Here is a 57,258-nt window from a genome sequence, read left to right on the forward strand (position 1 = left end):
TGATCGACGCGGCCCTGGCCCTGCTGTCCAAGATGGGGCGTGACCGGCTGGACCTGCGAGAGGTGCGAAGCATCGCCATCCAGACCTATGGCGATGCCTTGCGCTTCTGTGACCGGCCGGACCCGCGCAGCGTGATCGAGGCCAAATTCTCCTTGCAGCACGCGGTGGCCGTCACCCTGCTGGACGGCCCCCCGCCCTTGTCCGCCTTCGACCCGCCGATGATCGCCGATCCGGTGGTGGCCGCATTGCGGGCGCGGGTGAAGGTCACGGTGGGTGAGCCCTATGCCGGCGCTTATCCCAACCATTTCGGGGCGCGGCTGGTCCTGAACCTGACCAGCGGTGACCTGCTGGTGCATGAGCAGACAGACGCCCTGGGCGACCCGGAAAACCCGCTGCCCCTGGACCGCGCCATCGACAAGGCCCGCAGCCTGATGCAGGCGGCGGGCATGCAGGCGGGGGCCATCGGCACCCTGGTGACGCAATGTCTGGAACTGGCGGAAGGCCGCCCCCTGCCCACCCCGTGGCCGGGCCGGTTGACGGGAGAAGCGGCATGATGGCGGCGGATATCCTGGCGCGCCACGCGCTGTCGGTGGAATGGGTGGGTCTGCCGGAACCGGCGCGCGACGCGGTGCGCATCTTCCTGCTGGACACATTGGGGGTCGGCATCGCCGGGTCGAAGGCGCCGTTCGCCCCGGAGATCGCGGCGGCGGGCCAGAACTGGGCCAGCGGCGGCGGACCGGCCCCGGTCCTGGGCCGTGGCTATGCCCTGACCGCGCCGCAGGCCGCCTTCATCAACGCCTTCCAGATCCACGCCCAGGAATTCGACTGCGTGCATGAGGCGGCGGTGGTGCATCCGCTGGCCACCATCCTGGCCGCCTTGATGGCCGATACGTCACGTCAGACCCTGCCGGTGACGGGCGTGGAATTCGGGGCCGCCCTGGCGGCCGGCGTCGATATCGCCGCCACGCTGGGACTGGCCGCCAAGACACCCCTGAAATTCTTCCGGCCGGCCACGGCGGGGATTTTCGGCTGTGTGGCGGCCATGGCCCGGCTGCGCCGCCTGGACGTGGACACGACACGCAGCGCCTTCGGCCATGCGCTGGCCTTTGCATCGGGCACCATGCAGGCGCATGTGGAAGGCAAGCCGGGCCTGCCCATCCAGGTGGCGCATGCCGCCCAGGCGAGCCTGATAGCCCTTGATCTGGCCCTGGCCGGCATCCCCGGCACGGCGGGCAGCATCGATGGGCCCTTCGGCTATCTCGCCTTGTTCGAAACGGGGACCGACCTGCCGCCGCTGCTGACCCGGCTGGGCCAGGATTGGCGCATCGCGCAGGTCAGTCATAAACCTTTTCCCACGGGCCGCGCCGCGCATGGGGGCATCGTGGCTTTGCAGACGCTGATGCGCGACCATGGGGTGAATGCGGCCAATCTGGAAAGCCTGACCTACACGGCCCCGCCCCTGATCCAGCGGCTGGTGGGCCGCCCCCTTCCCGCCTATCCGGCGGCGCTGACGGCCAATTACGCGCGGCTGTGTTTTGCCTGGCTGGGCGCGGTCGTGCTAACGCGCGGTACCGTGGGCCTGTCGGATTTTGCCGACAGCCGCCTGTCCGACCCGGCACTGCATGCGCTGGGCAGCCGGATCAAGGTGGTGGCGGACGATAATCCGGACCCCGCCGCCTTCACCCCCGGCGTAGCGGAGGCGATGCTGACCGACGGGCGCATCGTGCGCGCCCGCATTGACAGCCAGTTAGGCAGCCCCATGACCCCGCTGAGCCGGGAACAACATCTGCGGAAATTCCGCGCCTGCCTGGACTTTGCGGGCGCTGCCGATCTGGCCGACCCGCTGATCCGGGCCATCGACGATCTTCAGGACCAGGCCGACATGGCTCGTCTGCTGCGCCGCGCCGCCGGCCTGCCGGACTGATACAGACGGTCGAAATGTTTGACCGTCTGTACGGCGGCGACTGCCGCCGCGCGGCACGTGCCGCGTAGACAAGCCCACGGATGTGGGCGCCGGCGATTGAGGGGCCTGAATGATTGGCCGAAGGTCAATCATTCAGGCCGATAGTATAACATCAGGGGAGTATTTTAGCCATGGACGGGCACAAGACCTATTTCAACGCCGTGGACTGGGATGCCTTGCAGAAGGACCACCCCATCGGTGACGATTTCGTGCGCTTCGCCACCCAGACCAGCCGGGACGCGCTGACGGCGCACCAGAACCGCCTGTTCATGCGGAGTGTGGCCCGCGCCTGGGCCACGCCCTTCTATCAGCGCCTGTGGGGCAAGGCCGGGATCGAGAGGGGCGACATCCGCTCCATCGAGGATCTGCCGCGCCTGCCCATGTTCGACAAATCGGACATCATGGCCAGCCTGGAGATCGCGCCGCCCTTCGGCGATTTTTCCGGTTTCTCCAGCTATCCGGCCGGCGAGCGCCCGCCCGTCGTGTTCCACACCACCAGCGGCACCACGGGCAAGCCCCAGGTCCTGCTGTTCGGAGCCAAGGGGCGGGAGGCGCAGAACCTGCTGCTGGGCCGCCTGTACCGGTTCCAGGGCATGCGGCCCGACGATGTGGTCCATTCAGTCTATGGCCATGGCATGATCAATGGCGGCCATTATGTGCGCGAAAGCGTGCTGCACTGGACGTCCTCCATCTTCATGTCGGCCGGTACGGGCGTGGAGACGCGGTCCGCGCAGCAGGTGCAGTTGATGAAGGAATTCGGGGCCACGGTCATCGTCGGTTTCTCCGACTACATCAAGAAGCTGGCCGAGGTGGCGCGGGAGAACGGCATCGATCCGGTGCGCGACCTGAATATCCGCATGATCTCCGGCCATCTGGGCAAGGAGGACAAGGCGGGCCTGTCGGCGGCCTGGGGCGGGGCGGAATGCTTCGACTGGTACGGCGTGGGCGATACAGGCTGCATCGCCGGCGAAGGCCCGGACCGTGACGGTCTTTATGTCATGGAAGACGCCCAGTATCTGGAAGTCTGCGACATCGATACGGGCGCGCCCGTGCCCGATGGGGCCTTGGGCGACATGGTCGTCACCTGCATCTACAAGGACGATATCCACCCCATCATCCGCTTCAATACCCATGACGTAACGCAGGTTCGTACCGGCGCGTCCAGCATCGGCGTCGGGTTCAAGCGGATCGAGGGTTTCCTGGGCCGGTCGGACAATATGGTGAAGATCCGTGGCATCAACATCTTCCCGCAGGCCATCGGCCCCATGCTGAACGGCGTGGCGGGCATCACGGGCGAGTATATCTGCAAGGCCGTGCGCGACAGTGCCGGCCGGGACGAGTTCATCGTGATCGCCGAGACGAACGCATCCGGCAATGACCGCCAGGACGTGGCGGAACGCAGCCGCGCCGTCCTGAAGCAGAAGATCGGGATCGAGGTGGGGGTCGAACTGGTCGACCACCGCGCCACAGCCGGCCTGACCCAGATCGACGTGCGGCAGAAACCCATCCGCCTGATTGATGAGCGGTTCAAATGATCGACGCCATCCTTGCCGCCGGCATTGCCGGCCTGCCCGACCTGTACCGGCAGGGGCAGGTTGATGCTCTGGCTGTAACGCGCTGCTATCTGGACCGGATCGCGGCCCTGGACGGGCATATAAGCGCCTATAATCAGGTGCTGGCCGACAGCGCCCTGACAGCAGCGGCGGCGTCCGCCCGGCGCTGGCGGGAGGGTAAACCGCTGTCGGAGATCGACGGCGCCCCTGTCGCGGTGAAGGCGAATATCGCGGTTCAGGGCGCCTTCTGGCATGCGGGCATCGGTGCCTATCGCGACCGTGTGGCGGAAAAAGATGCCGATTGCGTGGAGCGGCTGCGGGCGGCCGGGGCGGTCATCCTGGGCACCGTCAACATGCATGAGGGCGCCCTGGGCGCCACCACCGACAATGTCTGGTTCGGACGCACGCAGAACCCGCTGCGCGACGGTCATACGGCCGGCGGGTCCAGCGGCGGGTCGGCGGCGTCGGTGGCCGGGGGGCTGGCGGCGGGCGCGCTTGGGTCCGACACGATGGGATCGGTGCGTATCCCCAGCGCCTATTGCGGCATCGTGGGGTACAAGCCGGCCCGCCACGCCATCAGCCTGGACGGCGTGATCCCGCTATCCACCACGCTGGACCATGTCGGCGTGCATGGTCGCTCGCTGCCCGACTGCGCCCTGCTGGCCGCCCATGCCGGCGACCGGGGGGCTGTCACACCGGTGGATGTCGCCGGCCTGCGGCTGGCCATCCCCGACTGGCGGACCCGCGTGGAAGCACCGGACTTTATCTGGTCGGCGCGGGAGGAGGCGGCAACCCTGCTGCTGCTGAACGGCATGCGGCGGGTGGTGTCGGACCTGCCGGATTATCAGCCAGGACAGGCACGGCGTCTGGGCCTGCTGGTGTCGGAGGTAGAGGGGCTGAACGCCCATGCCGACCGGCTGGCGCAGGGCGACGATGGTTTTTCACCGGAATTCCTGGGTCTGCTGCGCTGGGGCGAACGGCAGCCGGCAACGAAGCTGGCCGCCGCCTATCAGGGGCTGGATGCGATCCGCACCGCCGGCACGGCCTGGCTGGAACAGGTGGATGCCGTGCTGCTGCCCACGGCCCCGCAAACCGCCTTCCCCTTCGACACCCCGGTACCAGCCAATCAGGCCGATTTCACGGCCCTGGCCGATTTTATCGGCTGTCCCGCCGTGGCCGTGCCGTTCAAGACGGCCCCTGACGGGCTGCCCTTGTCGATGCAGGTGATGGGCCGGGACGCGGCGACGGTCCTGGCGGTTGCCGCCTGCCTTGTCTGACACCAATCAGCCTTGATCGGTCAAGAGCAAGGCTGATTGGTATGAACCGTCGTTCTGACCGCGTGGTGGACAGGTCCGGTATCGGGCTTGAGCGGTTTCCAGCCCAAACACATCATCCGCCAAACAACCAACGCTCAAAGCTCCATCCCGTCCCTGAAAGAAACCCGTGGAACCCCGGTTCTGCACGGACGGGCGGAGCTTTGCGTGCAAGGCGGGCCGACAAGTGCCCGGCATGCTTTCTGGGACAATGTTTCGACTGGGAGACAAGAATGAAGGAAGTGAAGTTCAAGCCCCCATCCGGCGCATCGCGCCTGGCCATCACCATGGCCATCGGGGCATCCATGCTGGCCTCCACCGCTTACGCGCAGGATGCGGCCAAGAGCAGCGGTGAAGAAAAGCTGCAACTGGAGGAAATCATTGTCACCGCCCGCAAGCGGTCCGAAAACATCCTGAAGACGCCTGTGTCCGTCACCGCCGTAACGGCGGAAGAGGTGGAGCAGCGGGGCATCACGTCGGTTCAGAACCTGTCGGAGCAGACCCCCGGCTTCAACATCAACAATAACAGCAGCGGGCGCGGCGACCGGTCGTTCCAGCAGTTGATCCTGCGCGGCTTCACGCCGGCCACGACCGACAGCACGCCCGTCGCCACCTTCATCGACGGCGTTCCCGTCTCCTCCCCCACGGCGGTGATGAGCGTGTCCAGCCCGGAACGCATCGAACTGCTGCGCGGACCGCAATCGGCCTATTTCGGCCGCAACACCTTCGCCGGCGCCCTGAACGTGGTGAACAAGGAACCGGGCAACGATTTCGGCGGCAGCGTGACCGCCATGGCCGGCACCCACAAGGCGCGGCGCGTGCAGGCCGAACTGGAAGGCCCGATTGTGGAGGACAAGCTGTCCTTCCGCATCGCCGGCGATTACAACGCCAAGGACGGCACCTACAAGAACGCCGCCAACCGGTCGCAGACCCTGGGTGACCAGTCGTCACGCAATGCCAACCTGCTGCTGGTGGCCACGCCGACCGAAAACCTGACCATCAAGGCGTTCGGCATCATCTCGCATGACAAGGACGGCCCCGCCGCCCTGGGTCTGATCAGCGCGCGCGCCGTCACCGACAGCACGGGCCGCGTCGTTGTGCCGGCCCAGCAGAACTGCACCCTGGGCGGTTTCAACCCGTTCATGTGCGGCACGGTCCCGTCCCTGCCCGCGACCACGCCGTCGGGCAACTACAATGTCGACAGCTTCGTGCGCAATGCGCTGGCCGTGACCACGAACCGTCTGATCGATCCGGATGACAGCGTTAACAATTACGGTCTGGTGCGCGATTACCGCCACGCCCATCTGGTCGTGGATTATGAAATCCCCGATACCAACTTCACCATCAGTTCCCTGACCGGCATCAATCACGAGGAATGGGGCTCGCTGTCCGATATCGGCAATTACGACAGTTCCGGTATCGCCAACCCGGCCTATACGGCCACCAACGGCCTGCGCTCCTATTTCAGCTCGGCCTATCTGGTGGAGAATATTTCCAAGGATATCTCCCAGGAACTGCGCACCAGCTACGATGATGGAGAGGCGCTGCGCTTCGTGGCCGGCCTGTCCTATCTGGGCGCCAATGGCAAGCGCACCGTCGATACCTTGGACAACATGATCCTGAACAAGCAGGTTACCCCGTCCGGCAAGACGGAGTCCAAGACCTATGGCGGCTTCTTCGGCGTCACCTATGACATCACCGACAAGCTGACCGCCAGCGTCGAGGGCCGGTACCAGATCGACAAGCTCTACGCCTATATCTCGCCGCTGGCCGATGCGGTGGTGACCGACAGCACCTTTGTGCCGGCCGGTACCTACAAGGCCGGGTCGAAGCTGGCGGAACAGACCTACAAGAACTTCCTGCCCCGCGTGATCGCCCAGTATCAGTGGACCGACGAGGTCATGACCTATGCGTCGGTGGCCAGGGGCGTGAACCCCGCCTCACTGAATTCCGGCGTTACCACCTATACCGGTCAGGCCGCGACCATCGCCAAGACCCTGGGCATCGACCTGTTCGTCAAGCCGGAGAAGGTCACGACCTATGAAATCGGTCTGAAGGGTACCGCCGTCGACAACCGCCTGCGCTATGCCTTCGCCGCCTATTATTCGCAATGGCGGGACCAGTTGAACCAGGTCATCCAGACCTTCGTGACGCCCACCGGTGGTTTCGGCAGCGTGTTCGGCACCATCAATAGCGGCAATTCCGACATGAAGGGCCTGGAATTCGATGGGTCGTTCCGCCTGACCAACATGATCACGCTAACGGCGTCCGGCGCGCTGAATGACAGCAAGATCAAGGATTACAACGCCCCTCTGGTCACCTTCCTGGTCGGCACCACGGATTTCTCCGGCAATGAACTGCCGTCGACGTCGAAATATTCCGCCGCCGCCGGCGTGATGTTCAATGGCGAGTTCGATCAGTGGGAAGATGCAAGCTGGTTCGCGCGTGTCGATTACAATTACAAGTCCGGCGTCTGGTCGGATGTCGCCAATGTCGTGAAGACGGCAGAAAGCCACATCGTCAACACCCGCGCCGGTGTCACCGTCGGTGCCGTGTCGGTGGATGTCTATGCCAACAACCTGTTCGACAGCCGCCGTTACACCACGGTGAACAACAATATCCTGTTCACGCCGGCCCCGTCCTTCACCTATTCCACGCTGAATGTCGGCCTGCGTGAGGGGCGCACCCTGGGTGTCCAGGCGAAGTACAAGTTCTGAGCTTAAAATCGCGCCCTCGGGGACAACCTTGTCCCTGGGGGCATTTTTTGTTTCAGGCCCACGCCACCGCCCCTTAAGGAGCGCGACCATGCGCAAGCTTATCCTGTCCGCCATCACCGGCCTGCCGCTATTCCTGGCGGCTTTCCCCGCCCAGGCGGCGCAACCCGCCTGCGAGACGCGGACATTCTTTCAGCCACCGCTGGAATACCAGTCGGTCGAACATCTGCCCGACGGCCGCGTCACCTTCCGCCTGTGCGCGAAGGAGGCCAAGGAAGTCGTGGCCCTGCCGCAGGAAATGAACAGCGTGTCCATGGGCATGGATGGCAAGCCGCCGGGCCTGCCCATGACCAAGGATACCGACGGCTACTGGTCGGCGACCACGACAGGCGCCGTCGATCCCGGCGTCTATACCTATATTTTCAGGGTCGACGGCCTGCGCATCGCCGATCCGCGCGGCACCCGCTTTGCCGAGGCGCTGGGCGGCGTGCAGTCCATCGTTCAGTTGCCGGGCGACGGCACGTCCAACCAGTTCTACAAGGCGGAGGTACCGCACGGCGTCGTCTCCGTGGTGGACTATCCGTCCTCCACCCTGGGCATCCTGCGCCGCGCCCATGTCTATACCCCGCCGGGGTACGAGGCGGGTGGCAAGGACCGCTACCCGGTCCTGTATCTGGTCCATGGCTACAGCGACAGCGACGATGCCTGGACCATGAAGGGCAATGCCAACTACATCCTGGACAACCTGATCGGGGCCGGCAAGGCCAAGCCGATGATCATCGTCATGCCCTATGGCCACACGCCCACGCGCGAAGGCGTGCAGGGCATGGAGAATACCGATTTCGGCAATGACCTGCACAAGGACCTGATCCCCTTCATCGACAAGCATTTCCGTACCCAGGCGGCGGCGAAGACCCGTGCCATGGTCGGCCTGTCGATGGGCGGGGCGCATACGATCCAGTTCGGCCTGCCGCGCGCGGACGTGTTCGGGTCCATCGGCGTCTTCTCCATCGGCATGCTGTCGGAGGAACAGACCAAGCGTTATCGCGAGGTCAATGACGCCGCCCTGAAGGCCCGCGCCAAGGCCGGCGGCCTGGTCTTCTATGCCGTCGGCAAGGAGGATTTTGTCATCCAGATGGCGCCGCCCTTCCGCCAGATCCTGGCCGATTACGGCATCAAATACACCTATGTCGAAAGCGGCGGCGGCCACACCTGGATCAACTGGCGCGCCTATCTGGAACAGATCGCACCGCTTCTGTTCAACTGACGGTCAGATAGACCGAACAGGCACGTCACGGCCTTCCCCATCGCGTATCGGGAAGGCCGTTTTCTTTCGCGAAAGGATCACACCCATGGCCACTGATCTGAATGCCGACTATGCCCAGGCCGGGTTCGGCAACCGTCTGGGCTGGGGCAAGCGCCCGGCCCTGCTGATCATTGATTTCGTGAATGCCTATCTGGACCCGGCCTGTCCGCTTTATGCCGGGGTGGAAAAGGCACTGGCGGGGGCCGTCACCCTGCTGTCGGCCGCACGCGCCGCCGGCATCCCGGTCTTTCACACCAATGTCGCCTATACACCGGGCGGCGTGGATGGTGGCGTGTTCTTCCGCAAGGTGAAGGCCCTGTCCTGTTTTGAACGCGGTCTGCACCCGCACTGGGCCGCATTCGCGGAGGGGCTGGAGCCGGTCGCGGGCGAACCGGTGATCACCAAGCAATATGCCAGCGCCTTTTTCGGCACCTCGCTGGCCTCCACCCTGACCTCCAGCAGCATCGACACGCTGCTGATCGCGGGCCTGTCCACGTCTGGCTGCGTCCGCGCCTCGGCGCTGGATGCCTGTCAGCACGGGTTTGTGCCGCTGGTGGTGCGCCAGGCTGTGGGCGACCGCGACACGCGGGTGCATGAGGCGAACCTGTTCGACCTGAACGCCAAATATGCCGACGTGATCGGGATCGAAGAAGCGGTCGCGCATCTGTCAACCCGCTGAAATGGAAAGGGCCGGCGGGTTGCCGCCGGCCCTTTTTGATGTTTACGGCTTCAGGGACCGTTTGCTGACCTTGGCGGTGCCGGTCAGCGCGGCCGTCGAAGCCGATGGCCCCACCGTCACCTCATAGGTGCCGCCCGTGATCCGCCATTGACGCCCGGCCTCGTCAAAGCTGGCCAGAAGGCGCGGGTCGGCCTTCAAGGTCACGGTGCGCGTCTCACCCGGTTTCAGGTCAACCTTGTCGAAACCGATCAGGCGTTGCAGCTTCACCCCACCGGCCCCCGTCAGATAGACCTGCGGTGCATCCTTGCCGGCGACAGCGCCCGTATTGGTGACCCGGAAACTGACGGTCAGCGTCTCCCCGCCCTTCACCGACAGCTTGTCATAGGCAAAGCTGGTGTAGGACAGGCCGTGGCCAAACGGGAACAGCGGCTTCATGCCCAGGGCGGCGAAACGGCGATACCCGACATCGGCCCCTTCATCATAGATCACGTCGAACTGCTGCTTCTTGGGCAGGCCCCAGCCCGGCAGGTCGCGGCGCGGATACTGGTCCAGGCTGGTGGGGAAGGTCACCGGCAGCCGGCCCGACGGATTGACCCGACCGGTCAGCACATCGGCGATGGACTCGCCGCCCTTCTGCCCGCTGTACCAGGCGGCGACAACGGCCCCGACCTTGTCCAGCCAGGGCATCAGGACCGGACCACCGGTCTGCAGCACCACGATGCTGTTGGGATTGGCGGCAGCCACCGCCTGGATCATCTCGTCCTGGCCCTGTGGCAGCGACAGGTCGTAGGCGTCCAGCGCTTCGGCCATCCACTGGTTGGCAAAGACGATGGCGATATCGGCCGCCTTGGCGGCGGCGGCGGCTTCCGCGGGATAGCGACCATCGGCAAAGGTAATGGTGGCGTCCGGCAGAGCCGCGCGCAGCGCCTTCAGCGGGGAGGAGGGATGGAACACCAGCCGGCCCCACATGGCCATCGGCCCGTCACCCCCCACCGGCACCACGCGGGCATTGCCGCCCGTGGCCGTCACCTGCGACGAACCGGCGCCCGACAGCACACCGGCATCCGCCTGCCCGCCGATCACCACGATCTTCTTTCCGGCACCGCCCTTGAGCGGCAGAATGCCCTTGTTGGCCAGCAGCACGATGCCTTCATCCGCCACTTTCTTGGCCACTGCCGCATGGGCGGCGGCATCGATCTGCGGCTTCACCGGCTTGCCATCAAACAGGCCGACGGCAAACATCGAGCGCAGGATGCGGCGCGACATGTCGGACAGCCGCGCCTCCGGCACCGTGCCGGCCAGGGCCGCCTGCTTCAGCGGTTCACCGAACCACATCTGTTGGTCCAACTGCTCGCCCGACTGCTGGTCCAGGCCCTTCACGGCATAGTCGGTGGCGTGGACCGCCCCCCAGTCCGACATGACCCAGCCCTTGTAGCCCCAATCCCCCTTCAGCACGCCATTCAGCAGATGGTCGTTCCCGCAGGAATAATCCCCGTTCACAAGGTTGTAGGCACACATCACGGAGCCGGGCTGCCCCTTCTCGATGGCGATCTGGAAGGCCAGCAGGTCGCTTTCGCGGTGGGCGGCCTCCTTGATGATGGAATTGGCGTAGAAACGGCCTGTCTCCTGTCCGTTCAGGCTGAAATGCTTGATGGTGGAGATGATGTTCTGGTCCTGAATCGCCTTGATGCTTTCCCCGGCCAGGGTGCCGGCCAGCCACGGATCTTCGCCCAGATATTCGAAATTGCGGCCATTACGCGGATCGCGGGCCAGATTGACGCCGCCGGCCAGCAGCACGTTGAAGCCCTTGGCCGCCGCCTCCCGCGCGATCATGGCCCCGCCTTCATAGGCGAGTTCGGGGTTGAAGCTGGCGGCAAGCGCCAGGCTGGCCGGCAGGGCCGTGGCCGTGTCGCCGGGCCGCACGTCGCCCGGATTGGTGATGCCCAGGCTGGCATCGGTTTCCTTCAGCGCCGGGATGCCCAGGCGCGGCACACCGGGGATGAAACCGGCCCCGCCGACCGACCCCGCCGGGATGGGCGGGCCACCGGGAAAACTCAGCGCCATCGGTCCATGCAGCAGACCGATCCGTTCATCCAGCGTCAGTTCGGCATCCAGCAACCGGGCCCGTTCATCGGGCGACAACGAGGGATTGCGCCAGCCCTCCCCCGCCGCCAAGGCGACAGCGGAACAGGACAGGCTCGCCAAACAGAGGCCAGCGACCAGAGACGGCATCATTACCCGGTTTTTCGACATGGACTTCCCTCTTGCAGGAATATCGGCAAAGCCAATCATTCGGCGGTTGAAGTTTCCACGAAGCCTGCCATGGAAAGAATCCGTCGTCAGAATGACCGCACCGGTTATCCACCACGTGGTCAGATGACTAATGGACAATTGATGATCAAATTTGTCGCAGGCTTCGGACAGAACAGATCAAAATTACATTTATCGCCACACAGCGGATAAAGGCGTGATTGCCCCTGCCACACTCTGTTTCCTTGCCCACAATTACCTCCCAGAACAACAACGCCCGCCAAGGCAGCTCTGACGGAACCTGGGAGATACGGGATATGCAGATCGAGAACATTGTGCCGGCACAGGAAGCTGTCCGCGCATGGCTGAAAAGGCCCCGCCATCAACTGCTGATCGGCGGGCAATGGGTGGACCCGGCCGCCGGCCGCACACTGCCCACGATAAACCCCGCAACCGGACAGGTGCTGGCCGAGATCGCCGCCGCCGATGCCGGGGATGTGGACCGCGCCGTCGCGGCGGCGCGCAAGGCGTTCGACGATGGCGCATGGCGGTCGATGACGCCGGCCCTGCGCGCCCGCCTGCTGTGGCGTATCGCCGACCTGATCGATGCCCATATCGATGAATTGTCGGAACTGGAAACGCTGGACCAGGGCAAGGCCCTGTATGTCGGACGCTGGGCCGAAATCCCCATGGCGGCCGAGCAATTCCGCTTCTTCGCCGGCCTGTGTACCAAGGTGACGGGTGACACGATCCCGTCCAGCATCAATTACCAGCCGGCGGGCAAGCGGGTCGCGGCCTATACCACCAAGGAACCGGTGGGCGTGGTCGCCGCCATCACCCCCTGGAACTCCCCGCTGATCATGCATGCCATGAAGCTGGCCCCGGCACTGGCCGCCGGCTGCACAATCGTGCTGAAACCGGCGGAGGAAACCTCGCTGACGGCCCTGCGTCTGGCCGAACTGCTGGTGGAAGCGGGTGTGCCGGCGGGCGTGGTGAATGTCGTGACCGGTCTGGGTTCCGTCGTGGGGGCGGCCCTTGCGGCCCACAAGGACGTGGACAAGGTGGCTTTCACCGGTTCCACCCAGACGGGCCGCGCCATCCTGGACGGGGCCAGGGGCAATCTGAAGAAGGTGACCCTGGAACTGGGGGGCAAGTCGCCCGTGGTCATCATGGCAGATGCCGATCTGGACGCCGCCATCGCCGGGGCCGCCAATGCCATCTTCTTCAATGGCGGACAGGTCTGCGTGGCCGGGTCGCGGCTTTATGCCCACCGATCGATCTTCGACAAGGTGGTGGCCGGCGTGGCGGAGATCGCGCGCAATATCCGCCTGGGCCATGGCCTGTCGCCCGACACCCAGATGGGGCCGCTGGTCAGCAAGCGGCAGGCCGACCGGGTGAAAGCCTATATCGATCAGGCCGTCGCCGATGGCGCCACCCTGGTGACCGGCGGCGGGCAGAAGGGGCCGGCGGGCACCTTCATCGAGCCGACCGTGATCACCAACGCCGATCCCAAATCCGCCATCGTCTGTGAGGAAGTGTTCGGCCCCGTGGTCGTCGCCGCCCCGTTTGACGATGTGGCGGAGGTTGTGGCCGCCGCCAATGACACGGAATTCGGGCTGGCCGCCAGTGTCTGGACCCAGGATCTGTCGGCGGCGCACCGCCTGTCCTCCGATATCCGCGCCGGCACGGTCTGGGTGAACTGCCATTCCTTCTGGGATGTGGCGCTGCCCATCGGCGGGTTCAAACAGTCGGGCTGGGGCCGCGAAAGCGGCGCCGGGGCCATCGAAAATTACTTGGAAATCAAAACCGTGTGCATGGTTCTGTGACCTGCCGGTATTGTGACCTTTCGACCAAGGATAGACATCTGATGTTCCGCACCCACAAGACCGGCCGTTCCCTGCTGCTGGCCACCACCATCGCCGCCACCACTGCCTCCCTTGGCCTGCCCGCGCTGGCGCAGAGCGACAATCTGGTGCTGGACGAGATCATCGTCACGGCGCAGCGCCGCGAAACCTCGCTACAGACCACGCCCGTTGCCGTCACCGCCCTGACCGCCGATGCCCTGTCCGAACAGAATGTCAGCAGTGCGGAGGACCTGTCCGCCGTTGTGCCCAGCCTGATCATGCTGCCCGTCACGGCCAGCCGGTCCACCCTGCAGGTCGGCCTGCGCGGCGGTACTGAACAGTCGGGCGGGCTTGTCACCTCCGAATCCGCCGTCGCCTTCTATGTCGATGATGTCTATCGCGGGCGTCTGGCCGGGTCGAACATGGAACTGGCCGACATCCAGCAGGTCGAAGTGCTGCGCGGGCCGCAGGGCACGCTTTATGGCCGCAATTCCTTCTCCGGCGCCATCAAGATCGTCACCCGCACACCGGGCGAGGATGAATGGGCCGAGGTGCAAGGCGGCATCGGGTCACAGGACATGGTCTATGGCTCCGCCTCCTGGGGCGGTGACCTGATCGACGATGCGCTGGGCGCGTCCCTGTCCGTGCTGTACCGCGATCAGGATGGCTATGTGTACAATCAGGCCCTGGACAAGGATGTGTTCGGGCAGGAAAATCTGGCCCTGCGCGGCAAGCTGCATTTCTATGGGCGGGAGGGGCTGAAGGCCACCCTGTCGGTCACCCATACCAAGGACCGCAATGACGGCCCGGCCAACCTGATCCCCGTCAGCTTTGCCGGCACCTACCCCACGCTGGCCGCCAACGCCGTTTCCACGACCGACGCCATTCCGCGCGGCGGCTCGCGTTTCGTCAGCCTGTCGACCACCGATCCGGACGGCTATACCGACCAGACGGCGGTATCGCTGGATGTCAGCGCCGAATGGGGTGATGTCACGGTACGGTCCATTTCCGCCTTTGTCGGCACCCAGGACGGTTTTGTCTTCGACCTGTCGGGCGGCATCCGCAATCCCGACGGAACCTACCGCCCCAACGGTCTGGTGCGTGACGGGCGCGGCCGCACCGACCAGTACAGCCAGGAACTTCAGTTCCAGGGCGACGGGCTGGATGGCAAGCTGAACTGGATCACGGGCCTGTACTATTTCCGGGAGGAAAGCCATCAGGTGCTGAAGGACCAGCTCGTGCTGGGTCAGTTCTTCACCATGCCTGTGCTGCCGCAGACCATCGACACCACCACCGACAGCTACGCCGCCTTTGTCCAGGGCACCTATCAGGTGGATGACCGCCTGTCCGTGACCGGTGGCCTGCGCTATACCAAGGACAAGAAGAAGCTGGATGGCACCATCCAGAACTATCTACCCTTTGCGCCGGGCCCGGCCATCGCCCTGGTGCCGGTGAAGCGCGACCCCAGTTTCAGCTCCTGGTCGCCCAAGGTGGGCGCCGATTACAAGATCACCGACGATGTCTTCGCCTATGCCACGGTATCGCGCGGATTCAAGGCCGGCGGTTTCAACGGGCTGGCCGTTGCCAACCCGGTGGTGTTCGGCACCGTCTATGACCCGCAGACCGTCTGGGCCTATGAGGGCGGGTTGAAGGTGACGGGCCTGGACGGGCGCCTGCGCGCCAACCTGTCCGTCTACCGCAACGACCTGTACGATCTGCAGCAGACCGAACAGGTGGCCGCCGGCTCCTATGCTATCAAGAATATCGGCAATGCCCGCGTGGACGGTGTGGAACTGGAACTGACCCTGAAAGCCGCGGAAGGGCTGGACCTGTTCGCCAATCTGGGCCTGATGGACGACAAGTACAAGTCGAAGAACCCGCTGTCCGACAGCGCGACCTCGGGCGCCAAGCACCTGCCCCTGGTGTCGCCCTGGAGCATCCAGACCGGTTTCACCTATGAAACCCCCGCCTTCTGGCAGGATCAGGCGCGGGTGCGGCTGTCGGCCAGCTACCAGTATCAGGATGATTACTATTCCACCGTCGCCAACCTGATCCGGACGGAGACGGTGGGTCTGGTCAATGGCGCCGTCGCCCTGGTGTCGGACAATGATAGCTGGAGCCTGACCTTGGCCGGCAAGAACCTGACCAACGAGAGCTACTTCACCACCGCCCCCAGCAACGCCGCCATCGCGGTGGCGGAGCCGCGCACCTGGACCCTGACGGCCGGGTACAAGTTCTAAAGGTTTGTCAAATGAGGTTCCCGTCCCCCGACGCCGGTCGGGAACGGGAACCTCTCCACTCACGCCCGCGTGTCACGCGCCTGCTGCCGGAACTCTCGCGGGGTGGTGCCAAAGGCGGCGCGGAAGGACCGGCTGAATTGCGAGGCGTCGGCGAAGCCGTTCTTCATGGCGATCTGCGTCAGGGACAGCCCGTCACAGCCCACGGCGGCCAGATCGGCGCGACAGCGCTGTAACCGCCGCTGCTTGATCCATTCCGAGACGGTCATTTCCGTCGCCTCGAACAGGCGGTGGAGATAGCGGGGGGAGAAGCGGAAGGCGGCGGCAATGCTTTGCGGTCCCAGGTCGGGATCGCCCACATGCAGGTTGATATAATCCTGCACCCGGGTCAGCAGCGCCCGCTGAAAGGCCGAGCCGTTCAGCCGCTCCAGTTCCGGGCGGAAGGCGATGGCCGCCAGTTCCACGGTGGCGCGCAGCATGGCGGGCCGGTCGGCGGGATCGATACTGTCGATCGACCGGTGCAACTGCCGCAGATGGGCCAGCAGCACGGCCCCCACCCCGCTGTCTCCACGCACCTGCAACCCGCACATATCCTCGATGCTGGGCAGGGCGGACAAGGCGGCCTGACGCGGGATCAGCAGGGAATATTGATGCTGCACCTCGCGCGCCGCAAAATAGGCGGGACGCGTACTGTCCCAGAGCGAGATGCTGCCGGCCACCAGTTCGGTCTGATTGCGCCCTTGTTCCAGCAGGGTATGGCCCTGTTCCAGGAACAGCAGGCAGAAATAATCGGCGTGGGATTTGCGGATATCATCGGCGCGGCGCCATCCGGCCAGCGGATCGGCCACGACATGCGTAAAGACAAAATCATCGACCGGCCGGCGCAGCACCTCGGCACTGTAATTGTCGCCCCGGTCGACATGCAGGTCCCAATGGAAATGGGTGCGGTCCAGCACATCCTGGAACCCGCGGAACCGCCGGGCAACAGGCATGGATTGTGACGACCAGCTTTCGGTCTCGGCCAACGACATATCACCTCCCCCGGATTGATCTTGTTTTTGGCCCGATCCGTTCGGGTACCGCATAGTAAACCGCATTCCGCGCCCTGACGAGCAGCCGCATACGAAGCGATGCGCGCAAGAACAAAAGAATGGTCGCTGCCGCACAAATCGCCCCGGCAGCCGCGCTCTGGCGCATGAGTTCTGACGCTCAGCGCAAAGTCACGCCGCAGCCGGCGCGATAGTTTCCGACCATCACAGAAGAACGCCCGATCAAAGGGACAAGGGAGGAAATATGACGTTCAGGAAGGGCGCGCGGGCAGCACTGGCCCTATCGCTCCTGGCGGCGACGGCGTTGACATCGCCGGCGGGCGCGCAGGAAGCGATCGAGGAGATCGTGGTCATGGCCCAGCGCCGGGCCCAGAACCTGCAGGAGGTGCCAGTCTCCGTCACGGCGCTGGGCGGTGAACAGCTTCAGGAAAGCGGCCTGTCCAACAGCCTGGCCATCGGCGACATAGTGCCGAACCTGGAAATCAAGACCTTCGGCGGCGTGCCGAACATCTTCATCCGCGGCGTCGGCAACAATGATTTCAACTCCTCCTCCGTCGGCCCGGTCAGCATCTATCGCGACGATGTGGCCGTGGCCTCCACGGGCAGCCAGATCTTCTCGCTGTTCGATCTGGACCGGGTGGAGGTGCTGCGCGGGCCACAGGGCACCCTGTTCGGCAAGAACACGACGGGCGGAGCCATCGTCTATATCTCCAAGCTGCCCGACGGCGCGCAGGAGGGCTATTTCCGCCTGGGCTATGGCCGCTTCAACCTGTTCGAAGCGGAAGGTGCCGCCTCCATGCCGCTGGCCGACGGGCTGTCGGCACGGGTGTCGGGCATCCTGCGCCGGCGTGACGGGGAACGGGTGAACCTGGCGACGGACGACCGCGCCATCGATGTCGATGAAGGGGCGGTGCGCGCCATCCTGCGCTATCACCCGGATGGCGACCATGATGTCGATATCAGGCTGGCCGCCGGCACGGGCCGCGACCGCAGCGATTACCTTCAGCCCAAGCCTGACGGGCAGATCAACGGCGCCGACCTGTTCGGCTATCGCGATCCCGCGCCGGGCGACGTCAAGATCCTGAATTTCAACGGCGACAGCCGCAACCATTCCGACAATGACTGGGTATCGCTGACGGCCTCCTTCAGCCTGTCCGACACCATGTCGCTGAAATCCATCACGGGCTATGACAAGGGTGATGTCGATAACCGGGTCGATGTCGATGGCGGGCCCAAACGCATCGACCAGATCAAGTTCGTGACGGGGACGGAACAGAAATCCCAGGAGTTGCAGGTCGCCTATAATGGCGGCGGCATCCAGGCGCTGATCGGCGCCTTCTATTTCGACGAGGATTTCACCTCCCATTCCGAGGCCGATCTGGTGGGCGAACTGACCTTCGCCCAGGGGGCCGTGCCCCTGGTCACCGATGCCACCCGCCGCAACAAGAGCTACGCCATCTTCGGGCAGACGACGGTCAATCTGGCCGATGATCTGCGCCTGACGGGGGGTGCGCGCTATACCTGGGACAAGGTGGACGCCACGCATCAGGGGCACCTGATCCCCGGCTTCTTCGACGCAAACATCCCGGATGGTGCGCCCATCGCCCTGGTGCCCTATGCCGCCATGGGCGACACGTTCAAGGCATCCTCCTGGCGTTTGGCCGCCGATTACGACGTGACCAAGGACGTCATGGCCTATGGCAGCGTCACACGCGGCTTCAAGTCGGGCAATTTCAATATCGGCATCATCACCAGCGTGGCGGAGCGGACCAAGGTCGATCCGGAATTCCTGACCGCCTATGAGGTCGGGTTGAAGACCACCCTGCTGGACCGCCGCCTGCGCGCCAATATCGCGGCCTTCCTCTATGATTACAGCGACCTGCAGGTCCTGTCGGTGAACCAGCAGGGCAGCGGTGTTCCGACGCTGGGCCTGGACAATGCCGCCGATGCCCGCATCAAGGGCATCGAGCTGGAATTGACGGCCATCCCCGTTGACGGCCTGGATCTGGGCCTGAATCTGGGCCTGCTGGATGCGCAGTACCGGAATTACACGTCCGGCGCCATCGACCCGGCCACGGGGCGCCCGCGCGACTTCTCCGGCAACAAGCTGCCGGGGGCGCCGAAATTCACCCTGTCCAGTTTCGCACAATACAGCACGCCGCTGACCGCCACCTATCACGCCGCTTTCCGGGCCGAATACAATTATACGGCCAAGAAATACTACAACAACGCCCAGGACGATCTGGTCAGCAGCCGGGGCGGCCATGGTCTGCTGAACCTGCGCGTGGCCCTGTCGGCACCGGAATCCGACTGGGAACTGGCGCTGTGGGGCCGCAACGTCACCGACAAGGCCTATATCGTCGACGCTACCGACCTGCGCGATTTCGGGCTGATCCCGCTTTATTACGGCGAGCGGGCGACCTGGGGCGTCGAATTCACCCAACGTTTCTGACCGATGAAAGGACGGGACACATGTCCACCGATGAAAGCCTGATCCCGGCGGAGGAAAAGCCCTGGGTGCCGCTGGCCGACGGGATCGATTTCCGCCTGCTGTTCACCAGCCAGGAGACGGGCCGCTGGACCGTGCTGCTGCGCTGTCAGCCCGGCAGTTCCTTCGGCCGGCACAAACATTACGGGGCCGGGGAATATTTTGTGGTCAAGGGCCGCATGGAATACCGCATGGGCTCGGCCCTGGCCGGCACCTGGGGCTATGAACCGCTGGGCACCATCCATGAGTGCACCAGCTTCCCGGAATATACCGAACTGCTGTTCACCAACCACGGCCCCGTGATGTTCATCGAGGAGGATGGAACCATCCTGTCCATCCTGGACGGTGAATTGCTGCGCAGCCTCTGCCCGCAGTGAAAAAGGGTGGCCGGCGGGGGTTTCCGCCGGCCACCCTTTCCTATCCGGCCCGTCCAGCCAGTTCGAGCGCCTGGCGCAGCACGGCGCGGTCGCCGACATGGTTGGCCAGGATCAGGATCAGCCGGGCGTTCAGCGCCTGGCTGCCGGCATCGTCCCGTCCCTGATGCACCGCCAGCAGTTCGGCATAAAATCCATCCGGGTCCTGGATATTGGGGATGAGGATCAGGTCTTTCATGTCGGGAACCCCGTGGCCTTGCGGTGGGCGGCGGCGATGGCGGCCGGATCGGGGCGGCGCCAGCGCCCCGCCACATACTGGTCGGGCCGGAACAGACAGGCCGATCCCGGCACCATGCCGTACCGCCGGCCGGCGGCACTGTCGGCATCGACAGGCAGAAGCCGGACCCCGTCGGGCAGCGGCCCCTCCCAGCCAGCGGCCATCAGCACGAAACCGCCGCCCAGCCTGTCCAGCAGCCAGCCATCGTCCAGGGCCGCATCCAAGGTCGGCGATCCCGGCGGCACGCCACCATCCCAGCCATCGCGATCGGCGCTGTTCAGCGGCCCGTCCGGGTAGCTGACGGGCATGGACAGCCTGCCGGAATTCACCATGGGCCGTGCAAAGGCACAATGCCCCGCCAGATCCAGCACGGCATCGCGGAACAGCGTGCTGACCGCCGATTTCGGGGTCAGGAAATCGGTGGAGCGGCTGGAATTCAGGATATTCTCGTCCGCCGTGATGATGGCTTCATGGTTGTAGCTGTCCAGCAGTCCCGGCCCCGCCAGCCCGCGCAGAACGAGATCCAGCTTCCAGCCCAGATTGTCGATATCGGCCAGCCCACCATTGCAGCCCCGCGCCCCGAAGGGGGAGACCAGATGCGCGCTGTCACCGGCAAAGACCACACGCCCATGCAGGAAGCGCCGCATCCGCCGGCATTGAAAGGTGTAAAGGCTGGTCCAGACAAGCTCGTAATCCACGCCGTCGCCCAGCATGGCCGACACCAGACGGCGGACATTGGCGGGGTCCAGCGCCTTTTCCCGGTCGATGTTCCAGCCAAGCTGGAAATCCAGCCGCCAGACATCATCGGGCTGCCGGTGCAGCAGCGCCGACTGGCCGGGATTGAAGGGCGGGTCGAACCAGAACCAGCGTTCCGCCGGCCGGTCGCCCGCCATGCGGATATCGGCAATCAGGAAGTGATCCTCGAACACCCTTCCGTCAAAATCCAGGCCCAGCAGCGACCGCACCGACGACCGGTTGCCGTCGCAGGCGATCAGCCAGCCGGCGCGCAGCCCATAGGTCCCCTGCCCCGCCGCCACGGTCAGGCTGACACCATCATCATCGGGCAGGACGCCGGTGACATCATGGCCCCAGCGGATATCGACATTGGGCAGGGCCGCCACGGCCCGCCACAGATATTCCTCCACATGATATTGCTGGATATTGACGAAGCCCGGCCGTTTCTGCCCCTTCACGGGCAGCATGTCGAACTGGTAAAGCGGGTCGGCGGCGTCGCGGCGGAACACCTTGCCGACATTCCAGACCACGCCCTTGTCCGTGATGGCGTCCCCCACCCCCAGCCGGTCAAAAATATCCAGGGATCGCTTGGAAAAGCAGATGGCCTTGGACCCGGCCGGGATAAAATCCAGCCGGTTCAGCACCACGACCCGGTGCCCGCGCCGGCCCAGGTCCAGCGCCATGGCCAGACCCACGGGACCCGCGCCCACAATGACGATGGGAACCGGCCCGGCATCACCGGGGCCGGGTGGCGGGCTGGCCGGCATGGGCCGCCAGACGGGGATATTGCCTTGCGTCGCCATGGCTCACCCCTGCAACTGGGCCCAGACGGCGCGGTCGCGTTCCATGGTCCAGACGCGCGGCCAGTCGATGCCGTCCATCTCATCCCACAGGCGCTGCACATTGAAGGGCAGGCAATGTTCGAAGATGGGCCAGTGGCCGAATTGCGGGGCCAGTGCCTTGTGCGTTGCCTCGAACGCCTGCTTCAGGGTGCCGCCCGCCGCATGCACGGGGCCGACATTGTCGATCATGCCCCGCAGGAAGCCGCGCGTCTGCTCGATGGCGGCATTCACAGCCTCCGGCCCACGCGCCACGGCACCGCGACCGCCGACCAGCATGTCGGCATTGAATGCCTTCACCCGGTCCAGCGGGGCGCCCGCCCAGTCCATATGGAAGGCATCGCCGGTATAAAGGGCCGCTTCCGCCTCCACCAGATCACCGGCGAACAGGCTTTTCGACTTGCCGTGCCAGGCCACGATATCGCCCGCCGTATGGCCGCGCCCGCAGAAGCGCAGTTCCAGCGTGCCGCGCGATCCGCCCAGATCGATCTCCACGCCATTGTCGAAGGACAGGTCGGGGAAGGTCAGGCCGGGGATTTCGTCAGCCCCCTTGAACAGGCGCGGCATGCGGCCCTGCTCGCTGTCCCAATCCTCCTTGCCGCGTTCCAGGATCAGGGTGCGGGTGGGCGCGCTGGCCAGCACGATCTGCGCCCCGAAACCCGCCGCCCCCAGGGCGCGCACGGCATGGTAATGGGTCAGCACCAGATAGCGGACCGGCTTGTCCGTATGCTCGCGCAGCCTGGCCAGCCAGTCGCGCGCCGCCGACGGGGTGGCACGGGCATCGATGCAGACCAGGAAATCCTCGCCTTCCACCGCGCCGACATTCGGGTCACCTTCCGCCGTCAGGGCATAGACCCCGTCCGACAGCACTTCCAGCGTCTCCTGCTTCTCCGCCAGATCGGCGGAGGATGCGAAGGCCTTGGACATTGTTTCCTCCTGGTTGATTTCATGGGGACGCCTGTCCCTTGCCCCAACAATAGGGCTGGCGAACGATGTGTCCTGTCACCGAATTGGGTGACAGAGCGTCCGGTCGGTGATAGCCATGAAGATGGACCGGCCGCCCGGAGAGCACGCCGCCATGTACGATCTTCCCCCCGACCGCATTGCCGGCCTGATCGACGCCATCGGCGGCGACAGTCTGGCGCCGCGCCTGCTGGATGCGGCGAGCGCCCTGATGCCGGCGGTGGAGATTTTCGCCTATGCGGGTCGTGACGGCACGCCACCACGGCCCCTGCTGTCGCACGGGCTGGACGGGCAGGCCCAGGGCCGGGTGCGCTCCTTCGCCAGCCATTTCCACATCGCCGACCCCCTGCGCGACACCCGGGCCCGCACGCCGCGCGGCGGCAGTTTCGCCACCCGCATCGCCACCAGCCAGATCGGGCGCGGCGATTATCGCTGGCAATGTTTCGAACGGCCCGGCTTCGCCGAGAAGCTGTGTTTCGGCTGGCGCGACGGGGCGGAAGATTATGTGCTGAATTTCTATCTGACGGCGCCGGCACCGGCGGACATGGCCGCCCTCAACGGTTTCGGCAGCCTGTGCATGGGCATGCTGCTGCGCCATGCCGCCACGGAGCAGGGCCGTGCGCGGCCCCTGGCCGACCGGCTGGCGGACCGGATGGCAATGTCCCATCCCACCCTGACGGACCGTGAACGCGCCGTCGCCGCCCGGCTTCTGGCCGGCCGGACGGCCGAACAGGCGGCGGCGGAACTGGGCATCAGCATCAACAGCCTGGCCACCTACCGCCGCCGTGCCTGCGCCCGGCTTGGCATCGCCAGCCTGTCGGAACTGCTGGACGACCTGCTGTAGGGACCGGCGGCGGAAGTCAATGGCGGATGGTTGGGGGCGGTTTAGCCCTCACCCTCCCATCGCCTGACAGCGATGGGCCCCTCCCTCTCCCACTGGCGTGGGCGAGGGGCGGAACTTCACGTTGCACCTGATTTCGTCCCTCGCCCGCTTGCGGGAGAGGGAGGGGCCCGCCCGCGCAGCGGGTGGGAGGGTGAGGGAACCACGCCGACCAAGTTTCCCCGAACAACAACCTCAGAATATCTCAAACAATCCCGCCGCCCCCATGCCGCCACCGACACACATGGTGACCACACCCCATTTCACGCCGCGCCGTTTGCCCTCGATCAGCAGATGGCCCGCCATGCGTGACCCGCTCATTCCATAGGGATGGCCGACGGAGATGGCGCCCCCATCGACATTCAGCCGGGCCGGGTCGATGCCCAGCCGGTCGCGGCAATAAAGGACCTGAACCGCAAACGCCTCGTTCAGTTCCCAGATGCCGATATCGTCGGTCTTCAGCCCGTGACGGGCCAGAAGGCGGGGCACGGCGAAGACGGGGCCGATGCCCATTTCGTCCGGTTCACACCCCGCCACCGCCAGCCCGCGCAGGGCGCCCAGCGGCGTCAGCCCGCGCTGTTCGGCCAACTTCGCCTCCATCACCACACAGGCGCTGGCCCCATCCGAAAGCTGGCTGGCATTGCCGGCCGTGATCACGGCGCCGGGGCCGCGCACGGGCTTCAGTGACGCCAGATCGTCCAGGCTGGTGCCGGGCCGGTTGCCCTCATCCTTCGATAGAAGGATATCGCGGTGGCTGACCTCGCCCGTTTCCTTGTCGGTCACGGCCATACGCGCGTCCATGGGCACGATTTCCGCATCGAAGCGGCCGGCCGCCTGTGCCGCAGCCGTGCGGCGCTGGCTTTCCAAGGCATAGGCGTCCTGTGCCGCGCGGTCGATGCCGTAACGCGCCGCCACCACCTCCGCCGTGTCCAGCATCGACATATAGATGGCGGGCGCCACCGCGCGCACCGCCGGGTCCTCGGCCCGGTACAGGTTCAGCCTGTCATTCTGGACCAGACTGATGCTTTCCACCCCGCCGCCGATGGCGACGGGCACGCGGTCGAACAGAACGCGCTGGGTGGCGGTGGCCAGGGCCTGCAGACCCGAACTGCATTCCCGCACCGTGACCAGCCCGGCGGCATTCACCGGCAATCCCGCCAGCAGCGCCGATTGCCGCGCGATATTGCCACCCGTGGACCCCTGCGGCAGGGCGCAGCCCAGAATGACATCCTCCACCTCCCCCGGCTCCACACCGGCCCGCGCCACGGCATGGCGGATGGCATGGGCGGCCAGCGCCTGACCCTGGGTGTCGTTGAAGGCCCCGCGATAGGCCCGGCCGATGGGCGTGCGGGCGGTGGAAACGATGACGGCGTCACGCATGCTATTCCTCATGATTTCGGCAGGGCCGCCACGGCGCGGCGCAGATGGAAGCCGGGATCGGCCAGTTGGTCCGCCGCGATGGCGGCACGGGCAGTCACCAGCCGCCGCAACGCCGCCATGTCGCCCGGCGCATTGATGCTTGTGGCGCCATTGATGTGCCCATCGACCAGATGGATGGTGGCAAAGGCGCCCTGCGGATCGCCGCGCACAACCATTTCCCCTGTTGTGGCGTCGCCACAGGCCTGCAGGGTCAGGTCATACTGGTCCGACCAGAACCAGGGGGCATCGGCATGGGGCTGGTCGCGGCCCAGAAGGCTGGCGGCAGTGGCCAGGGCCTGGTTCTGGGCATTGGCCCAGGTCTCCACCCGCGACCAGCGCCCATGCCAGCGGCTCCATTGGCTGGCGACATCGCCGATGGCGAAGATGCCGGGCTGCGCCGTGCGACCCTGTGCATCGACACGGATGCCATCGGCATCGGCGATGCCCAGCGGCAGGGCCAGATCGATGCACGGTTCCACCCCGATCCCGATCAGGACCAGATCGGCGGGCAGCACCCGGCCATCATCCAGAATGACGCCCCCGTCCGCCATCCCCACCGCCTGCCGCCCGACATGCAAGCCCACCCCCGCCAGCGCGTGGCGGGCCGACAGGCGCCCGGCCACCAGGGGCGGCACGGCGCGGGACAGCAGGCGGGGGGCCGCCTCCACCAGATCGACCGAACAGCCTTGTTTCATCGCGGCGGCGGCCACTTCCAGCCCGATGACCCCACCGCCCAGCACGGCCAGACGCAGGCCCGGCCGCAGGCGGCGACGCAGGTCCAGCGCATCCTCCACCGTGCGCAGATAAAGGACGGGCACCGGCCCCGCTTCCAGCAGCGGCAAGCGGCGGGGTCTGGTCCCCGTGGCGAAGACCAGCCGGTCCCAGCGCAGCACTTGTCCATCGGCCAGGGTGACCGACCGCGACGCGGCATCCACCCCCGTCGCCGCCATTCCCGTCAGCAGGCGGATGCCCGCCATCCCCCACCCGGCCACGGGTTTGATGGGTGTCAGCGACGCGCCGGGGTCCAGCAGCATCTCCTTGGACAATTGCGGGCGTTCATAAGGCGGATGGGCCTCCGCCCCCACCAGCGTGACGGGGCCGGTATGGCCGCCGTCGCGCAGGGCTTCCGCCAGACGGGCGCCGGCCTGACCGGCGCCCAGGATCACGATACGGTCATCCATCACGGCCGGCATCAGAAACGGATGGTCGCTTCCACACCATAGGTGCGGGGCGCGCCGGGGGTGAAGAAGTCGAAGGCGAAGCTCTCGATATTCAGCCCGTAGCTGTAATAATACTTGTTGAACAGGTTCTTGCCCCAGAGGGCGATGGTGAAGTTATCGGCGTCATAGCGCAGCCGGGCGTCAACCAGCGTGTAGCCCTTCTGCCCGTCGCGGATCGGACCCATGGCCTGACGGTCGTTGAACGGGTCGAAATACTGGCGCGAGGCATACTGGATGTCGGCATTGAGGATCAGGTTGCCGTCCCCGATCTGGGCCAGCACCATTTCCGGGGACAGCGAGGCCGTCCATTCCGGGGCGAACGGGAAGGCGTTGCCGCCCAGCGCGATGCCGCGCGGATCGGTGGCCGCCGCATCGCCCGGCGCCAGGAACTGGCCGTTCTTGTAGCGGGTGTTCAGATAGCCCAGGGCGGCCTGCACCCGCACATCGTCGGACAGGAAGGCCGTGGCTTCCAGTTCGAACCCATACATGCGGCCATCCAGAGAGCGCAGGAACGCCACGCCGTTCTGGATCTCCTGCACCTGCTGGCCCTTATAGTCATTATAGAACAGGGCGGCGTTCACCTGCAGGGCGTTGTCCAGGAAGCGTCCCTTGTAGCCCGCCTCGAACGCGTCAACTTCTTCCGGCTTCACGAAATTGGGCACGGGCACGATGGACTGGCCGTTGAACGAACCGGAACGGTAGCCACGGGAATAGCTGCCATAAACCATGCCCTGATCGCCGACATCCTGGCTCAGCACGATGCGGCCGGTGGGCTTGGTCACGCTTTCCTTGATCTCCGCCGGGGCCGGGGACAGAACCGGCAGGCCCGACAGGATGCGCGCGCCGGCCGAGGCATAGGTGTAGAGGAACGGGCGGCCGGTGCTGTCGCGCAGGAAGGAGCTGTAATCCGTCAGCCTCACCTGCTCATGCGTCAGGCGCCCGCCCAGCGTCAGCCGGGTCGTGTCGGTCAGGTCGATCACCGCCTCGGCATAAACGGCATAGGTTTCCTGGGCCTGGCTCAGTTCCTGATGCGCGTCGATGGCGGTGGGCGGCACCTGCGTGGGCGGGAAGAAATTGCCACCCGGATTGAACTGCCCCGGCCCGGCCAGCGCCGACAGGAAGCCGACATACTGGTAATTGTTGGAGACCTTGACCTTCTGCGAGCCGACATAGGCGCCACCGATCAGGCTGAACCCGTCCGCGTCATAGGTGGCGTGCAGGTCCTGGCCAACCGACCAGAAATTGGCGGCGTTGGGACGCCATTCGCCGATGGCGCTGGGCGAGCCGTCGAAATCGAACGGCTGATGCAGGTCGCCGGTGTCATAGCCGGTGACCGACGAAATGGCGACGTCCCCGACATTCACGTCGGCCTTCAGGTTCAGGCCACGGGCGTTGGACACGAACCGGCCCTGGTTGGTGGCCGCCGCCTCCCGCTTGCCGATGCCGGTCAGCACCCGGCCCGTGATATCGGCGCCGGTCGGGTTCAACTGCTTGATGACGCCGGTGGAGCCGACCGGTTCATTATGGGACAGGTAACCGCGCAGGGTCAGGTCGATCGTGTCGTTCGGCTTGGCGCGGATGGACAGGCGACCGGCCATGCTGTCGTCGCTGTCGAAATCCTTGGTTCCCACCAGACGGTTGGTGGCGCCGTACCGTTCCGTCACATTCTTGATATAGCCGTCGCGGTACAGGCGGGTGAAGGCGATGCGGGCACCCAGTTCATCCTCGACCAGCGTGGCCTCGGCCGCACCGGTCAGGGTGAAGCGGCCGTAATTGCCGATGCCGGCCGTCAGATAGCCCTTGTCCTCACCCAGTTCCGGCCGGCGGGTGATCAGGTTGATGGCGCCGCCCGTGGTGTTGCGGCCATAAAGCGTGCCCTGCGGGCCCTTCAGAACCTCGATGCGCTCCAGATCGTACAAAGCCGCGCCGTGGCTGGCGCGGAAGCCCTGATAGGCTTCGTCGAAATAGACGCCGATGGGCGACTGGGCATTGGGATTGAACTCGTTCGCCACGCCGACGCCCCGGATGGTGAAGTTCGGCTGGGTCTCGGAGAAGGGCGAGTTCACCCGCACGTTGGGCATCATGCCGGACAGGGCGGCCGCACTGGAGACACCCTTGGTTTCCAGGGCATCGGCGCTGAGTGCCGCGATGGAGACCGGAACGCTTTGCAGGTTCTCCGCCCGGCGGTTGGCCGTGACGATGATCTCTTCCAACTGCAACGGCGCCGGATCGGCGGCCAGCGCCATCGGGACGGCCAGCATGGACGCCGACAGGGCCAGCGCGCTGGTGACGGTACCGGTGATATTCCTTCTCATGGCGTTCCTTCCTTCGACCTTGTTCTGGTTATGGTTGGTCATCCGGCAACCCCCCGGCTGCCGGTTTGCTTCCTGTTTGCGCGTGGGCATGTTTGACCCTCACCCTCCCAAGCCCTGCCGGGCCTGGGCCCCTCCCTCTCCCACTTTCGTGGGCGAGGGGCGTAATGTTCGCCCCTCGCAGGAATTCGCCCCACCCCGCAAGAGTTCGCCCCTCTCCCGCATGCGGGAGAGGGAGGGGCCCACCCGCTGTGAAGCGGGTGGGAGGGTGAGGGTCGGCTCCATCGGTCAGTGCCCCCCTCCCGCCGCCGCCGTCAGTGCCTTACGCACGATCTTCCCCGTGGCGTTGCGAGGGAAATCGTCCAGCAGCAGATAGCGGGACGGGCATTTGAAACGCGCCAGCCGTGCGGTGGCATGGGCACGCGCCGCCGCCTCGTCGAAATGGTGGCCGGGGCGGGTGACGATCGCCGCCCCCACCACCTCTCCCCATTTCGCATCGGGGATGCCGAACACGGCGCATTCGCGCACCGATGGCAGTTCGGCCAGCACACGCTCCACCTCCTGCGGGAAGACATTCTCCCCGCCGGAAATGATCATCTCTTTGATGCGGTCGACGATGTAGAGATAGCCATCCGCGTCCAGGCGGCCGGCGTCGCCCGTGCGGAACCAGCCATCCGGCGTCCAGGCTCCGCGCGTCTTTTCCGGATTGCGCCAATAGCCCAGGAACAGGTTGGGGCCGGAGATCTGCACCTCGCCCACCTCGTCCGCCGCCGCGATGGACCCGTCGGGCCGGGCGATGCGCACCGACACGCCCATGATGGGCCGCCCCGCCGACCGCAGCAGTTCGCCGCGTCCCGCCAGGGCCGAAAGATGGTCGGACGGGTTCAGGGTCGTGGCGATGCCGGCCGTTTCCGTCAGGCCGTATCCCTGCACAAATTCGCACCCGAACAGCGCCAGCGCCTCGCGCAGCATGCCTTCCGGAATGGGCGACGCGCCATAGCAGATGCGCCGCACGCCCTCGACCCGCGTCACACCGCGCGCCGTGGCCTCCAGCAGCAATTGGCCGATCATGGCGGGCACCAGCATGGTCCCGGCCACGCGCCCCTCGACCAGCAGGTCGAACACCTCCGCCACATTGAAGCGCGGCGGCAGTTCCACACGCGCCCCGGCCAGCAGCGCCGCCATCGAGGTGATGGTGGCCGCGATATGGAACAGCGGCGTGACGATCAGCACCCCGTCACCCGGCCGGTAGGGCTGGGTATGGAAGAACTGTTCCAGCTGCGCGTCCCACGCCCCGTGGGAAATCAGGATGCCGCTGGGGCGGCCCGTCGTGCCGCTGGTATACATCTGGAACAGCGGATGGCCGGGGTCCCAGCCCAGGTCGGGCGCCGGCACCCCTGCCGACGCCGCCAGCCAGTCTTCCAGGCCGACCCAGCCGTCACGCGGCCCGTCCAGGCAGATGCGCGGGCACGACACCGCGCCGGGCACGGCGTCGAAGATATCGGCGCCGGCAGCATCGGCCAGCACCAGGGCCGGTTCGGCGTCGGCCGCGATCTCCGCGATCTCCCGCGCGGCCAGCCGCGTGTTCAGCGGCGTCCACACCACGCCCGACGCGGCGGCGGCCAGGAAACCTAGCAGCCCCTCCCGGCGGTTGGCCGACAGAACCACCACGCGGTCCCCCGGCTTCAGCCCTGCCGCCACGAACGCCCCCGCCAGCCGGCCGACCAGTTGGCCGGCGGCCCGGAAATCCAGCGCGCCCCCCGCATCGGTCAGGGCCACCGCGTCCGGATGGCAGCGGGCGAACCAGTCAAGGCGGCGATGGATGGGGATCATGCCGCGGCCCCCAGATCGACGAACAGCTCCCCGTTCTCCACCCGCACCGGGAAGGTGCGGATGTCGACGCGGGCCGGCGCCGTCAGCGCCTTGCCCGTGCGCACACAGAATTTCGCCATGTGCCACGGGCACTCGATCGTGTGGCCTTCCAACCAGCCCTCGGCCAGCGACGCCTTGTCATGGCTGCACCAGTCGTCGGTGGCATAGAAGGCGCCATCGACATTGTAGATGGTGACCGGCGGTTCGGAGCAGACACGCCGCAGCTCGCCCGGCGGCAGCGTATCGGCGGAACCACCGGAAACCAGACGGGACGGTTCAGCCATGAAGGAACTCCGTCACCAGGGCATTGAACTCGTCGGCCTTTTCCCACTGCGCCCAGTGGCCGCATTTGGGGAAGACGTGCAGACGCGCCTCCGGGATCTGCTTCAAAAGGATGAAGGCGCTGTCCAGCGGCATCACCCGGTCGTCGCGGCCCCAGACGATCAGCGTCTGGTGCGGCAGCAGGTCCAGGCGTTCGCGCCAGACCTCGTCAGGCTGCGGCGGGCGACCGTTGCGCACGGCGATGGGCGGACAGGCCACAACTTCCGGCCGGGTCGCGGCCCGCAGCCGGTCGGCCACCAGCGCCTCGATATCGATGGTCTGGTCATAGATCATTTCGCGGATGAAGGCCGTCATCCGTTCCGGCGACGGGCCGGGCGGCAGATAGAAACCGGCCAGCATCTTCAGGCCCGTGGTCGGCATGATGGTGGTGACGGGATAACCGCCGCCCGACCCCATCAGCACCATCTTGCCCACCTTCTCCGGCCGGCGCAGGGCCAGCATCATGGAGGTGCCGCCACCCAGCGAGTTGCCGACCATGTGCGCCTTTTCGATGCCCAGCGCATCCAGGAACTTGCCGACATGCAGGCCGTAGAATTCGAAGAACTTGTCGGGAATATGCTGCTTGTCGGACTGGCCGAAGCCCGGCAGGTCGATGGTCAGCACCCGGAAATGCCGGGCCAGCACCTGGATATTGCGCGACCAGTTGGACAGGCCCGAGGCGCCGGGGCCGGCACCGTGGATCAGGACGATGGGAAAGCCTTCGCCCGCTTCGTGATAGAAGGTGCGGATGCCGTCGACAGTGACGAAACGGCCCGTGCCGATGGGGGAGTCGGTCATTTCTTTTGAACCTTTCTGACGGTCAGATGCGGGCGCGGTGATGGCCCCAGACGCTGATCGCGGCATGGGTGCCGACGGACCAGTCCGGGCCGCCCACGGCAATGCCCTCGCACCCGTATTCGACCTCGAAGCCGGACGGCGTGCGAACGTAGAAGGACAGCATGCGGTCGTTGGAATGGCGGCCCAGGGTCGCCGTGATCTCCGTCCCCGCCTTCATGAACCGGTCGATGGCCAGGCCCACATCGTCGATACCGGGCACTTCCAGCATGACATGGTGGATACGCTTGCCGCCGGGCATCGCGGGCGCGATGGCGATGGAATGGTGACGGTCGTTGCAATGCAGGAAGGTCAGCGGAATGACGATGCCGGGCGCCGCCTCGAACAGGATGCGGTCGGACAGGCGCATGCCCAGGACGCTGGTATAGAAGGCCGTGCTGGCCGCCACGTCGGACGTGTTGACGATGATGTGGCCCAGCCCCTGGTCACCCGTGACAAAGCCCGTCAGGGGCTGCGGCGACCGGAAAGGCACCTCCGGCACCAGCCGGGGGCCGTAATAAAGCTCGATGGCCAGCCCGTCGGGATCGACGCAGCGGGCCAGTTCCATGACACCGCGCGTCGCGGCCAGGGCCGCGTCACGCTCGATGGTGATGCCGGCATCCTGGATGCGCCGCACAACAGCGTCGAAATGTTCCGCACTGCCGCATTCAAAACCGGCATAGAGGAAATCGTCGGTCGGATCGTCATGCAATGCGAAACGCCAGGCATGCTCGTCGATCCGGTAGCGGGTGGAGCCGTCAGGGCCGGCAGCGGCCGACATCAGTCCCAGAAGCGCGGCATGGTCGGTCCAGGCCGCCTGGGAGGCCACGCCGAAACCCAGATAGCCGAGCGCGCCCACGGCATTGTCGTGTTGATGGATCATTGCGCAATCTCCTGCCCGTTGGGGCTCATGAACCCCCGGATGGAAAGGCCGCCGTCATAGTTCAGGACCATGCCGGTGGCCGGCACGTTCTCGGCACGGGCGGCCAGGAAGACATAGGCCGGCACGTATTCCTCGACCGTGGGGATGAAACCCAGCGGCACGATGCGGTCGGCGACGGTTTCGAACCCGATTGATCTGATATCCCGATCGTTCAAGCCCAGGCTGGCGGGGCCGGTCAGTCCAGTCAAAATCCCGCCCGGTGCCACGGCATTGACGCGAATATTCGGCGCCAGCTCATAGGCAAGTTGCCGGACCAATCCCACACCCGCATGTTTTGACGCCGTATAAAGAACACCGCCGCCATTGGGCAGATGAGCGGCATTGGACAGGGTAAAGATCATGCTGCCCCCGCTTTGCCGCAACGCGGCAGCGGATGCCCGTGCCCCGTGCAGATAGCCCAGGACATTCACGCCGAACAACTCATCAAAGCCGGCGGTCAGTTCGGCACCGCACAAGGACACAAGCGGTCGGTTGAAGTCCCACAGGCCGGCATTGCCAATAAAGCAATCAAGCGTGCCGAAACGCTCCAGCGTCAGGGCGACGGCACGGTCATTGACCTCGGCCTCGCGCACATCGCCCTGGATGACCGCGACCTTGTCGCCGAATGCCTGCTCCAGCGCCGCCAGGCCCGCCGCTGACCGGTCCAGCACGGCGCACCGCGCGCCTTCGCCGATGAAGCGTTCTACGATGGCGCGGCCCAGGCCACCGGCACCGCCGGTGACCAGGGCGACCTGCCCTTGCAAACGTCCCATGATGGTTCATCCCTGTTGGGGAAGCGCCCGTGGCGCCCGCGCGTCAGAAAAAGATGCTGAGACTGCTGGTCAGCAGCGTGGCCTGATCCAGAAGCACGGTGCGCCGCGCGATGCGGAAGCCGCCGTCGCGGACCCGCAGCACATCCTGCCGCTCGCCCGCGAAGATCTCCGTCTGGCGTTCCAGACGGTTGCGATAGACCAGAAAGGCCGATTTCACGGCCAGTTCGCCCGGCACGGCCCCATCGGCGATGCGGACATTGCTGATCAGGTGGCGGGTGCGTGACGGCGGGTCTTCGGCCCAGTTGCTGCCGCAGGCCAGCTTGCGCTGCCGGACGGCCATGCTTTCCTTGTCCTCGTCGTAATAGGCCGACTGCCGGTCATCGGAAAATTCCAGGTGCATTTCCCGCCGGCCACGGTTGAAGCGCATCGGCATGAAGTAGCGGATGTCATCTTCCAGCAGGGCGAACCACTCGTCATAGCGACGGTCGTCCAGCAGTTCAGCCTCGGCGTAATAGAACTGCTCGACCTGATACTGGCGCAGGATCGGATCACTCGGCAGCATGGCAGGTCTCCCCGGTGCAGGTACCTTCGTTCTGCGGAATCACCGGGTCCGTGGGATGCGTCAGCAGCTTCTGCCAGTGGGCATAGAAGCCGCGCGCCGCCTCCTCCGAATAGACCCAGCCCACCGTGCCGGGGAATTGCGGGTCGTCGGTGCGCGCCCGGCCCTGACCCATGCCGATATGGAACCACGTATCCTGGGCGGAGGAGCCTTTCAGCACGCGCTGGATTTCCACCCAGTTCTCGCCATCCTCCTGCTCGAAAATGCCGGCGGCGCTGAAGGAACGCAGGCCGCCCACGCGATAGGCTTCCTTCACCTCGTCCGAGGCGTCGGCTTCCACCAGCGTCCAGGCCCAGACCTCGATCTCGTTCGGCCCCTTGGGGTGCCAGACACGAACGGTATTGGCCGTGGGCAGGAAGGAGAAGTTGGGGAAAACCGTCATGTGCTGGGCATGCATATACTCGCCGCGCACGAAGCCCAGCCGTTCCACGGCCTGCTCCTTGCCTTCCTCCGACATATAGCGCGCGACCTCCGGCCCCACGAAGGAACCCAGAAGCTGCCGCCGGCCGGCCCCCACAAAAAAGCCTGTCCCGTGCCCCCGGTCGGACCGGAACTGACGGCCCTCATGACCGAAATCGACCTGCTCCTCCTCCACGACGGGCTTCACCGACATGGAAACCGACAGGTGCGCCACGGGCGCGTGATACATGTCCGAGGCGAACTGTTCGGCCGCGAATTTCCAGTTGCAGGGGATCACCCACTTGTGGATGCCGCCGATGGCCTGCGTGCCGGCCGCCGACCGGTCCAGCAGCACATCCAGATAGAAGGCGGCGTCACCCAGATACTCCAGGAAATCCGGGGCATCGGCGTCCCAGTTGCCGAAGATCAGGCCCTTGTAGCGGACGATCCGGGGAACGGGACGCGCGCCCCATTCGGCCTTGTCCACCTTGCCATAGGCCTGTTCCTCCAGCGGCACGCCCACCAGTTCGCCCCCCAGGCCATAGACCCAGCCATGATAGACGCAGGTGAAATTGCGAGCCTTGGAACCCATGTCCGACCGGCACAGGCGCATGCCGCGATGGCGGCACTGGTTCAGGAAGGCCTTGACCTCCCCGTCCTTCTGCCGGACCACGACAACCGGGTCCTCGCCCATATAGGTGGACAGGAAGTCACCCGGACCCGGTATCTGGGTTTCATGGGCAAGAAACAGCCAGCAGCGCTTGAAGATCGTTTCAAGTTCAAGGGCATAAATATCCGGGTCTGTATAGGCACGACCCTGGATTTTACCGGCATCTTCATCGAATACCCGCGCGACGAGGTCGCGCGTCGCCTCTGGGGTCTTCGCGCTCATCTTTCCTCCCGATCATTTCTCTTGCAGGTGTCTGGCTGGGTTCTAGAATGCCCCAAACAGCTTGATCGGGCATTGGTTCGGACATGAAAAGAATTAGCAGATCGTTCAAAATGACCCCGCCCGAACGGTTGCCCGAGCCACGCATGGACGGGGTCCGCTTCGGCAGCATCGATCTGGGCGATGGGGAGGTGCTGAAGGCCGCGCCACGGGAATGGAGCTGGTTCTTCTATGTCCGCCACGGAACCATGCTGATCCGCCGGGGTGAGGACCCGCCCGTCACGGTGCGGGCGGGCGAAGTGTTCGGTGGCGACAGCCGTTCGGGCTTCGAAATACGGGAGGCGACGGGCCGGCGCGGTCTTGTCCGGACGTTCGCGGAACTGGCGCCTTATGACCCGGCGGCCGACCAGCCGCTGATGATCCTGGCCGCCCATGCGCCCCTGTCGGCCAATGTGCTGCTCAGTTCCTTTTCACAGCATATCCATGTAACGCCGGAGGACCCCGGCCCCACGGCGGCACGCCTGCGGGCGCTGGTGGATTTTGTGGAGGATGAGCTGTCCGGCGACGATGCGCTGGTCGACCGCGAGGGGGTGCTGCAGCGGCTGGCGGAACTGATCCTGGTGACGCTGGTCCGCCATCAGGTGGTGACGGCCGACGATATCCGCGCCACCTTGCCCACCGCCCTTGCCGACCAGCGGCTGTGGCGCGCGCTGGGCGCGTTCCAGCGGGCGCCCGCCGCGCATTGGACCGTGGAGCGGCTGGCCGCCGCCGCCGGCATGTCGCGCACCGCCTTCGCCATCCGCTTCCGAGAATTGATCGGGGAGCCGCCGCTGCACACGCTGACCCGCCTGCGCATGGGCATGGCGACGGAGATGCTGCAACAACCCGATGTGCCGCTGAAACGGATCGCCGAACGCATCGGCTATACGACGGAGGCCGCCTTCTGCCGCGCCTTCGCCAACCATTTCGGCACCAGCCCCGGCCGCTGGCGCCAGGGGCGAATCGTTAATTGACCGTCTAGACGGTCTATTATTGACAGCGTGTATGCGGCTGCGCCACCATGGCGCCGTCCTCGCGTGGCGATGAGAGTTTGTCAGGTTTATAGGGAATCGGGTTGATTTCGTCCCCTACCGTCCTCCCGGCAGCATCAGCGCCCACGGCAAACCGTACAAGGAAGAAGGCATGAGCATCGATCATCGCACGATCGCCGAAACCATGTTGTCGCGCGAAGGAACCGGCCCCGCCTGGGGGATCGAGATCCTGGAAGCCGGCGAAGGCTATTCGAAACTGTCCATGCGGCTGCGGCCCGACATGCTGAACGGCCACGGCATGGCGCATGGCGGCATGATCTTCGCCCTGGCCGATACGGCCTTCGCCTATGCCTGCAACAGCCGCAACCAGGCATCCGTAGGCGCACAGGCCTCCATCGCCTATCTGGCGCCGGCCCATGGCGGCGACGTGCTGGTGGCCGAAGCGCGGGAGGCGGCGGTGGCCGGGCGCAGCGGCGTCTACACTGTCAGCGTGCGAACCGACGACGGCCGTATCGTGGCGGAATTCCAGGGCCTGTCCCGCACCATCGGCGGCGCCGTGATCGGGGAAGGCGTCTGACCACCTGGGGCACAGCCACCGATCCAGCAACCGACCTGACAACTGACCCGGCCGGGATGCCCCTTCCCCGGCCGGGGATTTTCCCTAGGCCATGCCGCGCGGCCCGCCGCGACCCGCCATCAATACCGACAGAAGCTGTGTCCGGCTGTTGACGCCCAGCTTGCCATAGATGGAGCGCAGGTGGTTCTCCACGGTGCGCGGGCTGATCGACAGGCGCCCGGCGATCGACGCGTTGCACAGGCCGGCGCCCAGCATCTCCACCACCTGCGTCTCCCGCTCCGTCAGGCCGGCGGCCACGCAGGCCTCCGCCAGCGACAGGCCGGCCGCCTGGTGGCGCATGGCGATGACGATCCGGTCGCCGTCGCGGCTGCTGCGCAGGCGCCGTGCCGTCACATCCAGTTGCCGGCGGGTGAGGCCATCGCCACCCGACAGGGGCGCCGTGAAGCACACTTCCTCCGGCAGAACGCCGGTGCGGCGCCAGGCAAAATCCATGCGGGTCCGCACCTCCTCCAGCAGGGAGTTCAGGGTGCCGCCCATCGAACTGTCGCCGATCACGCGGGGCGTGGCCTGACGCAGGATAAAATTCTCGTCGAACACGGCGACATCGACATCGCCCTCCTGCTGCACCAGCCCCTGGACCAGACCATCCGTATCGGCCAGCGCCGCCCGCAGACCCAGATTCTGCAGCGCCGCGTTCATGGCGGGAACCAGCGACCAGAAGGCGGAGATATCCCCTTCTGTGAACATGTCCTGCCCGTCGGTGCGGTGAAACCCGACACACATCACATGCCGGCCCGCCGCCTGTACCGGCACGCACAGGGCCAGCACGTCGGCAATGCCCGCCGGCTTCAGGAATTCATTGTAATAAAGCGTGCGGGAGAATTCCCCGATATCCACCGTCGATCCCAGATGCGCCACGCGCGGCCCATCCTCCCCCACCGGCCGGTCCAGCCAGCCGATACCGGTGCGGATCACGGGATCGTGGCGGAAGAAAGCGCGGTCGGCATAGGTGGAGGCGGAACGCGGCGTCGGCCCGACATAGGCGGCGCGCACGACGCGGCTGTCAGCCGTGGGGAACTTGCTGAACTGCATGAACACACTGCTCTCCGCCCGCAACAGGGTGGAGACGGGTTCAAGGATCGATGGCCGGATGCGGTCCATGCCGCCGCAGGCCAGGATGGAACTGTTGACACATCCGCCGGCCGCCACCGGCCCCAGATCATGGGCAAACATGGTCACCCTCCCTTTTGTCGGCCGCTTGGGGAAGGTCCCTGCCGCCGACCAACCGTCCGCCGCTTCCGATGGGTGGGGGACCGGCGGGAATAACCCATCCGGAGCCATTGCTGGCCCCCATCGTCGGCTGGTCGCACGGTAATGTTTTCTAATTATTTCCTGAATTTACCGGTGGTTCCGGCAATCGTCAACAAAGCCACGGCATGCGGGCGCATGTTTTTAAATTCCAGCGCGCATGATTTTCGGGCGCCATGTCATCCTGGGACAAGACAGACCCCTTTCGCCTGCCCATCCTGTCACCGGAAATCTGGCCAGGGGAGGAACCGATGGCACGAATGCAAGGAAAGGTGGCGCTGGTCACGGGGGCGGCGTCCGGCATCGGCCGGGCGACCTGTATCGCGCTGGCCCGCGAAGGGGCCCGCGTCGTGGTGGCCGACATCAACCAGACAGGGGGAGAAGAGACGGTGGCCCGCATCGGGGCCGATGCCGCCTTCTATCAGTATCTGGACGTGGCCGACGAACAGAGCTGGATCGACGCCATCGCCGCCGCGACCGCGCGGTTCGGCAAGCTGAACGTGCTGGCCAATGTGGCCGGCATCGGCAGCAGTTGCGATTTCGAGGCGACCAGCCTTGCCGACTGGAACCGCATGCTGGCCGTCAACCTGACCGGCGTGTTCCTGGGCTGCAAACAGGCGCTGGGCGCCATGGCCAGGGCGGGGGAACCGGGCGCCATCGTCAATGTCGCGTCGGTCGGGGCGCATATAGCGGGACCGGACATCGTCGCCTACTGCGCCAGCAAGGGCGGGGTGCGCATGCTGACCAAGGGCGTCGCCATGCATTGCGCAGCCAAGGGCCTGCCCATTCGCGCCAATTCGGTTAACCCGACCTTCGTGGACAGCGAGATGCTGGACCCCATCGCCAGCCTGTTCGGCGACCGCGATGTAATGCGCACCAGCATGGCGCGGCAGATCCCCATCGGCCGGATGGCCACGCCCGCCGACATCGCCAACGGCGTCCTGTTCCTGGCGTCGGACGAAGCGGCGATGGTCAGTGGTACCGAACTGTTCATCGACGGCGCCCAGACGGCGGGCTTTCCCTCGCAGCATTCGGGCTGAAACGCCCTATCATCAACGGATCATTACGGGAGGAACCATGAGCAACGGCAGGGTATCGGGCAAGGTCGCCATCGTCACGGGCGCCGCATCTGGGCTGGGCTACGCCATCGCCGCCATGCTGGCGCGCGAAGGGGCGGCGGTGACGCTGACCGACGTGAATGAAGCCGCCGGCAACGAGGCGGCCGCACGCATCGGCAACGGCGCCCGTTTCGTGCGACAGGATGTGGTGGAGGAAGCGGGCTGGAAGGCCCTGATCGCCGACATTGTGGCCCGCGATGGCGGTCTGCACATCCTGGTCAACAATGCCGGCATCGGCCTGTCGCCGGGCAAGCGCGACCCGGAACATGCGCCGCTGGAACAATGGCAGCGCATCAACAAGGTGAACGGCGAAGGTGTGTTCCTGGGCTGCAAATACGCCATCCCGGCGATGCGCGACAGCGGCGGCGGCTCCATCGTCAACCTGTCCTCCATCGCGGCCCTGGTGGCGACGCCATTCCTGACGGCCTATGGTTTCTCCAAGGCCGGGGTGGCGCAGCTCACCAAGTCGGTGGCGCTCTATTGCGCCCAGGGGCGCACGCGCATCCGCTGCAACTCCGTGCATCCCGGACAGATCTACACGCCGATGCTGGACAGCCTGTTCGACGAACTGTCGGCCGACCATGGCATCACCCGGGACCAGGCGAAGGAGGCTTTCCTGACCAAGATCCCCATGGGCGAATTCGGGGAACCCGACGACATCGCCCATGCCGTGCTGTACCTGGCCTCGGATGAGGCCAAGCACGTCACCGGCACCCAGCTTGTGGTCGATGGCGGGATGAATTTGAACCCGTAGGCGGACGGGGCCGCCGCCCCCCTGTTCCCTGACCGACAAACTATCCGCCCCTGCCCGACAAGCCGATTTCCCCCGTCCCGTCCATGATCCCGGCAACAAACAATGCGGGAGGAACGGGACCCCATGGCAAGGCGATTGGAAGGCAAGGTGGCGCTGGTCACCGGGGCCGCGCGCGGGATCGGGGCCGGCATCGCCGCCGCCTTCCGCGACGCGGGCGCCACCGTCTATGGTGGCGATCTGGGCGATGGTGACGGCGATGACCGGACCCTGCGCCTGGATGTGCGGCAGGAGGCGGACTGGCAGGCGGCCGAGCGGCAGATCCGTGAGCGTGAGGGGCGGCTGGACATCCTGGTCAACAATGCCGGGGTGGAACTGGTGCGGCCGCTGCCGGAGATCTCGCTGGAGGATTGGCGCCATGTCATGGCGGTCAATGTCGATGGCGTGTTCCTGGGCTGCCGCACCCTGCAGGGGCTGATGGCGGCCACCGGGTCGGCGGCCTCGACCGCATCGATCATCAATATCTCCTCCATCGCCGGCATCGTGGGCTATCCCGATCAGGCCGCCTACAACACCTCCAAGGGCGCCGTGCGGCACCTGACCAAGAGCCTGGCCATCGAATTTGCCAGCCATGGCCAGCCCATCCGCGTCAATTCCATCCATCCCGGCTGCATCCGCACGCCGATGCTGGAAGAGGCGGTGGCGGGCTGGACCAAACAGGGGCTGCTGAACCGCGACGATCCCTGGAAGGATGTCGGCGCCATGTGCCCCATGAACAAGGTGGGCAGCCCGCGCGACATCGCCATGGGTGCCGTCTATCTGGCGTCCGACGAGGCTGGTTTCGTGACCGGTATCGAACTGGTCATCGATGGCGGATGGGTGGCTCGATGAACGGCACGGGCAGCAATAATCACCCCCGGCTCTGGATGTATGAGCGGATGGTGAAAAGCCGGCATTTCGAGGATCTGATCAAGCCGGCCTATCTGGAGGGCAAGAAGCCCCTGTTCAACATGGCCAAGGGCCCCATTCCGGGCGAGATGCACTTGTCCGACGGGCAGGAACCCTGTGCCGTGGGTGTCTGTGCCCATCTGCGTCCCACCGACACGGTCACGGCCACCCACCGCCCCCATCATGTGGCGATCGCCAAGGGCGTGGACCTGGACGCCATGGCGGCGGAGATCTTCGGCAAGGAAACGGGTCTCTCCGGCGGGCGTGGCGGGCACATGCACCTGTTCGACCCAGGCGTTAATTTCTGCTGCTCCGGCATCATCGCCCAGGGGCTGGGCCCGGCGGTGGGGGCGGCGATGGCAGCGAAGCTTCGCGGCCGCGACGATGTCGCCGTCGCCTTTCTGGGTGATGGTGCCGCCAACCAGGGGGCGTTCCACGAGGCGCTCAACCTTGCCGCCATCTGGAAGGCACCGGTGATCTTCGTGATCGAGGATAATTGCTACGGCATCTCCGTGCCCAAGGCCGACTGCACCGCCGTGCCCCGCAATGCAGACCGCGCCGCCGCCTATGGCATGCCCGGCATCCATGTGCCCGGCAACGACCCCGACCTTGTGCATGAAGCGGCCGGAGAGGCCATCGCACGCGCCCGGCGTGGGGAGGGACCGAGTCTGATCGAGATCGAGACGACCCGTCTGGAAGGCCATTTCATGGGTGACGCCGAAGGCTACCGCCCACCGGGCGAGGTGGCACGGCTGCGGGCACAGGACCCGATCCCCGCCTATCGCCGCCGGCTGCTGGCCGACGGGTTCGAGGCGGGGGAACTGGACGCGCTGGAACAGGCCGCCAGGGCTGTGGTGGAAACCGCCTTCGCCCGCGCCCGCGCCGCCTGCCTGCCGGGACCCGAGCAGGCCTTCCTTCAGGTTTTTGTGGAAAGGGCCGTGTGATGCAGGCGACCCAGACAATGCGCAAACTGACAATCGCCAAGGCCATGGCGGAAGCCATCGGGCAGGAGATGGCGCGTGATCCCGACGTGCTGGTCATGGGAGAGGATATCGGCCGCCTGGGCGGGGTGTTCGGCAATACCGCCGGCCTGCTGGACCGTTTCGGGGCGGAGCGGGTGCGCGACACGCCCATTTCGGAAACCGGCTTCATCGGGGCCGCCGTGGGCATGGCGGCCGCGGGGTTGAAACCCGTGGTCGAACTGATGTTCGTGGATTTTTTCGGCGTCTGTATGGATGCCATCTACAATCTGGCCGCCAAGCAGAGCTATTTCAGCGGCGGGCGGGTGTCCTGTCCGATGGTGCTGATGACGTCTGTCGGCGGCGGCTATGGCGATGCGGGGCAGCATTCGCAATGCCTTTACGCCACCTTCGGGCATCTGCCGGGGCTGAAGGTGGTGATCCCGTCCAATGCCTATGACGCCAAGGGCCTGATGCTGGCCGCCATCCGCGACCCTAACCCCGTGATCTTCATGTATCACAAGGCGTTGCAGGGCATGGGCTGGCTGGGCACCGTCCCCGGTTCCATCACCCGCGTGCCGGAGGAAGAGTACGAAATCCCCATCGGCAAGGCTGCCATCGTGCGGGAGGGGACGGATATCACGCTGGTCTGGCTGGGCGTCACCGTCCACCACGCGCTGGATGCCGCCAAGGCGCTGGCAACGGATGGCATATCGGCGGAAGTGATCGACCTGCGCACCATCGCCCCCCTGGACCGGGACACGATCCGCCGGTCGGTGGCCAAGACGGGCCGGCTGCTGGTCATCGATGATGATTATCGAAGCTGCGGGGTGGCGGCGGAGGTGATCGCCAGCACCGTGGAGGCCGGCGTGCCCCTGAAGGCCCCGCCCCGGCGGCTGGCCTATCCCGACATCCCCGTCCCCTTCTCCCCCTCCCTGGAACACCATGTCCTGCCCAATGCGGAAATGGCCCTGGCCGCCGCACGCGAGATCCTGTCATGACACAGACCCCGATCCTGATCCCCGCCACGCTGTGGGATGATGACAGTCCCGGCGTGATTTCCACCTGGCTGTTCGACGATGGCGACACTGTCAGCGAAGGCGCCGTGGTGGCCGAACTGATGAACGAAAAGGTCGGTTTCGAGATCACGGCCCCCGTCAGCGGCACCCTGATCATCGAGGTGGCGGCCGAGACCGAAGTGATGCGGGGCCAGCGCATCGGGGCAGTGGCAGGATGAATATGCCCATCCCGCTGAAAGGCGTGCGCGGCGTCATCGCGGCGCGCATGATGGACAGCCTGCAGCATTCCGCGCAACTGACCTATCACGCCGAGGCCGACATTTCGATACTGCTGGGCCAACGTCAGGCATGGAAGGAACAGGGACAGAAGATCAGCGTGGAGGATTGTGTCATCCACGCACTGGTTCGCGTGCTGGCGGATTTCCCGCATTTCAACGGCACGCTGGAAGACGGGCTGTTCACGCCGTCTGCCACGCTGGACCTGTCCATCGCCATCACCACACCGGGCGGGTTGATGACGCCCGTGCTGCGCGACGCAGGCTCCCTGTCCCTGGTGCAGATCGCGGCGGCGCGGGCCGATCTGGTGTCCCGCGCCAATGCGGGCAAACTGGCCGTGTCGCAGATGAAGGGCGGCAGCTTCACCCTGTCCAACCTGGGCACGACACGGGTGCGTTTTTTCACCCCCATCCTGAACCGGCCACAGGTGGCGCTGCTGGGCCTGGGCCGGGTCGAACCCGTGCTGTTGCCCGACGCGACCGGTGGTGTGCGCGTGGCCCAGCGTCTGGGCCTGTCGCTGACGGCCGATCACCGGCTGCTGGACGGGTATCCGTGCGGCCAGTTCCTGGAGAGGCTTTGTCATGCTCTTGAGCGGTTCGAGGCGACTGTCTGACCTGGCCTGCCTGTTCGTGGCGGGGCTGGAACGGCATGTGGGCCGGCTGCGCCTGGAACGGCCGGCGGCGGATGTGCAGATGATGGTGGATGGCGACCTGACCCTTCTGGCCCGCCTGATGGGCGGGGGCCGGGCGGGTGAGCGGTGGCGCTGCTGGCAGAACCGGCATTGTCTGGTCGTGCCGCGCAACTGGTCGCGGTTGTCGGGGTTTCGCGACGCCGTGCTGGATTGCCCGCTGCCCGTGGCGTTGCGCGCATCGGGGGGCAGCGCCGTCGTGCATGGGCCGCACGTCCTGAATGTCAGCCTGGCCTGGCTGGCGCTGGAAAGTGATGGGGCGGGCATCCAGCAGGGCTATGCCCGCCTGACCGCCCCCCTGGTGGCGGCCCTGGCCGACATGGGGGTATCGGCCGGCCTGTCGCGGGTGACGGGCGCCCATTGCGACGGCCATTGCAATCTGGTGCATGAAGGGCGGAAACTGGCGGGCACGGCGGGATTGATCCGACCGGCGGGACCGCAGCGCGGCCTGCTGCTGCATGCCAGCCTGTCGCTGGGCCCCCGTGACGGGGACCTGGATATCATCATGGATTTTGAACGGCGGCTGGGCCGGGCGCCTGACTACCGGGCCGATGCCCACGCCACGCTGGCGGGGGCGTTGCGCGCCGCCGCCTTGCCCGACCCGGCAACCCTATGACAGGCCATTGGCCAGCCCCCGGATCGCTTCTTCAATCCCGATGACATCGGCATATTTGGCGTTCAGGTCGAACAGGTTCGCCTCATGCACCCGCGCGTCGCGGTCGCCCACGGCCTCGCGCACCACCAGCGGCACAAACCCGTGCTGACAGGCATCCAGGGCGGAGGCGCGGACACAGCCCGACGTGGACAGACCCGATATCAGCAGCGTGTCGATGCCGCTGGACGCAAGGGTGGAGGCCAGCGAGGTGCCGAAAAAGGCGCTGGCATATTGCTTGGTGATCACCACCTCCCCCGCTGCCGGTTCCAGCCCATCGGCGAAGGAGGCCCAGTGCGGGTGCAGACCGCGTTCGAAACAGGACAGGGCCTTCACCTTGCGGAAGAACACGCCGCCATCCACGCCGCCCGGCGTATAGGCGACATTGGTGTGCAGGACCGGAATGCCGGCGGCACGCGCGGCCAGCAGCAGGGTCACCGCCTGTTCCCGAACCTTTTCCACCCCGGCATAAAGCGGGCAGGCAGGGTCCAGATAGGCATTGACGAAATCGATAATCAGCAGGGCCGGGCGCCTGCCCCAGCCCAGCCGGTTCCCGAACCCCGCCTGCGCGTAATCGGCATTCAGGTCCTGCGCCATGGTCAGATGATCCCCGCTGCTTTCAGGTCAGCCAGACGGCTTTCATCCAGGCCCAGGATGCCACCCAGCACCTCCACCGTATGTTCACCCAGTTCCGGGCCGGGATGAACCACGCCGCCGGGCGTGTCGGACAGACGCGGGGCCACATTCTGCATGGCCAGCTTGCCGAACACCGGGTGGGCCACCTTGATGATGTTCTGCCGCGCCTGGAAATGCGGGTCCTGCATCATTTCCGGCGCGCGATAGATGCGGCCGGCGGGCACGCCATGCTTTTCCATCAGGTCCAGCAGGGGGCCGGATTCGACGGTGCGCGTCCAGTCGGAAATCAGATCATCCAGTTCCTGCTGCACCGCGCCGCGCGCCGAATGGGTGGCATAGCGGGGGTCCGCCGCCAGTTCCGGGCGGCCCATCGCCTCGGCCAGCCGCTTGAACACCGTGTCCTGGTTGGCGGCGATCAGGATCATCTGCCCGTCGCTGGCCGGATAGACATTGCTGGGCGCGACATTGGGCAGGATGGGGCCGGTCCGTTCACGCACATAGCCGGTCTGGTCATATTCGGTGACCAGGCTTTCCATCATGGCCAGCACCGCCTCGTAAATGGCGCTGTCCACCACCTGCCCCCGGCCCGTGCGCTCGCGCGCATGCACCGCCATCAGGGCGCCCAGCGCGGCATAGGTGGCGGCCAGGCTGTCGCCGATGGAAATGCCCATGCGCGAGGGGGCCGTGGACGGATCGCCCACCACATAGCGCAGGCCGCCCATGGCCTCCCCAATGGAACCATAGCCAGCCTGCGACGAATAGGGGCCGGTCTGGCCGAAACCGGTGACACGCACCATCACCAGCTTGGGGTTGATCTGCGACAGGACATCATAGCCCAGGCCCCAGCGCTCCATAGTGCCGGGGCGGAAATTCTCGATCAGGATATCGGACTTGGCGACCAGATCGCGCACGATCTGCTGCGCTGCCTTTTCACGCAGATTGAGGGTCACCGACTTCTTGTTGCGGGCGACGACGGGCCACCAGAGCGACTTGCCATGCGGCTTTTCCCGGCCCCATTCGCGCATCGGGTCGCCGCTGCCCGGCTGTTCCAGCTTGATCACCTCCGCCCCGAAATCCGCCAGAAGCTGACCGCAGAAGGGACCGGCCAGAAGCTGGCCCATTTCGATCACGCGCAGGTCCGTCAGGGGGCCCTGGCGCTTTGCCACCGTGCCTGTGCCGCCATTGGCGTCGATGCCCTGGTCCGTCACCATCATCTCCCGATCAATGTATACATTCGTTTTTGCGGGTCGTGCCGTCGGCGGGGATGGGCCGGACGGCTGGATTTCCGCTAAAGGAAGCACATATTAAGGCTCCATGGCAAGGGGTGGCGCATATGAAATCCGTCGATCAAAGCCTCTTGTCAGGCCTGCATCGGGCATGGTTGTATACATTGGACAGCGATCGGGGCATGTCCGGCCATGCGCCTGCCTGCCCGCAGCAAGGAAGAAGCGGATGCCTTCCCAGGTGGAAATCGTCGAGGTCAGCCCCCGCGACGGATTGCAGAACGAAGCCACCCAGGTCAGCACCGACCAGAAGGTGGAACTGATCACCCGCGCCATCGCGGCGGGCGCGAGGCGGATCGAGGTGACCAGCTTCGTCAACCCCAAGCGGGTGCCGCAGATGGCCGATGCCGAGGCGGTGCTGGCGGCCCTGCCCCGCGGCAACGGCGTGTCCTATATCGGGCTGGCCATGAACGGGCGCGGCTTTGACCGGGCGCTGGCCGCCGGCGTGACGGAGGTGAATTACGTCCTGGTGGCGTCCGACACGTTCAGCCAGCGCAATAACGGCGCCCCCACGATGGAGACGCTGACCGGCTGGGCGGAGGTGGCGGCGGCCGCGCGGGCCGCAAAGATGCCGACCAGCATCACCATCGGCGCCTCTTTCGGCTGCCCCTTCGAAGGCGAAGTGCCGGTGGAACGGGTGGTGGATGTGGCGCGGCGCGCGGCAGAGCATGGCGTGGACGAAATCGCCCTGGCCGACACGATCGGTGTGGCCAGCCCCGCCGATGTGGTGGAACGGTTCGCGGCGGTGGCCGCCGCCCTTCCCGGCATCCGCCTGCGCGGGCATTTCCACAATACCCGCAATACCGGCATCGCCAATGCCTATGCCGCCATCATGGCCGGTGTCGCTGTGCTGGACAGCTCGCTGGGCGGTATCGGCGGATGCCCCTTCGCGCCGGCCGCCACGGGCAACATCCCGACAGAGGATCTGGTCTACATGCTGAACCGCATGAAGATCGACACGGGCATCGACCTTGCCGGTGCCATCGCGGCCGCCGGCTGGCTGGAAGGCATCATCGGGCGCCGGAACCCGGCCATGCTGGGCCGGGCGGGCATCTTCCCGTCAGCGGCAAAGGCAGCAGCATAGCGGCGGGAACAATCCACGCCGCATCAAAAGCAGAAAAACATTCGGGAACAGGAGTTTTAGAATGGCTTACAGGCTGGGCGTGGACGTAGGCGGGACCTTCACGGACCTGCTGCTGATCGAGGATGAGACGGGCGAAACCTTCCGCGACAAGGTGCCCTCCACCCCGCACGACCCCTCCGTCGCCGTCGTCACCGGCACCCTGAAAATCTGCACCAAGGCGGGTATCGACCCGAAACATGTGCAGCTTTTTATGCATGGCACGACGGTCGCGACCAACACGGTCCTGACCAGCACGGGGGCACGCGTCGGTCTGGTAACCACCGACGGCTATCGCCAGGTTCTGCATATCGCACGCAGCTTTGTGCCCGGTGGTCTGGCCGGCTGGATCGTCTGGAACAAACCCCCGTTGACGGCGCCCCTGGAATGCACGGTGGAGGTGCCGGAACGTATCGGCGCCGATGGCTCGATCGTGACGCCCCTGGATGAGGTCGCCTTGCGCAGCGCCCTGGAGAAGCTGAAGGGCGAAGGGATCGAGGCCCTGACCATCGCCTTCATCAATGCCTATCGCAATGACGCGCATGAGGTGCGGGCTGGTCAGATCGCGCGGGAGGTCTTCCCCGACCTGCCCGTGTCCTTGTCGTCCGAAGTCCTGCCGGAAATGCAGGAATATGAACGCGCCCTGACCACGGTGGCCAATTCCTATGTCCGCCCGCGCGTCGCCCATTATGTGCGCAACCTGAAGGCCGAGCTGAACAAGGCCGGCATGAACGGGCAGATGAACCTGCTGCGCTCCGACGCCGGTCTGATGAGCTTTGAAAAGGCGCAGGACCATCCCGTCAATCTGCTGATGAGCGGGCCGGCCGGCGGTGTGGCGGGCGCGCTGTGGGTCTGCGGCAAGTCGGGCTTCAAGAACCTGCTGACCGTCGATGTCGGCGGCACGTCCACCGACGTGGCCCTGATCGAAAATGGGCAGCCGCGTCTGGCGCGGGAAACCGAATGCGGCGACCTGAAGGTGCGCGCCACCTCGCTGGATATCCGCACGGTGGGGGCCGGCGGCGGTTCTATCGCCTTTGTGCCGGACCTGACCAAGGCGCTGCGCGTGGGCCCGGCGTCGGCCGGGGCCGTGCCCGGTCCCGTCTGCTATTCCCGCGGCGGGGACAAGCCCACCGTGACCGACGCCAATGTCGTGCTGGGTTACCTGCCCGAGGAACTGTTGGGCGGCACCATGCGTCTGGACCGGCCGGCGGCGGCGGCGTCGGTGCAGAATATCGCCGATACGCTGGGCATCGGTCTGGCGGCGGCCGCCAACGGCATCTATTCCATCGCCAATGAGACGATGATGGGCGCCCTGCGCCTGATCTCCGTCCAGCAGGGCTACGACCCGCGCGATTTCGCGCTGGTGGCCTTTGGCGGGGCGGGGCCGCTGCATGCCAATGCGCTGGGCAAGCTGCTGGGCAGCTGGCCCGTCATCGTGCCGCCCAGCCCCGGCGTGCTCTGCGCCTTTGGCGATGCCACCACGCGCCTGCGCGCCGAACGCGCCAAGTCCGTGGGCAAGATTTTCGCCGATGTGACCAACGAAGACGTCGCCGCCCTGCTGGCCGATCTGCGCACCGCCGTGGCCAAGGAACTGCTGGCCGAGGGGGTGGCGGAAGCCGACCAGGAAATCAGCTTTGAGGCTGGGGTCCGCTATTCCGGTCAGGCGTTCGAGGTGTCACTGCCCGTGACGCTGGATGGGTTCGCCGAGGACGGGCTGGAGGCGCTGGCGGCATCCTTCGATAAGGAGCATGAGCGGCTTTTCACCTTCTGCCTGGACAGCGACCGCGAACTGGTGACCGTGCGCGCCACGGCCCTGGGCAAGGCGTCGGCCATCCGGCTGGAAAAGCTGCCCAAGGGCAATGGCGACCCGGCGGCGGCCAAGGTGCGCGACCATGCGATCTGGGCCGATGGCCAGGAACATCCGGCCGTCATCTATGACCGGGCCAAGCTGAAGGCCGGCGATTTCATCAAAGGTCCCGCCATTATCTGTGAGATGGACAGCACCACCGTGCTGCTGCCCGACCATGGGGCGGAGGTTGACGATTACGGGCTGATCCTGATCCGCCCGCTCGCCGCCGCCTGACGACACTTCTGGAAAGAGGGACAGACCCATGGTTGCCAAGATCATTGAAACCAATCCCACCCCGTTCCAGAAGGTCGCCATCGACCCGATCACGCTGGACATCATCGAAAACGCCCTGCGCAATGCGCGGGCGGAAATGGATGCCACCCTGTTCCGCACGGCCATGTCGCCCGGCATCCGTGAACAGGGCGACGCCTTCCCCCTGATCGCCAACAACGACGGCAAGATGGTGGTGGGGCAGTTCGGCTCCTTCCTGGGCGGCTTTTTGAAGAATTATAAGGGCACGATCGAGGAAGGGGACGTCATCTGGCTGTCCGACCCCTATTCGGTGGAAGGTGCGATCAGCCATCTGAATGACTGGCTGGTGATCCTGCCCGTGTTCAAGGATGGCAAGCTGGTCGCCTGGACCTGCCATTTCGGCCATCAGACCGATGTCGGCGGCAAGGTGCCGGGCAGCCTGCCCACCGATGCCACCAGCATCTTTCAGGAAGGCATCCGCATCCCGCCCGTGAAGCTGTACCGCAAGGGCGTGCTGAACGAGGATCTGCTGGAACTGGTCCTGAACAATACCCGCACGCGTGACTGGTGCCGGTCGGACCTGAATGCCATCATCGCGTCGTGCCGCATCGCCGCGCGGCGCGTGACGGAACTGTGCAGCCGTTTCGGTACCGAGACGTTCGTTTCAGCGACGGGAGAGTTGCTGGAACGAAACAAACGTGCCATGGCCAAGCTGATCGCGACCTCCATCAGCGAGGAGAAGGTCAGCTTCGAGGATTATATCTGCGACGATGGCCGCGGCTATGGCCCCTACAAGCTGCGCGCCACCATGTGGCGGGAGGGGGAGAAGGTGATCCTGGACTGGGACGGCACCTCGCCCCAGTCGGAAAGCTCGATCAATTTCTACCTGAACGAAAACATGCTGAAGATGTTCTTCGGCATCTACATGATCATGGTCTTCGACCCGCAGATCCTGTTCAATGACGGCTTCTATGATCTGGTGGAAACGCGCATCCCGGAAGGATCGCTGCTGAAGCCGAAATATCCCGCCGCGCTCTCCTGCCGTACCCACGGCATCGGCCGGGTGTTCGACGTGCTGGGGGCCTTGCTGGGCCAGCGCACGCCGGAATTCCTGAACGCGGCCGGCTTCTCCTCCTCCCCGCATCTGATGCTGTCGGGCAGCTATCGCGGGTCGGGCAAATATTATCAGCTTTTCCAGATCGGCTTTGGCGGCATTCCGGGCCGGCCCTTTGGCGACGGGCCGGACGGGCATTCGCTCTGGCCCAATTTCACCAATGTGCCCAACGAGTTCCTGGAAGCCTATTTTCCGCTGCGGATTGAGCGGTACGAGACCATTCCCGACAGCGGCGGCCCTGGCCTGCATCGCGGCGGCAATGGCGTGCGCATCGCCTATCGCTTCCTGGAACCGGGCGCCATCGCCATCCATGATGACCGCTGGTTCACCTATCCCTGGGGCGTCAACGGGGGCGAGCCCGGCTGGCGCTCCCGCCGCGTCCTGATCCGCGCCGATGGCACGGAGAAGGTGCTGGCCGCCAAGATCGACGATATCCAGGTCCGCCCCGGCGACCTGCTGATCTTCGACACCTGGGGCGGTGGCGGCTGGGGCGACCCGCTGGCCCGCGATCCTTCCCTGGTGGCGACGGACGTCAAGCGTGGGCTGGTGACGGCTGACGGGGCCAAGCGTTACGGCGTGGTGCTGACCGCTGACGGGACAGTGGACACGGCATCGACGGACAGCCTGCGCGATAGCCTGCGCAAGGCGCGGGGCGAGACGGGCCTTTTCAATTTCGGCGGTGGGATTGAGGAGTTGCGCGAACGCTGTGTTGCGGAAACCGGCCTTCCGGCCCCGGTCGATCCGGCCATGCAGGAAAGTGTGCGGGCGGCCTGAGTGCGGGTGGGGGGGCGCCCCGCCCCCCACCGTCACCCCGGCGAAAGCCGGGGCCCAGCGTGAGGTGCGGTCAGCACCGAGATGACTCTTTTCGCGGCAGACGCCGCTCTGCGCTGGGCCCCGGCTTCCGCCGGGGTGACGGGAGAAAGAGCGGTAAACGGGTGCAGAGGCCCGCAGCCCTTAGCACCTGCGGGCCTATCAATAACATGATGAAGACACCTACTGCTTATCCGCGTGGATACACTGATAAGGTCCATTGAGAACTTGAGCGTCGTTATGACCGGGCTTTTCGACGCGGAGCAGAACAGTTTCTCCTGCCCATCCCTCAGCGATAGCATCGCTCATTTCATCAATTGACGGTGCCGCAAGCCTTGTTGATTTCACACAGCCGATAAAGGCTGCAATTCCATCCTTCGACATTCCACCAGACTCCCTCACTCCGCCGCCTCCCGCACCGCCATCGCCTTTTCCGCCCGGCTGGCCTCTATCGCGTGCCAGGCGGCGGCGATGTGGCTGCGCATGACGGAGCCGGCCCAGGCGCCGTCGCGCACCTCAAAGGCAGAGACGATTTCCATATGGTGGCGCAGGCTGCGGCGCAGCGCCTCGGCGTTGTAGCGGTGGAAGGTGCGCAGGACCAGCGGCACCTCCACCACCTGCGCCATCATCAAGGACAGGCGCTGTGTGCCCGCGGCCTGGATGATCAGGCGGTGGAACTCGCCATTGGCCTCCGCGATGCGGGACAGCGCGTCGGGGGTGGATGTGGCTTCCAGGGCCAGCATCTCCTCCGCCAACTGCCGCAGGCGGGCCACCTGTTCCGGTGTGGCGCGTTCAGCGGCGCGTTCGACGGCGTAGCCTTCCAGCATGGCGCGCAGGTCGAAGATCTCCTTGATCTCATCCATCGACCAGTCGGCGACAAAGGCACCGTGGTTGCGCATGAATTTCACCGCCCCTTCGGAATTCAACCGGCGCAGCGCCTCGCGGATGGGCGTGCGGCTGACCCCGATCAGGTCGGCCAGTTCCCCTTCCTTCAGGTGCGCGCCGGGGGGGAATCGGCCGGCATGGATGGCGTCGCGGATTTCGGCATAGGCCTTTTCGACGGCATTGCTCATCGCTGCATGTCCTGGTGGGTTCCGTCCCGGCGGTGTGACGCTTGTTCTTAGCGTAAGCGACCCCGTTCGCACCACCCATCCATTCTGCCGGGCCGGTACGTCGGGGTGCGGAAATCCATGCCGCGCAGCCTGTCGGCCTAGCGCGGCTTTCGCGTCACATTCCGTCGTTAAAGTATACAATGTCATGCATCCACGCTTGCCGAAAGCAGATTCTCCTATAAGTTTTTCCTGAGGCGTGCGGTGCGGCGAACAGCCGGACCAGCCCCGGAAAATCAATAAAATCCATGGAACAGCGGAGACAGGTGACCATGCGCAACGGTATTTCCTCAGGCCCCCTGCTGGCCGGCACTGCCATCTGTGCGTCAATGATTGTATTCAATATGCCGGCTCAGGCGCAAAATGCCTCCCCGGCCGGCACCGCCAATGCCAACATGGTCGAAGAGATCGTGGTCATCGCGCGCCAGCGCAGCGAGACGGTGCGCGAAACCCCGGTCGCCGTGGCCGCCTTCACGTCAGAGACCATTGAAAAGGCAGGCATTTCCGGCCCCGCCGACTTTCTGGCCCTGACCCCCAATGTCAGCTTCCTGCAGACCACCAATGTCGGCGAGAGCCAGGTGCATATCCGTGGCGTGATCCAGCCGCGCGATGCAGAGCCGCCCTTTGCCTATGTGCTGGATGGCGTGCTGGTGCCCAATCCCAACGCCTTCAACCAGGAAATGGTGGATATCGAGCAGATCGAGGTGATCAAGGGCCCGCTGGGATCGATCTATGGCCGCAACGCCATCGGCGGCGCCATCCTGGTCAGCACCAAGAAGCCCGGCGACACACCGGAGGGACAGGTGCAGGCGGGCTATGAATTCCGGGGCGATGAATACAAGGTCGGCGGCTATGTCGGCGGACCGCTGGTGGAGAACAAGCTGTTCGCCCGCATCACCGCCGTCCACAAGGACCGCAAGGGCTTTTACGACAATGTCACCCTGAAGGAGAAGGAAGACCCCTTCACCGAAAGCCTGGTGCGCGGCCGTCTGGTCTATAAGGCGACGGAGGATATCGAGGTCGACCTGTCCGCCGGCTATGGCAAGATTGATGGTTTTGCCTTCAACTTCAACAACCAGACGGCGGGCACGCCCGGTTTCGTCAATGGCGTGAACATCAAGGACACGTCCATCCCCTATGCCGGCAATGTGCGCAGCTTCAACAATCAGGAACGTGTCGATCTGTCGGGCAAGGTGGATTGGAACGGCGAGGCCGGCACCCTGACCTTCACCGCCGCCTATCATGACCTGAAGGAGAATATGGGCGGCGAGGGCGCGGTCGATCTGGCCCTGTTTGGCGTGCCCTTCCCCGGCGGGCCGGCGCCGTCCGATTTCTTCACCAATCCGGCCCTGATCGAGGGCTATGGCCCCACCCTGCGCGACGGGACCCAGTATCAGGAGCGCAACCAGGACGACACGTCCTTCGAACTGCGCTTCACCTCACCGGGGGAGAACCGGCTGCGCTATATCGCCGGCGCCTATTACATCAAGTTCAACCGCGAGGTCGTGCTGAACCGTGGCAATGATCTGGGCCAGGGCGTGATCGTGTCCGAGCCGCTGGGCGGTCCCGCCAACCCGATCGTGGCCGTCACCTGGACCGACAATGCCAACGAGGCCTGGGCCGTGTTCGGGCAGTTGGCCTATGACATCACGCCCGACCTCGAAATCTCCACGGCCATGCGCTACGACAAGGAAGATCGCAAGTCCAAGAACCTGACGCCAGCCGCCTATTCCCCGCTTCCCAACGTCACGGGTCTGGTACGCTCGGATAATTTCAGCGCCGCACAGCCGCGCGTCTCCCTGCGCTGGAAGGCGACGGAGGATGTGTCGCTCTACGCCACCTATGGCGAGGGGTTCCGGTCGGGCGGCTTCAACCCGCTGGGCAGCCGTTTCAACATCATCAATGTCGACGGCGTCACCAATACCACCGTGCAGGACCAGTTCGGCAAGGAAAGCTCCACTTCCTATGAGGCGGGCGTAAAAAGCCGGCTGCTGGACGGCCGCCTGACCCTGAATGTCGCGGCCTTCAGCACCAAGGTCGAGAATGCGCAGTTCTTCCAGTTCTTCCCCTTCTCGCTCTCCCGCGTGATCTCCATTGTCGACCGCAACCAGATCAAGGGCTTCGAGGTGGATGGGCAGGCGCGTGTGGCGGACGGGCTGGACCTGTTCTTCGGCTATGGCTATCTGAACAGCGAGATCAAGGAGAATGCTGAACTGCCGCAGACCGTGGGCAACCGCTTCCCCTTCACGGCCAAGTATGACGTGATCCTGGGCGGCCAGTATACGGTGCCGGTCTTCGCCGATTACGACATGTCGGCGCGTGTGGAATATAACCGCACGGGGCCGATGTTCTTCGACACGCTGAACACGCCGGGCACGGAACGGCCGGCCATCGATCTGGTCAATGTCCGGCTGGGGGTGGAGAACGAAACCTGGGGCGCCACGCTCTATGCCCGCAACCTGTTCGACAAGCGCTACAATGTCGACGGTGTGGTGCTGGTCGTGCCCAACACCACCGTCTTCAACTTCACCACCAAGGCCCCGCCGCGCACCGTGGGCGTGGAGGTGAAGGCCCGGTTCTGATGCCGCAAGAGCGGGGTCGGTGACCGGCCCCGCCCGATAGTCACGCCGCCAGCGCCCCCGCCCGCCAGGCGCGGGGGCTGGTGCCATAGGCGGCGCGAAAGCAGCGGCTGAAATGCGCGGCGTCGTTGAAGCCCCAGGAGAAGGCGATATCGGTGACGCTGCGCCCGCCCTGGACGGGATCGCCCAGCGCGGCACGGCAGCGTTCCAGGCGGCAGGCGCGGACATGGTCGGCAAAACGCAGCCCCATGCCCGCGAACAGCCGGTGTAGATGCCGCACGGAAATGCCGGCCGCCGCCGCCACCATGGCGGGCGACAGGTCCGGCTCGTCCAGCCGCGTTTCCACCAGCCGCAGCAACAGGCGGGGGGAGATGCAATCGGCCATGCCCGCCTCCCCGCCTCAACCGAAGGTGCGCACAGGGTCTTCGCCCTGCCAGCCGACACTGGCAAGCTGGATGGTGGTGAACAGCTTTTCCACCGTCGGCACCATCTCGATCAGCTCGATCATGCCGCCCAGGGTGCGGGTCGTATCCATATAGGCCGCCCGCGCGCCCACCCCCGCCACGCCATAAAGCGCCTGCTCATAGCCCAGATCCTTGTAGAACTGGACCGAGGCGTCGAAGTCCGGGCAGGACAGGGCGAAGTGGTGGAAACCGTTCGGCCGCTCGTTATAGACGCTGGGCGCGTCATTATTCTGCTGGATCAGTTCGAAGATCATGTGGCCCGAGGCGCCCAGCGCAATGGTCAGATCGGCATCGCAGGGCTTGCCACGATAGGTGAAATCGGCCAGCGGGAAATGTTCGATCAGGAACCAGGGGCCGATATTCAGCCGCTTGGTGTAATCGGCCATGGCGCGATGGATATCGTCGCAGGTGAAGGCGATCTGGATGACACCATCGGTCGGCTGACCGAAATTCAACAGGGGCATGGTGGCTCTCATGAAATGGGATTGAGTGGTGGGTTTTCCCTCACCCTCCCACCGCTTCGCGGCGGGCCCCTCCCTCTCCCGCAAGCGGGAGAGGGGTGAAGTCGATGTTCCACCCCTCGCCCACGAAGGTGGGAGAGGGAGGGGCCCATTGGCGCCAGCCAATGGGAGGGTGAGGGCAACCCCGGACAAAGGCTCAGAAGCTGTACTTGACGCTCAGCATCCATTCGCGCGGACGGCCGTAATAGGCTTCGTCGATGCCGAAGGTGGCGGCGGCCAGCAGGTTGGTGACATAGGTCTTGTCGAACAGGTTGGTGACGGCGGCAGCCACTTCCCAGTTCTCGTCCGGATCGCGCCAGGACAGGCGGACATTGGCCAGCCAATAGGCATCCTGGGCCAGTTGCCGCATGGTCACCTTGTAGCCTTCCGCCACCTGCGCCGGTGTCAGGGCGTTGCGGATATCCGGCGTGCCCTGCCAGTTGGCGCCGCCACCCAGATTGTACGGGTCCTTCCAGGTCTTGGAGCGGTAGGAGGCGTCGCCGCGCAGGGCCAGCAGGCCTACCCCGTCCACGAACCAGCTTTTCTGTGCGCCCACCGTGAAGGTCCATTCCGGCGCGTCCACCAGCTTGTCGTCCAGCGACAGGTCGGTATCGCAGAACCGGCCCTTGGTGGCGTCATAGATGGCCTGTGCGCAGGCCGACCGGTTGAACTTGTCCCATTTGGAATGGAGATAGCCGCCGGCCAGGTTCACGTCGAAGCCCTTGGCCAGCCGCGCCGTCACCTCCCCTTCAAAGCCCCACAGCACGCTGTCGCCGATATTGCGGGTCAGCAGCAGCAAGGCACCGCCGCCGCTGGACCCGACGGTCGTGACCTGCATGTCCTTGTAGTCGCTGTAGAAGCCGGCAAGGTTCAGGATGATGCTGCCATCGGCCAGCGTGTTCTTCGACCCCAGTTCGTAGGTGTAGAGAACCTCCGGATCATAGGCGAGGTCGGTATTGTTCTGTTGTGTCGGGCGCGGTGACCAGCCGCCGCCCTTGAAGCCCTTGGACCAGGACGCATAGACCATGTTGTCCGATGTCAGCTTCCAGTCCAGCCCCACCTTGGGCGTGAAGGAGCCCCAGCTATCCTTCAACTCACGCGGGCCGACATAGCGGGCCAGACCGTTCTCCTCGAACGGTTCCACGCTGCCCGTATAGCCCGGCGTGCCCGG

General features: G+C 65.6%; 48 protein-coding genes and 1 pseudogene (1 of these 49 only partly in view). 26 read left to right on the plus strand and 23 right to left on the minus strand.

Annotated features, from left to right (window positions below; translation table 11 throughout):
• From KBA48_RS03190 to KBA48_RS03220, 7 genes and pseudogenes are all read left to right on the plus strand, one after another.
• Positions 1-554 (plus strand): annotated as a pseudogene (locus KBA48_RS03190) (hypothetical protein); the annotation flags it as partial.
• Positions 551-1,924 carry an MmgE/PrpD family protein gene (locus KBA48_RS03195; protein WP_292903544.1) on the plus strand — a complete coding sequence of 458 codons (1,374 nt, stop codon included), beginning with the start codon at positions 551-553 and terminating at the stop codon, positions 1,922-1,924. The pseudogene KBA48_RS03190 and the gene KBA48_RS03195, both read left to right, overlap by 4 nt.
• A gap of 170 nt (positions 1,925-2,094) precedes the next feature.
• Complete coding sequence (locus tag KBA48_RS03200; protein WP_292903545.1) at positions 2,095-3,498, plus strand: phenylacetate--CoA ligase family protein; 1,404 nt, start codon at positions 2,095-2,097, stop codon at positions 3,496-3,498.
• Positions 3,495-4,793: an amidase gene (locus KBA48_RS03205; protein ID WP_292903546.1), complete on the plus strand. Its 1,299-nt coding sequence runs from the start codon at positions 3,495-3,497 to the stop codon at positions 4,791-4,793. Before KBA48_RS03200 ends, KBA48_RS03205 begins: the two co-directional genes overlap by 4 nt.
• Positions 4,794-5,062: 269 nt before the next feature.
• Positions 5,063-7,546 carry a TonB-dependent receptor gene (locus KBA48_RS03210; protein WP_292903547.1) on the plus strand — a complete coding sequence of 828 codons (2,484 nt, stop codon included), beginning with the start codon at positions 5,063-5,065 and terminating at the stop codon, positions 7,544-7,546.
• An 88-nt stretch (positions 7,547-7,634) separates the two neighbouring features.
• A complete protein-coding gene (locus KBA48_RS03215; protein ID WP_292903548.1) occupies positions 7,635-8,810 on the plus strand; it encodes an alpha/beta hydrolase-fold protein in 1,176 nt (391 codons plus the stop codon).
• An 85-nt stretch (positions 8,811-8,895) separates the two neighbouring features.
• On the plus strand, positions 8,896-9,528 hold the full coding sequence (locus KBA48_RS03220; RefSeq protein ID WP_292903549.1) for an isochorismatase family protein: 633 nt from the start codon (positions 8,896-8,898) through the stop codon (positions 9,526-9,528).
• 42 nt (positions 9,529-9,570) lie between these two features.
• On the opposite strand, the gene KBA48_RS03225 is transcribed toward KBA48_RS03220, so the two are convergent.
• Positions 9,571-11,781, minus strand: coding sequence for a glycoside hydrolase family 3 C-terminal domain-containing protein (locus KBA48_RS03225; protein ID WP_292903550.1), 2,211 nt, complete (start codon positions 11,779-11,781; stop codon positions 9,571-9,573).
• Positions 11,782-12,095: 314 nt separating this feature from the next.
• Between KBA48_RS03225 and KBA48_RS03230 the strand changes: the two genes are divergently transcribed.
• Both KBA48_RS03230 and KBA48_RS03235 read left to right on the plus strand, forming a co-directional pair.
• On the plus strand, positions 12,096-13,604 hold the full coding sequence (locus KBA48_RS03230; protein ID WP_292903551.1) for an aldehyde dehydrogenase family protein: 1,509 nt from the start codon (positions 12,096-12,098) through the stop codon (positions 13,602-13,604).
• Positions 13,605-13,645: 41 nt separating this feature from the next.
• Positions 13,646-15,862 (plus strand): TonB-dependent receptor, encoded by a 2,217-nt coding sequence (locus tag KBA48_RS03235; RefSeq protein WP_292903552.1) that lies wholly within the window; start codon positions 13,646-13,648, stop codon positions 15,860-15,862.
• A gap of 59 nt (positions 15,863-15,921) precedes the next feature.
• Here the strand turns inward: KBA48_RS03235 and KBA48_RS03240 are convergent, their stop codons facing one another.
• A complete protein-coding gene (locus tag KBA48_RS03240) occupies positions 15,922-16,890 on the minus strand; it encodes a helix-turn-helix domain-containing protein (protein WP_292903553.1) in 969 nt (322 codons plus the stop codon).
• Positions 16,891-17,152: 262 nt separating this feature from the next.
• On the opposite strand from KBA48_RS03240, the gene KBA48_RS03245 reads away from it, so the two are divergent.
• Both KBA48_RS03245 and KBA48_RS03250 read left to right on the plus strand, forming a co-directional pair.
• On the plus strand, positions 17,153-19,360 hold the full coding sequence (locus tag KBA48_RS03245; RefSeq protein ID WP_292903554.1) for a TonB-dependent receptor: 2,208 nt from the start codon (positions 17,153-17,155) through the stop codon (positions 19,358-19,360).
• A 20-nt stretch (positions 19,361-19,380) separates the two neighbouring features.
• Positions 19,381-19,773, plus strand: a complete 393-nt coding sequence (locus tag KBA48_RS03250) for a 2,4'-dihydroxyacetophenone dioxygenase family protein (protein ID WP_292903555.1) — start codon at positions 19,381-19,383, stop codon at positions 19,771-19,773.
• A 40-nt stretch (positions 19,774-19,813) separates the two neighbouring features.
• On the opposite strand, the gene KBA48_RS03255 is transcribed toward KBA48_RS03250, so the two are convergent.
• From KBA48_RS03255 to KBA48_RS03265, 3 genes are read right to left on the minus strand one after another with little or no spacing between them, the layout of a single operon-like run.
• Positions 19,814-20,008, minus strand: a complete 195-nt coding sequence (locus tag KBA48_RS03255) for a DUF2783 domain-containing protein (protein ID WP_292903556.1) — start codon at positions 20,006-20,008, stop codon at positions 19,814-19,816.
• A complete protein-coding gene (locus tag KBA48_RS03260; protein WP_292903557.1) occupies positions 20,005-21,585 on the minus strand; it encodes an FAD-dependent oxidoreductase in 1,581 nt (526 codons plus the stop codon). The genes KBA48_RS03255 and KBA48_RS03260 overlap by 4 nt, the downstream gene beginning before the upstream one ends.
• Before the next feature lie 3 nt (positions 21,586-21,588).
• Positions 21,589-22,548: an MBL fold metallo-hydrolase gene (locus KBA48_RS03265; protein ID WP_292903558.1), complete on the minus strand. Its 960-nt coding sequence runs from the start codon at positions 22,546-22,548 to the stop codon at positions 21,589-21,591.
• A gap of 151 nt (positions 22,549-22,699) precedes the next feature.
• Between KBA48_RS03265 and KBA48_RS03270 the strand changes: the two genes are divergently transcribed.
• A complete protein-coding gene (locus KBA48_RS03270) occupies positions 22,700-23,428 on the plus strand; it encodes a helix-turn-helix transcriptional regulator (protein WP_292903559.1) in 729 nt (242 codons plus the stop codon).
• A 231-nt stretch (positions 23,429-23,659) separates the two neighbouring features.
• On the opposite strand, the gene KBA48_RS03275 is transcribed toward KBA48_RS03270, so the two are convergent.
• From KBA48_RS03275 to KBA48_RS03320, 10 genes are all read right to left on the minus strand, one after another.
• Positions 23,660-24,844 carry an acetyl-CoA C-acyltransferase gene (locus tag KBA48_RS03275; RefSeq protein WP_292903560.1) on the minus strand — a complete coding sequence of 395 codons (1,185 nt, stop codon included), beginning with the start codon at positions 24,842-24,844 and terminating at the stop codon, positions 23,660-23,662.
• A gap of 8 nt (positions 24,845-24,852) precedes the next feature.
• Entirely contained in the window at positions 24,853-26,064 is a 1,212-nt protein-coding gene (locus KBA48_RS03280; RefSeq protein ID WP_292903561.1) for an FAD-dependent oxidoreductase, read from the minus strand.
• A gap of 11 nt (positions 26,065-26,075) precedes the next feature.
• Positions 26,076-28,418 (minus strand): TonB-dependent receptor, encoded by a 2,343-nt coding sequence (locus KBA48_RS03285; RefSeq protein WP_292903562.1) that lies wholly within the window; start codon positions 28,416-28,418, stop codon positions 26,076-26,078.
• A 285-nt stretch (positions 28,419-28,703) separates the two neighbouring features.
• On the minus strand, positions 28,704-30,248 hold the full coding sequence (locus KBA48_RS03290; protein ID WP_292903563.1) for a class I adenylate-forming enzyme family protein: 1,545 nt from the start codon (positions 30,246-30,248) through the stop codon (positions 28,704-28,706).
• The gene (locus KBA48_RS03295) at positions 30,245-30,571 is read right to left on the minus strand and encodes a bifunctional 3-phenylpropionate/cinnamic acid dioxygenase ferredoxin subunit (protein WP_292903564.1); all 327 of its coding nucleotides are present in this window, start codon (positions 30,569-30,571) and stop codon (positions 30,245-30,247) included. Before KBA48_RS03295 ends, KBA48_RS03290 begins: the two co-directional genes overlap by 4 nt.
• Positions 30,564-31,406: an alpha/beta fold hydrolase gene (locus KBA48_RS03300; protein ID WP_292903565.1), complete on the minus strand. Its 843-nt coding sequence runs from the start codon at positions 31,404-31,406 to the stop codon at positions 30,564-30,566. The genes KBA48_RS03295 and KBA48_RS03300 overlap by 8 nt, the downstream gene beginning before the upstream one ends.
• A 22-nt stretch (positions 31,407-31,428) precedes the next feature.
• Positions 31,429-32,325: a VOC family protein gene (locus tag KBA48_RS03305; protein ID WP_292903566.1), complete on the minus strand. Its 897-nt coding sequence runs from the start codon at positions 32,323-32,325 to the stop codon at positions 31,429-31,431.
• The gene (gene hcaB / locus KBA48_RS03310) at positions 32,322-33,137 is read right to left on the minus strand and encodes a 3-(cis-5,6-dihydroxycyclohexa-1,3-dien-1-yl)propanoate dehydrogenase (protein ID WP_292903567.1); all 816 of its coding nucleotides are present in this window, start codon (positions 33,135-33,137) and stop codon (positions 32,322-32,324) included. Before hcaB ends, KBA48_RS03305 begins: the two co-directional genes overlap by 4 nt.
• Positions 33,138-33,180: 43 nt before the next feature.
• Positions 33,181-33,699, minus strand: a complete 519-nt coding sequence (locus tag KBA48_RS03315) for a 3-phenylpropionate/cinnamic acid dioxygenase subunit beta (protein ID WP_292903568.1) — start codon at positions 33,697-33,699, stop codon at positions 33,181-33,183.
• Entirely contained in the window at positions 33,686-35,047 is a 1,362-nt protein-coding gene (locus KBA48_RS03320) for an aromatic ring-hydroxylating dioxygenase subunit alpha (RefSeq protein ID WP_292903569.1), read from the minus strand. Before KBA48_RS03320 ends, KBA48_RS03315 begins: the two co-directional genes overlap by 14 nt.
• 110 nt (positions 35,048-35,157) lie before the next feature.
• Between KBA48_RS03320 and KBA48_RS03325 the strand changes: the two genes are divergently transcribed.
• A complete protein-coding gene (locus KBA48_RS03325; RefSeq protein ID WP_292903570.1) occupies positions 35,158-36,057 on the plus strand; it encodes an AraC family transcriptional regulator in 900 nt (299 codons plus the stop codon).
• 169 nt (positions 36,058-36,226) lie between these two features.
• On the plus strand, positions 36,227-36,652 hold the full coding sequence (paaI, locus tag KBA48_RS03330; RefSeq protein ID WP_292903571.1) for a hydroxyphenylacetyl-CoA thioesterase PaaI: 426 nt from the start codon (positions 36,227-36,229) through the stop codon (positions 36,650-36,652).
• Between the two features lie 84 nt (positions 36,653-36,736).
• Here paaI and KBA48_RS03335 read toward each other — a convergent pair whose 3' ends face one another.
• The gene (locus KBA48_RS03335; RefSeq protein WP_292903572.1) at positions 36,737-37,885 is read right to left on the minus strand and encodes a LuxR family transcriptional regulator; all 1,149 of its coding nucleotides are present in this window, start codon (positions 37,883-37,885) and stop codon (positions 36,737-36,739) included.
• 326 nt (positions 37,886-38,211) lie between these two features.
• On the opposite strand from KBA48_RS03335, the gene KBA48_RS03340 reads away from it, so the two are divergent.
• From KBA48_RS03340 to KBA48_RS03375, 8 genes are all read left to right on the plus strand, one after another.
• Positions 38,212-39,000: an SDR family oxidoreductase gene (locus KBA48_RS03340; RefSeq protein WP_292903573.1), complete on the plus strand. Its 789-nt coding sequence runs from the start codon at positions 38,212-38,214 to the stop codon at positions 38,998-39,000.
• 37 nt (positions 39,001-39,037) lie between these two features.
• Positions 39,038-39,832 carry a glucose 1-dehydrogenase gene (locus KBA48_RS03345; protein ID WP_292903574.1) on the plus strand — a complete coding sequence of 265 codons (795 nt, stop codon included), beginning with the start codon at positions 39,038-39,040 and terminating at the stop codon, positions 39,830-39,832.
• Positions 39,833-39,955: 123 nt separating this feature from the next.
• A complete protein-coding gene (locus KBA48_RS03350) occupies positions 39,956-40,720 on the plus strand; it encodes an SDR family oxidoreductase (RefSeq protein ID WP_292903575.1) in 765 nt (254 codons plus the stop codon).
• Positions 40,717-41,721 (plus strand): thiamine pyrophosphate-dependent dehydrogenase E1 component subunit alpha, encoded by a 1,005-nt coding sequence (locus KBA48_RS03355; protein ID WP_292903576.1) that lies wholly within the window; start codon positions 40,717-40,719, stop codon positions 41,719-41,721. The genes KBA48_RS03350 and KBA48_RS03355 overlap by 4 nt, the downstream gene beginning before the upstream one ends.
• A 17-nt stretch (positions 41,722-41,738) precedes the next feature.
• A complete protein-coding gene (locus KBA48_RS03360; RefSeq protein WP_292903577.1) occupies positions 41,739-42,737 on the plus strand; it encodes an alpha-ketoacid dehydrogenase subunit beta in 999 nt (332 codons plus the stop codon).
• Entirely contained in the window at positions 42,734-42,973 is a 240-nt protein-coding gene (locus KBA48_RS03365) for a lipoyl domain-containing protein (RefSeq protein ID WP_292903578.1), read from the plus strand. Before KBA48_RS03360 ends, KBA48_RS03365 begins: the two co-directional genes overlap by 4 nt.
• A complete protein-coding gene (locus tag KBA48_RS03370) occupies positions 42,970-43,644 on the plus strand; it encodes a 2-oxo acid dehydrogenase subunit E2 (protein ID WP_292903579.1) in 675 nt (224 codons plus the stop codon). Before KBA48_RS03365 ends, KBA48_RS03370 begins: the two co-directional genes overlap by 4 nt.
• Entirely contained in the window at positions 43,613-44,335 is a 723-nt protein-coding gene (locus tag KBA48_RS03375; RefSeq protein ID WP_292903580.1) for a hypothetical protein, read from the plus strand. Before KBA48_RS03370 ends, KBA48_RS03375 begins: the two co-directional genes overlap by 32 nt.
• On the opposite strand, the gene KBA48_RS03380 is transcribed toward KBA48_RS03375, so the two are convergent.
• Positions 44,330-44,968: an isochorismatase family protein gene (locus KBA48_RS03380; RefSeq protein WP_292903581.1), complete on the minus strand. Its 639-nt coding sequence runs from the start codon at positions 44,966-44,968 to the stop codon at positions 44,330-44,332. The genes KBA48_RS03375 and KBA48_RS03380 overlap by 6 nt on opposite strands.
• A gap of 2 nt (positions 44,969-44,970) precedes the next feature.
• Positions 44,971-46,221: a CaiB/BaiF CoA-transferase family protein gene (locus KBA48_RS03385; protein WP_292903582.1), complete on the minus strand. Its 1,251-nt coding sequence runs from the start codon at positions 46,219-46,221 to the stop codon at positions 44,971-44,973.
• A gap of 238 nt (positions 46,222-46,459) precedes the next feature.
• Here KBA48_RS03385 and KBA48_RS03390 point away from each other — a divergent pair, with 238 nt between their 5' ends.
• From KBA48_RS03390 to KBA48_RS03400, 3 genes are all read left to right on the plus strand, one after another.
• A complete protein-coding gene (locus KBA48_RS03390) occupies positions 46,460-47,374 on the plus strand; it encodes a hydroxymethylglutaryl-CoA lyase (RefSeq protein WP_292903583.1) in 915 nt (304 codons plus the stop codon).
• Positions 47,375-47,435: 61 nt separating this feature from the next.
• Positions 47,436-49,493: a hydantoinase/oxoprolinase family protein gene (locus KBA48_RS03395; RefSeq protein WP_292903584.1), complete on the plus strand. Its 2,058-nt coding sequence runs from the start codon at positions 47,436-47,438 to the stop codon at positions 49,491-49,493.
• A gap of 28 nt (positions 49,494-49,521) precedes the next feature.
• Entirely contained in the window at positions 49,522-51,399 is a 1,878-nt protein-coding gene (locus KBA48_RS03400; protein ID WP_292903585.1) for a hydantoinase B/oxoprolinase family protein, read from the plus strand.
• 219 nt (positions 51,400-51,618) lie between these two features.
• Here KBA48_RS03400 and KBA48_RS03405 read toward each other — a convergent pair whose 3' ends face one another.
• Together KBA48_RS03405 and KBA48_RS03410 are read right to left on the minus strand one after the other, a co-directional pair.
• Entirely contained in the window at positions 51,619-51,819 is a 201-nt protein-coding gene (locus tag KBA48_RS03405; RefSeq protein WP_292903586.1) for a hypothetical protein, read from the minus strand.
• Between the two features lie 14 nt (positions 51,820-51,833).
• Positions 51,834-52,508 carry a GntR family transcriptional regulator gene (locus KBA48_RS03410; protein ID WP_292903587.1) on the minus strand — a complete coding sequence of 225 codons (675 nt, stop codon included), beginning with the start codon at positions 52,506-52,508 and terminating at the stop codon, positions 51,834-51,836.
• Positions 52,509-52,816: 308 nt separating this feature from the next.
• Here KBA48_RS03410 and KBA48_RS03415 point away from each other — a divergent pair, with 308 nt between their 5' ends.
• A complete protein-coding gene (locus KBA48_RS03415) occupies positions 52,817-55,126 on the plus strand; it encodes a TonB-dependent receptor (protein ID WP_292903588.1) in 2,310 nt (769 codons plus the stop codon).
• Positions 55,127-55,166: 40 nt separating this feature from the next.
• Here KBA48_RS03415 and KBA48_RS03420 read toward each other — a convergent pair whose 3' ends face one another.
• The 3 genes from KBA48_RS03420 to KBA48_RS03430 form a co-directional block, all read right to left on the minus strand.
• Complete coding sequence (locus tag KBA48_RS03420; protein ID WP_292903589.1) at positions 55,167-55,508, minus strand: helix-turn-helix domain-containing protein; 342 nt, start codon at positions 55,506-55,508, stop codon at positions 55,167-55,169.
• 15 nt (positions 55,509-55,523) lie between these two features.
• A complete protein-coding gene (locus KBA48_RS03425; protein ID WP_292903590.1) occupies positions 55,524-56,051 on the minus strand; it encodes a VOC family protein in 528 nt (175 codons plus the stop codon).
• A 193-nt stretch (positions 56,052-56,244) separates the two neighbouring features.
• Positions 56,245-57,258, minus strand: the 3' portion of a protein-coding gene (locus KBA48_RS03430) for a TonB-dependent receptor (protein WP_292903591.1). The gene runs 1,737 nt beyond the window's last position; only the last 1,014 of its 2,751 coding nucleotides appear in the window; its start codon lies beyond the right edge, outside the window; it ends in the stop codon at positions 56,245-56,247.

It is taken from the genome of Niveispirillum sp., assembly GCF_017996735.1.
Classification (GTDB): Bacteria; Pseudomonadota; Alphaproteobacteria; order Azospirillales; family Azospirillaceae; genus Niveispirillum.

Coding starts and splice junctions, on each gene's coding strand:
- KBA48_RS03195 (WP_292903544.1), top strand. CDS start 551: ATGATGGCGGCGGATATCCTGGCGCGCCACGCGCTGTCGGTGGAATGG.
- KBA48_RS03200 (WP_292903545.1), top strand. CDS start 2,095: ATGGACGGGCACAAGACCTATTTCAACGCCGTGGACTGGGATGCCTTG.
- KBA48_RS03205 (WP_292903546.1), top strand. CDS start 3,495: ATGATCGACGCCATCCTTGCCGCCGGCATTGCCGGCCTGCCCGACCTG.
- KBA48_RS03210 (WP_292903547.1), top strand. CDS start 5,063: ATGAAGGAAGTGAAGTTCAAGCCCCCATCCGGCGCATCGCGCCTGGCC.
- KBA48_RS03215 (WP_292903548.1), top strand. CDS start 7,635: ATGCGCAAGCTTATCCTGTCCGCCATCACCGGCCTGCCGCTATTCCTG.
- KBA48_RS03220 (WP_292903549.1), top strand. CDS start 8,896: ATGGCCACTGATCTGAATGCCGACTATGCCCAGGCCGGGTTCGGCAAC.
- KBA48_RS03225 (WP_292903550.1), bottom strand. CDS start 11,781: ATGTCGAAAAACCGGGTAATGATGCCGTCTCTGGTCGCTGGCCTCTGT.
- KBA48_RS03230 (WP_292903551.1), top strand. CDS start 12,096: ATGCAGATCGAGAACATTGTGCCGGCACAGGAAGCTGTCCGCGCATGG.
- KBA48_RS03235 (WP_292903552.1), top strand. CDS start 13,646: ATGTTCCGCACCCACAAGACCGGCCGTTCCCTGCTGCTGGCCACCACC.
- KBA48_RS03240 (WP_292903553.1), bottom strand. CDS start 16,890: ATGTCGTTGGCCGAGACCGAAAGCTGGTCGTCACAATCCATGCCTGTT.
- KBA48_RS03245 (WP_292903554.1), top strand. CDS start 17,153: ATGACGTTCAGGAAGGGCGCGCGGGCAGCACTGGCCCTATCGCTCCTG.
- KBA48_RS03250 (WP_292903555.1), top strand. CDS start 19,381: ATGTCCACCGATGAAAGCCTGATCCCGGCGGAGGAAAAGCCCTGGGTG.
- KBA48_RS03255 (WP_292903556.1), bottom strand. CDS start 20,008: ATGAAAGACCTGATCCTCATCCCCAATATCCAGGACCCGGATGGATTT.
- KBA48_RS03260 (WP_292903557.1), bottom strand. CDS start 21,585: ATGGCGACGCAAGGCAATATCCCCGTCTGGCGGCCCATGCCGGCCAGC.
- KBA48_RS03265 (WP_292903558.1), bottom strand. CDS start 22,548: ATGTCCAAGGCCTTCGCATCCTCCGCCGATCTGGCGGAGAAGCAGGAG.
- KBA48_RS03270 (WP_292903559.1), top strand. CDS start 22,700: ATGTACGATCTTCCCCCCGACCGCATTGCCGGCCTGATCGACGCCATC.
- KBA48_RS03275 (WP_292903560.1), bottom strand. CDS start 24,844: ATGCGTGACGCCGTCATCGTTTCCACCGCCCGCACGCCCATCGGCCGG.
- KBA48_RS03280 (WP_292903561.1), bottom strand. CDS start 26,064: ATGGATGACCGTATCGTGATCCTGGGCGCCGGTCAGGCCGGCGCCCGT.
- KBA48_RS03285 (WP_292903562.1), bottom strand. CDS start 28,418: ATGAGAAGGAATATCACCGGTACCGTCACCAGCGCGCTGGCCCTGTCG.
- KBA48_RS03290 (WP_292903563.1), bottom strand. CDS start 30,248: ATGATCCCCATCCATCGCCGCCTTGACTGGTTCGCCCGCTGCCATCCG.
- KBA48_RS03295 (WP_292903564.1), bottom strand. CDS start 30,571: ATGGCTGAACCGTCCCGTCTGGTTTCCGGTGGTTCCGCCGATACGCTG.
- KBA48_RS03300 (WP_292903565.1), bottom strand. CDS start 31,406: ATGACCGACTCCCCCATCGGCACGGGCCGTTTCGTCACTGTCGACGGC.
- KBA48_RS03305 (WP_292903566.1), bottom strand. CDS start 32,325: ATGATCCATCAACACGACAATGCCGTGGGCGCGCTCGGCTATCTGGGT.
- hcaB (WP_292903567.1), bottom strand. CDS start 33,137: ATGGGACGTTTGCAAGGGCAGGTCGCCCTGGTCACCGGCGGTGCCGGT.
- KBA48_RS03315 (WP_292903568.1), bottom strand. CDS start 33,699: ATGCTGCCGAGTGATCCGATCCTGCGCCAGTATCAGGTCGAGCAGTTC.
- KBA48_RS03320 (WP_292903569.1), bottom strand. CDS start 35,047: ATGAGCGCGAAGACCCCAGAGGCGACGCGCGACCTCGTCGCGCGGGTA.
- KBA48_RS03325 (WP_292903570.1), top strand. CDS start 35,158: ATGACCCCGCCCGAACGGTTGCCCGAGCCACGCATGGACGGGGTCCGC.
- paaI (WP_292903571.1), top strand. CDS start 36,227: ATGAGCATCGATCATCGCACGATCGCCGAAACCATGTTGTCGCGCGAA.
- KBA48_RS03335 (WP_292903572.1), bottom strand. CDS start 37,885: ATGTTTGCCCATGATCTGGGGCCGGTGGCGGCCGGCGGATGTGTCAAC.
- KBA48_RS03340 (WP_292903573.1), top strand. CDS start 38,212: ATGGCACGAATGCAAGGAAAGGTGGCGCTGGTCACGGGGGCGGCGTCC.
- KBA48_RS03345 (WP_292903574.1), top strand. CDS start 39,038: ATGAGCAACGGCAGGGTATCGGGCAAGGTCGCCATCGTCACGGGCGCC.
- KBA48_RS03350 (WP_292903575.1), top strand. CDS start 39,956: ATGGCAAGGCGATTGGAAGGCAAGGTGGCGCTGGTCACCGGGGCCGCG.
- KBA48_RS03355 (WP_292903576.1), top strand. CDS start 40,717: ATGAACGGCACGGGCAGCAATAATCACCCCCGGCTCTGGATGTATGAG.
- KBA48_RS03360 (WP_292903577.1), top strand. CDS start 41,739: ATGCGCAAACTGACAATCGCCAAGGCCATGGCGGAAGCCATCGGGCAG.
- KBA48_RS03365 (WP_292903578.1), top strand. CDS start 42,734: ATGACACAGACCCCGATCCTGATCCCCGCCACGCTGTGGGATGATGAC.
- KBA48_RS03370 (WP_292903579.1), top strand. CDS start 42,970: ATGAATATGCCCATCCCGCTGAAAGGCGTGCGCGGCGTCATCGCGGCG.
- KBA48_RS03375 (WP_292903580.1), top strand. CDS start 43,613: ATGCTCTTGAGCGGTTCGAGGCGACTGTCTGACCTGGCCTGCCTGTTC.
- KBA48_RS03380 (WP_292903581.1), bottom strand. CDS start 44,968: ATGGCGCAGGACCTGAATGCCGATTACGCGCAGGCGGGGTTCGGGAAC.
- KBA48_RS03385 (WP_292903582.1), bottom strand. CDS start 46,221: ATGATGGTGACGGACCAGGGCATCGACGCCAATGGCGGCACAGGCACG.
- KBA48_RS03390 (WP_292903583.1), top strand. CDS start 46,460: ATGCCTTCCCAGGTGGAAATCGTCGAGGTCAGCCCCCGCGACGGATTG.
- KBA48_RS03395 (WP_292903584.1), top strand. CDS start 47,436: ATGGCTTACAGGCTGGGCGTGGACGTAGGCGGGACCTTCACGGACCTG.
- KBA48_RS03400 (WP_292903585.1), top strand. CDS start 49,522: ATGGTTGCCAAGATCATTGAAACCAATCCCACCCCGTTCCAGAAGGTC.
- KBA48_RS03405 (WP_292903586.1), bottom strand. CDS start 51,819: ATGTCGAAGGATGGAATTGCAGCCTTTATCGGCTGTGTGAAATCAACA.
- KBA48_RS03410 (WP_292903587.1), bottom strand. CDS start 52,508: ATGAGCAATGCCGTCGAAAAGGCCTATGCCGAAATCCGCGACGCCATC.
- KBA48_RS03415 (WP_292903588.1), top strand. CDS start 52,817: ATGCGCAACGGTATTTCCTCAGGCCCCCTGCTGGCCGGCACTGCCATC.
- KBA48_RS03420 (WP_292903589.1), bottom strand. CDS start 55,508: ATGGCCGATTGCATCTCCCCCCGCCTGTTGCTGCGGCTGGTGGAAACG.
- KBA48_RS03425 (WP_292903590.1), bottom strand. CDS start 56,051: ATGCCCCTGTTGAATTTCGGTCAGCCGACCGATGGTGTCATCCAGATC.